This window comes from Methylobacterium sp. Leaf108, from assembly GCF_001423265.1.
In the GTDB taxonomy this organism is placed as follows: Bacteria; Pseudomonadota; Alphaproteobacteria; order Rhizobiales; family Beijerinckiaceae; genus Methylobacterium.
The window spans coordinates 57,423-103,850 of the sequence record NZ_LMND01000004.1; the positions used below are offsets into that span (position 1 = coordinate 57,423).

A 46,428-nucleotide genomic window follows, 5' to 3' on the forward strand; every position below is an offset into this window, starting at 1 on the left:
AGCCCGGCCGCCGCCATGCGCATCCTCGTCACCGGCCTCTGGATCTGTGCCCTCACCGTCGCCTCCTGCTACGGCGCGGTGACCTGGGGCAGCGGCCTCATGGGCAAGAAGACCGAGCCCTACCTCGAAGGCCTGCAGTACCAGAAGCTGGCGCCCATCAACGTGCCGATGCTCGCGGACGGCAAGGTCACCGGCTACATCGTCGCCGTCCTGGTCTTCACCGCCGACGCGCGGCTGATGCACACCCTCTCGGTGCCGCCCAACGCCTTCGTGGTCGACGAGACCTTCCGCCAGATCTACAGCGACCCCGAGATCGATTTCAGGCGCCTGGCCCGTTACAACGTCACCAAGCGCCTCGCCGAGGTCCGCGCCAAGGTCAACGAGCGCCTGGGCTCCGAGGTCGTCAAGGACATTTTGGTCGAGGAGTTCAACTTTGTCGCCAAGCGGGAGGTGCGGTCTTAAGGGGTGGGCTTGGGGGTTGAAAGCCGGCAGCTTGGGAATTTGAGCGGTCGCTTGTGACCTGCAGCGAACTTTGGCTCGTCGGGCGCTACGAATCCTCATGGGCACTGCTTGCGACCACGTCGCTTCCTGCCTTGCCCCCACTTTGCCCCGGCCCGCCAATTCATGTCAGGCCGGGTCACATCGTCGTTCTAGGATCTTAGCAGGTCCGTTCGTCGTGACTTGGACTGCAAGACTTCAGATTGCAGCGCCCTTTTCGACGACGATGGTGTCAACGACGTCCGCTGGCTCGTAGAGCCACCGTGCCATAGCCCCGGCCGCCATAGCTCCTACGATTGGTGCGAGCCAAAACAGCCAAAGCTGTGCGACGTACTCGCCGCCCGCAAACAAGGCAGGTCCGGTGCTGCGAGCCGGGTTGACCGAGGTGTTGGTCACGGGGATCGAGATCAGGTGGATCAGGACCAGAGCGAATCCGATGGGGATGCCCGCAAAGCCCGTCGCAGCGCCCTTCGACGTCGTGCCGACGATGATGAAGATGAAAAAGAAGGTCGTCAGAAGCTCGATGATCAGGCAAGCGGCAACGCCGTACTTGCCAGGGCTGAGATCACCGTAGCCGTTCGAGGCGAACCCGTTCGGAAGCCAGCCAGCCTTGCCCGATGCGATGACATAGAGGACGAAGGCACCGACCATAGCGCCAACGACCTGGGCGACGATGTAGGGCAGTACGTGCCGGTTCGCACAACGTCCGGCAGACCACAGCCCAAGCGTCACAGCCGGATTGAAGTGGCCACCCGAGATGTGACCGACCGCGTAGGCCATCGTGAGCACGGTCAAGCCAAAGGCAAAGGCGACACCGAGGAAGCCGATGCCGAGTTCCGGGAACGCGGCGGACAAGACGGCGGCACCACAACCGCCAAAGGTCAGCCAGAAGGTGCCGAAAAACTCGGCCGTCGCCCGGCGCATCGTATCGTGATCCATGTCTGAACCTCCCGCTATAGGATTTCGCGCGGCACTCGAAGAGCAGGTTCGAAATCTCAGATTTGTGCGACGCGAGCAGTCTGCGCTGGCATCTACCGGAACGCATTTCGCGAACGTTGCACGGGCAGAGGGAGACAGCAATTACCGGAACAGCAATGCGCTTACTCTCCAATCGTATTCATGCTCAGAGGGGCTTGAGAAGGACGGCGCGGAAGGTCTGATTTCCACCCAAAGCGGCACCTCACACAATCAAACCCATCGCGTTCAGCCCGAAAGCTTACGGCTCACCCGCCGCCACCTCGCCACGAGCCCGCTGAGGACCACCACCGCCCCCAAAAGGTTGAGCGCCCACTGCGCCAGTTCGCGCGCAGGCCCGGCGAGGACGAAAAAATCGAGGCGGTGCAGGCCGTCGAACAGCCAGCGGTAGGCGCGGCTGGAGCGGTCGAGGCGCTCGGCGATGGTGCCGTCGCGTGGGTCGACGTGCAGCCAGGTGGCGGCCGGGTCGGCAAAGCGCAGGCGCAGCATCGGCAGCGGCCGCTCGCCGAGGCCGGACCAATGGGCGTCGTGGGCCGTCAGCCGCTCCACCGTCGGCGGCGCGGCCTGGCCCATCGCCCGCATCGCGGCGGCCACGATCTGCGCCTCGTCGGGGCCGGGGCCACCATCGGCCCCCATCACGCGGCGTCCCTCCCGCATGAGCGACACCACGAGCGGCCGCCCGCCGAGGGTGGTGAAGCGCAGGGCCACCGCGTCCGGGGCCGCGACCCGCCGCAGCCCGGCCGGGTCGAGGCCGACCGGGTGCCAGGGGCCGGCCTGGGCGGCCACGAGGGCCGCCGGCGGGGCCGGTCCGGTGAACCAGCGGTTCGGGTTCATCGAGAGCCAGCCGCTGACGAGGAAGCCGGTGAGGGCGAGCCCGCCCGCGAGACCCGAGAGGTGGTGCCAGCGCGCCAGCCCGCGGTAGGGCGTCAGCGCCCCGTTGCGATAGCGCCGGGGCCAGCCGAGCCGCCAGATTCCGAGGACGAGGCCGCTCGCCAGGAGCGGAATCGCGAGTCCCGACAGCCACAGCACCACGTCCCGCCACAGGTCGGGCCGGGCCCGCAGCGGCGTCGGGTAGACCCAATGCACCACGGCGCCGACCCAGTTCCAGCCGCGCTCGAACCGCGTGGTGACGAGGGCGACCTCCCCGGTGGGGGCCGAGACGTAGACCTCGGTGCCGGCCGCATCGGCCAGGGCGACCTTGTGGAAGGGCCGCAGCGGGTCGTAGCGGGCGGTGACGGTCCATTGGTCGCGCGCCACGGGCTCGACGGTGCCGGAGCCGGCGAGGGCCCGGGCCTCCTCCGGCGTGAGCGCGGGCCGGCGCTCCCCGGTCCGGGCCGAGACCGTGGCGCGGCTCCCGTCAGGGCCGGTGACACGATAGACGGGCTCCCCGCCCTGCATCTCCAGTCCGAGGGCGGCGGGTTCGGGCCGGCCGGCCGCCGCGAGGGCGGCGTCGGGGGCGATGGCCACCCGGTCCCAGGCGATCGGCGGCAGGCGGGCGAGCCGCTCGGCCTGCGACAGGCGCGGGAACGGCACGTGCAGCATCACGAGGCCCGAGCCGATCCATAGGGCGACGAGGAGCCCGGCGCCGATCCCGAGCCAGCGATGCCCGAGGATCAGCCAGCGTTTGGCGACCTTCACCACGTCACGCTGTAGGCGACCTCGACCGAGCGCGGCCGCCCGAGCAGCCAGAAGGTCGACCCGCCGGTGACCGGATAGACCGCGTCGAGGAGGTTGTAGGCGCGCAGGCTCAGGCGGGAGGTGTCGTCGATCCGGTAGTCGACGCTGCCGTTCACGACCTCGTAGGCCGGTCGCCGGACCGTGTTGGCGAAGTCGCCCACCGTCTCGCCCACGAACTGCACGCCGGCCCGCGCCTCCCAGCGCGGCGCGAAGGCCCAGGACAGCCACAGGTTGGCCACTCGCTCGGGCACGTTGATCGGCTGGTTGCCCGCGAACGAGACGGCGACCCCGCCCACGGCCTGCTGGAAGCTGTCGTATTGCGCCTGCAAGAGGGCGAGGTTGCCCTCGATGCGCCAGTTCTCCCACAGGCCCAGGGAGGCGAACGCCTCGACCCCGTGGGACGACTGGCTCCCCACCTGGATCGACACGGCGGGGCGCTGCGGGTCGGCGGTCAGGAGGTTGTCCTTCTTGATCCGGTAGCCGGCCAGGGTGAACTCGCCGCGCCCGTCCCAGAACACCTGCTTGTAGCCGACCTCGACCTGTTCGCCGTTCGAGAGCTGGAAGTCCTTCTGGGCCAGGGTGAGGGTGATGAGCGTCCCCACCGGGTCGACGGCCGTGGCGTAGCTCGCATAGAGCGAACTGCCCGGCGTCGGGCTGTAGACGGCGCCGAAGCGATAGCTCACCGCGCTGAAGTCCTTGGTGTAGCCGGCGGCGGGGTTGCGCAGGTCGTTCCGGCGGACGGTCGGCGCGTCGTAGCGGACGCCGGCGATCAGCGAGAGCTGGTCGGACAGGACGAGACGGTTCTCGGCGAAGAGGGAATACTGGTCGGTGCTGGTGGCGTACCCCGGCGTGGTGCCGTCGACGCGCAGGAATCGGCCCGGATCGACGGCGAAGGGATCGACGGTGCTCACGCCGCCGTAGGGCGCGTTGTTGGTGTGGAGGAACGAGATGCGGTTGACGTCGAAGCCCGCCACGAACTCGTTGGCGAAGCCGAACAGCTCGCCGCGGACGGTGGCGTCGAAGCGGTTTCCGATCTGCTCCTGGTCGTGGAAGATCTCGATGTAGTCCGAGCGCCTGACGCGGCCGGTGGCCGGGACGAAGGCGTAGGTCTCGGCGTTGCGCCAGCGCCGGTGCGAGGACAGGCGATAGGCGGTGTTGCGGATCGTGACGTCGGCGCTGGGCGACCACTCGGTCTTGAACTGCGTCCAGTCGTCCTTGAAGACGATCCGGCTGTCGTCGACGGTGTAGTTGTTGAACCGCGTGCGCCGGTCGATGCCGCCATCGATGAGGGGCGTCCCGAAGTAGCGCAGCGGCTCCTGGTAGCCGGAGTCGTGCGAGAGGGTGAAGGCGAGGTCTGGGGTGGCTTGGTAGAACAGCGATCCCGAGACCGCGAGGTTGCTGAACTCGCCGTTCTGGCGCAGCCACCCGTCGGCCTGGTTGGCACTGACGTTGAGGCGGTAGGCGACCCGGTCGCCGAGGGCGCCGCCGGTGTCGAAGGCCAGGCGCTTGACCCCGTCCGAGCCGAGCGCCACCCGCGCCGCGTTGATGGTGGTGAAGGTCGGCTTCTTGGGCACCACGTTGATGACGCCCCCGATGGCGCCGTCGCCCGACAGCACCGAGGCGGGGCCGCGCAGCACCTCGATCCGGTCGACGTTCCAGGTGTCGAACGGGAAGGTGATGGTTCCGGTGCCGACGTAGAGGCGGGTGCCGTCGTAGAGCTGCATCACCGAGTTGACCCCGGCGAACCCGCGCGAGGTGTACGCCCCGAAGCCGTTGCCGGGCGCGGCGATGGTGGTGATGCCGGCCGCGTTCTGGGTCACCGCCTCCTGCACCGTCTCCTGGCCGCGCTCGCGGATCTTCTGGCCGGAGACGACCTCGACGCTGGCCGGCGTCTGGAGCGGCGACAGGTCGAGGCGGCTGCCGGTCCGGTTGGGTGTCGCGAGGTTCAGGCCGGTGGGTGCCGCCGTGTAGGGGGTCGGCGCCAGCAGGCGGGTTCCCGTCCCGGAGCCGGCCACCGCCAGTTCCGAGAGGGTGGCGGCGGCGTGGTCCTCGCCCGGGCGGGGGGCGTCATGCGCCGCGAGGGAGACCTTCGCGAGGGAGACCTGCGCCACGAGGAAAGCCGGAGCGAGGGCGAAGACGGAGATCGGCCGTCGGCGACCGGACGGTCGTCGGGCGAGAGAATGGGACGACATGGGCAGCGAGGCCTCGGGCGACGGCAGTGGCACGTCACCGCGAACGAAGCCTCGGCTCAGGCGGTCTCCGAAAAAGACACGCGCCCGCCTCGACACCCACCAGGACACCCCGCCCGATGCGTTTCGCGTGTGACCACGACTGACGGCAGGTCTCCTGGCTCGCGGGTCGCTGTCCCGTCATCGTCTTCCCAGGCCCGAGGAACCCAGTGACGTGTTGATGAAGGACTCGCCGCTTACAGTTGCGGGGGCAGCCGCGGCATCGGGCGATCCTTGCGGACCCTCGCCCTCACCGCGTTCCCTTTTGATCCTCTCGCGAGGAACCGTCGGCCCGAGGCTAGCGCGCCGGCGGAGACCGCGTCAATCGCGCACAGGTTCGGTCACGGCACGCTCACCGGAACGTGTGGCATCCGCGACGCACCCAACGCGGGGTGCGGCCTCAGCCGCGCCGGCTCATCCGGCCGCCCATGCCCTCGCAGCAGCAGGCCGCCTTCGTGCCCTTGACCGAGCCGTGCTTCATCCCACCGTGCTTCATGCCCCCGTCTTTCATGGCCATATCGCCCCGGCCGCACATGGCCCCCGCCTTGCCGCCCTTCGCGCCGCAGCAGCTCATGGCGGAGGCGGGCGCGGCGGCCAGCAGGAGGAGGACGGCGGTCGAGGCGGCGAGCTTGGCGATCATGGGGGACGGGTCTCCGTTGCCCCGCCATCCTACCACCGATCGGCGGCCCGATGCAGGGGCGTGCGGCGTCATCCCCCATCGGCGAGGATCGCCCCGCGATAGGTCTCCACCACCTCGCAGAACGGGACGCCGTCGGCGGTGCTGAGCACGGCATGGATCGCGAAGAGCGCCGTGGCGGGACTGGGCCGCCCCGCCGTTTGCGTCCACAGCCGCTCCAGCGACAGGTTGCGACGCTGCGGCGCCAGGGCATGGACGGCACGGCCGAAGGGCGTGGCCGTGGTGTCGAGGACCCGGTTCATGCCCGGCGTGAGGCGTTCGGGCACGTACCAGTTCTGCGCCTCCGACAGGACGTGGGCGCCGCAGGTGAGCCGCACCCGGCGGTAGCGCACGAGGTCCGGCGAGCCGACGCCGAGGCGCTCGCACTGCTGGGCGGAGGGCGCCCGCGCCGCCGCCGTCACCGGCACCGCGCACAGGCGGGAACCGCCGGCCGACAGCCCGCGCTCGTGGCACCATTCCTCGAGGACGGCGGTCGCGCTCGGCCCGGCCAGGAGCCGGTCCGTCAGCAGCGTCACGAGCCCGGCGGTCCCGAGCGGCGCGGCGGACGGATCGGTCATCGACGGACGACGAGGGCGAATGGCCATGGCGTCGCCGGACAGGATCGACCTGTCGACCGCCTCATGACCGAGATGACGCGACGTGTGATCAAGAGGCCCCGGGATGTCAGGATGTGGCCGATGCAGCGCGATTCTTGCGGCATCGCGTCTTGCCGATCGACGCGAGAGCGACCGCTGGCGGGCACCACCGCCGCACCCCGCGGGAGCGAGATCGGTGCCGAGCCGTGGCACTCCATACAACGTGTTGGAGCTCACGAAAACGCTCCTCGTCACGAGGGCGCTTGAGGCCGGCAAGGATGCTGGAGGGTGACGAGGATCGCCGTCGACACCCGCGTCTCGTCCTCGCGGGGAACCTCGACAGGTCGGCGCGCCTGTGCTGGAGCGCTCCTTAGCTGCGGTCTCGACATCGTCACACGAGCGTCCGGGCTGCGGATTATGAGCGCAGCGGCGCCTCGTACACCGCCGGGGAAGAGCTCCTTTGGACCGAACCGTCCGATATGCCCTGTACTTCACCCCCGCACCGGGGACGGCTCTCGCCGCCTTCGGCGACGCGGTCCTCGGCGCCGTGCCGACGTTGGGGCCGACCACGCTCCGGGCCCTCCTTGCCGCCAGGACCGAGGAGCCGCGCGTCTACGGCTTCCACGCCACGATGAAGGCGCCGTGGCGCCTCGGCCCGGGCGTGACGGAAGCCGATCTCCTGGCGGCGGCCGAGGCCCTCGCTGCCCATCGACCGCCTCTGCCTGTCGGCTCGCTGCGCGTCGCCGCGCTCGGACATGTCGCCGCCCTGGTGCCGGAGTCGCCGCCGCCGGCCCTCGGCCTGCTGGCCGCCGAATGCGTGGCCGCCCTCGACCCGCTGCGGGCCCCCCTCTCGGCAGCCGAGCGCGTCCGGCGCCACCCCGAGCGCCTCGACCCGCGGGGGCGGGCGCTGCTGGAGCGTTGGGGCTACCCGCACGTCTTCGAGGAGTTTGGGTTTCACATGACGCTGACCGGCCGCCTCGGCCCCGAGGACAGGGCCGTGATCCTGCCGCTGCTGACGGAGGCCGCTGCGGACCTGCCGGACCTGGTGATCGACGCCCTGAGCGTGGTCGTCCAGGACGGCGCCGATCCATTCCGGCTCTTGCGCCGTATTCCTTTCGCGCCTTGAGGCGCATGCGAGGGCCTCGAACCGCCCCGGCCGCGACACGCAGGTCGGCGCCCGCTCGCGGCTGAGCGAGACGGTCCTCGACGACGGTTCCCGATATCGTCGAGGACGGGTCAGACGAACCACGCGACGATCGGCAAGGTCTGCCCGATCGCCTCGAACCGCAAGCACAAGAGTACCGGCTCATCATTAGCCGGACAACTGTCATTCCTCTGTCGTGCGGGGCGGGTTTACCGTGGTTCATCGCTCCTGCCGGACAGTCTCATGCTGGTTCTCGAAGATCTGATCCGTCGTTACGGCGATCGCCGTGCGGTGGACCGCGTCTCCCTCGCCATCCCGCGCGGCCGCTTCGTCGGTGTCATCGGGCGCTCGGGCGCGGGCAAGTCGACCCTGCTGCGGATGATCAACCGCCTCGTCGAACCGACCGGCGGGCGCATCCTGTTCGACGGCCTCGACGTCACGGCCCTGCGCGGCCGCGACCTGCGGCGCTGGCGGGCCCGCAGCGCCATGATCTTCCAGCAGTTCCACCTGGTCGGCCGCCTCGACGTCCTGAGCAACGTGCTGATGGGGCGCCTCTGGGAGGTGCCCAGGCACCGCTCGCTCCTCAAGCTCTGGTCGGAGCGTGAGCGCGCCCTGGCGCTCGCCGCCCTCGACGACTTCGGCATGGGCGATTTTGCCGGCCACCGGGCCGACCAGCTCTCCGGCGGCCAGCAGCAGCGCGTCGCCATCGCGCGGGCGATGATGCAGGCCCCCGATCTCATCCTGGCCGACGAGCCCGTGGCCTCCCTCGATCCGCGCAACACCCGGATCGTCATGGACGCGCTGGCCGAGGCCAACCGCCGCCACGGCATCACCGTGCTGTGCAACCTGCATTCCCTGGATCTGGCCCGCAGCTACTGCGACCGCCTGGTCGGCCTCGCCGACGGGCGCCTCGTGTTCGACGGCGCGCCGGCCGACCTCACCGAGGACGTCGCCCGCCAGCTCTACGGGCTCGAGGCCGGCGAGGTGCTCGACGCGCCCGCGCCCGTCCTCAAGGCCTACCCCACCGCCCTCGTCGCCTGATCCGTCCCGGACGCCTTCGGAAGAATCCCATGCTGAACCGTCGCACCCTCGCCGGCGCCCTCGCGCTCGCCCTCCTCGCCCTGCCCGCCGCCGCGCAGGATTGGAAGGCGGCCTATCCGGAGCTGACCCTGGCGGTGATCCCGGCCGAGAACGCCTCCGGCACGAGCGACCGCTACGCGCCGCTGACCGGCTACCTGACCAAGAGCCTCGGCGTGCCGGTCAAGCTGCGCATCGCCAACGACTACGCCGCCGTGATCGAGAGCCAGCGCGCGGGCAACGCCCAGCTCGCCTTCTACGGCCCCGCCTCCTTCGCCCGCGCGGTGATGACCGGCGTGAAGGTCGAGCCCATCGTCAACCAGACGCACGACACCGGCGCCTCGGGCTACTACTCGGTGATCTACGTGCGCGCCGACAGCCCGTACAAGACGATCGCCGACCTGAAGGGCAAGAACCTCGCCCTGGTCGATCCCAACTCCACCTCCGGCAACCAGGCGCCGCGGTTCTTCCTGCACAAGGCCGGCTACCCGGTGGACGCGTTCTTCGGCAAGACCGTCTATGCCGGCAGCCACGAGAACGCCGTCCTCGCCCTCGTCCAGGGGACGGTGGACGCCGCCGCCAACCTCTACAACACCGACACCGACACCATGGTCACCCGCATGGCCGCCAAGGGCATGCTCAAGAAGCCCGACGGCTCAGCCATGACGCAGGCCGATTTCCGCGTGGTCTTCAAGTCCGACTTCCTGCCCGAGGGCCCCTTCGCCATGCTGGCGAGCCTACCCGACGACCTCAAGGCGAAGGTCCGCCAGGCCCTGGTGGACCTGCCGAAGGCCGACAAGGCGGCCTTCGACCGGCTCTCGGACGGCAAGGACCTCGGCCTCGCCCCCGTGACCCTGAAGGACTACCAGCCGGTCATCGAGATGCTGAAGTTCAACGACGAGCAGCGTCGCAAGTCCTGATGCGGGTTGCAGGCCCCGATCCGGGCCGCACGGGTCCGTGCCGGCCGATCCCCGTGCTTGAGACCGTCAGCCCCCTGCCCCCCGACCGCGCCGCCGCCCTGGCGCAGGCCTATGACGGCGCCGTCGCGGCGAGCCGGCGTCGGGTCTGGATCGGCCTCGCGGTGCTCGTCGTCCTCACGGGGCTCGCCGCGCAGGCCGCCGAGGTGCGCCCCGGGGTGCTGGCTGCGAACATCGGGAAGTTCACCGACTACATCGCCCAGATCCTGCCGGCCCTGACCCTCGGGAACCTCGGGGGCGACCTCGCCGAATGGTACTGGGGCTGGCCGAAATGGCTCGCGCTCCTCGGCGAGACCCTCCTGATGGCCTATCTCGGCACCCTGCTCGGGGCCATCGGCGGTTTTCTCCTGTGCTTTGCCGCCGCCGGCAACGTGGCGCGCAGCCGGACCGGATGCTTCCTCGTCCGGCGCATCCTCGAATTCTGCCGGACGGTGCCGGAGATCGTGTTCGCGCTGATCTTCGTCATCGCCTTCGGCCTCGGGCCGATGGTGGGCGTGCTGGCCCTGGCGATCCACACCACGGGGGCGCTGGGCAAGCTGTTCGCCGAGGTGGTCGAGAACATCGACCTGAAGCCGGTGGAGAGCCTCACCGCCGCGGGTGCCGGCCGCATCGAGACCCTGCGCTTCGCCGTGCTGCCGCAGGTGCTCTCGAACTTCGTCTCCTACGGGCTGCTGCGCTTCGAGATCAACGTGCGGGGCGCGGGCGTGATGGGGTTCGTGGGCGCCGGCGGCATCGGGCAGGAACTCCTCGTGGCGATCCGCAACTTCTACTACGCGGACGTCAGCGCGATCCTGGTCCTGATCATCCTCACCGTGATGGCGATCGACCTCGGGACCGAGCGCCTGCGCCATCACCTCCTCGGAGGCCTGCGATGACGCCCCGCGACCCGAACCCGGCCGAGATCGCGGCGTTGCGCCAGCGCTATCCCGAGACCTTCCGGCCGGCCCGGGGGCCCCGGCTCCTGGCCTGCCTCGCGGTCGCCGGGCTTATCGCCGTCGCGGGCTACGCGATGGTGCGGCTCGACTTCTCCGCCGTGCGCCTCCTCGCCGGCCTCGGGCGGCTCGGCGAATTCAGCCTGATGATGCTGCCGCCCGATCCGGCCGGACAGGCCTGGACCTTCCTGCGGGCGCTGGCCGAGACCCTCGGCATCGCCTTCATCGGCACGCTGACGGCGGCGCTGCTCGCCTTTCCGGTGGCGTTCCTCGCCGCCCGCAACGTCGTGCCGAACCCCTTCGTGCACTTCACGATCCGGCGCGGCCTCGACGTGATGCGCTCCGTCGACGTGCTGATCTGGGCTTTGATCTGGATCAACGTCGTCGGGCTCGGGCCCTTCGCGGGCGCGCTTGCCATCGCCTGCGCGGATTTCGGGGCGCTGGGCAAGCTGTTCTCGGAGGCCGTCGAGACCGTCGACGCCAAGGCCGGCGAGGGCGTCTGCGCATCGGGCGGCGCCGAACTGCACCGCATCCGCTTCGGCCTCATCCCGGCGGTGCTGCCGGTGCTCGGCAGCCAGGTGCTGTACTTCTTCGAGTCGAACACCCGCTCGGCCACCATCATCGGCATCGTCGGCGCGGGGGGAATCGGCCAGTACCTCACCGAGTTGATCCGCGTCCTCGAACTGCGCCAGGTCGCCTTCCTGATCCTGATGATCCTCGTCACCGTCGCGGCCATCGACGCCGTCTCCGGGCGCCTGCGCCGGGCGCTGATCGGAACGGCACGCTAGGCGGGCTTCGCGAAAGCGGTCGCCGGTTCTGCGCCGAAGACCTGCGACGGAGGACCTGCGACGGGGAAGACCTGCGACGGGGAAGACCTGCGACGGACCAGGGACCCGGGCAGGTTCGCGCCTACTCCACCACCAGCTCGACCCGGTCGGCGGCGAACAGGCTGCGGGTGGCCTGGATGCGCCGGCCCTCCCCGTCCACGTTCACGCTGGTCAGCGCGATCACGGTGCGGCCGGGGGCGATGTCGAGGCGCCCGGCCTCCGCCGCCGTGGCGGGGCGCGCGCCGATCCGCGTCGAGAGCCGGGTGTAGTCGGCCACGCCGAACCGCGCATAGGCGCGGGTGATCGAGCCGCAGTCGGCGTAGGCGGCGTCGAAGCCGGAAAAGCGCGGCAGCGGCAGGCAGGTCCGCGCCGTCGAGATCGGGGCGCCGTCGGCCAGGTGGCGCGTCAGGAGTTCGAGGATGGGGGCGCCGGGGGCGAGCCCGATGGCCTCCGCCCACTCCGCATCCGCCGGCACGGCGGCGGCCGAGACGAGGTCGCCCCAAGCCTCGCGGCCGGCCCGCGAGACGATCTCGGAGAACCGGGTCCGGGGGCCGATCGGGTAGGTGAGCGGCCCCTGCTCCACGAAGGTGCCCTTGCCCTGGGACGTCCGCACCAGCCCGCCCTCGGCGAGCACGCCGAGCGCCCGGCGCACGGTGTGGCGGTTCACGCCGAAACGCGCGGCCAGCGCCGACTCGGCGGGAAGCTGCGCCCCGGCGGCGAATTCGCCGCTGTGGATGGCATGGCCCAGCGCATCCGCGATCTGGCGCCAGGCGGCGAGGCCGCCCCCGCGCTGGAGGGCCGTCACGCCCGTGTCGCTCGCATCCTGCATGACGTGATCGAAAATCCGTTGTGCTTATCGATCCACATGTCTATACATATAGACATGTTGGAAGAGAGGCCCCGATGCCGAGCGCCAGCCAAACACCACCTGATCCCGGGATGCCAGACCTCGCGATGCGCCGGCGCGCGATGGCGCGGGCGGGCACCGCGACGGAAGGCGAGTTGCGCGAGGCCCTGGCGCAGGCCGGCCTCACGCCGGAGGCGGAGGATCTGCGGGCGCCGGAGACCGGCCTCGTCATGGTGCGCGGGCGCATCGGCGGCGACGGCCGGCCCTTCAATGCCGGCGAGGCCACGGTGACCCGGGCGGCGGTGCGCCTGCCCGGCGGCGAGACGGGGTTCGCTTACCAGCTCGGACGCGACCGGACGCGGGCCCGCCTCGCCGCCATCCTCGACGCGCACTGGCAGCGCCCGGAGGCGAGGCCCGCCCTCGAGGCGGCCCTGGCGGCCATCGCCGAGCGCCGGGCCGAGGCGGCGGCTTTGGCCGCCCGCAAGGTCGCGGCGACGCGGGTGAACTTCTTCACCCTGGCGCGGGGAGAGGATTGATGGCCCAGCCTCACGTCCAAGCTCTCGCGCAACCTCTCGCCCACGGCCAACCTCTCGCCCACGGCCAACCTCTCGCCCATGGCTTCGCCGACCCCGTCCACGAGGGGCAGGCGGTGTTTCGCGCCGCGATGGAGGCCCTGAGCCGGCCCGGCCGCCTGCTCCCCCTCGTCACGACCCTGATGCCCCCTGCCCCGCTCACGCCCGAGCTCGCCGCTCTGGCGCTGGCGCTGGCCGATGCCGACACGCCGGTCTGGCTCGACGCTCCCTTGCGGACCGATCCGGCGGTCGCGGGCTTCCTGCGCTTCCACACCGGGGCGCCGATCGTCGCGGAGCCGGCCCAGGCGGCCTTCGCGCTGATCGCCGATCCCGGCCGCTGCCCGGCCTTCACCGCGTTCGCCCAAGGCTCCCTCGCCTATCCGGACGCCTCCGCCACCCTGGTCCTGGCCGTCGCGGCCCTGTCGGACGAGACGGGCCTCGCCTTCGAAGGGCCGGGCATCCGGGGCACGGCCCGGCTCGACGCGGCCCCCCTGCCCGCGGACTGGCCCTCGCGGCTGGCTCACAACCATGCCGGCTTCCCGCAAGGGCTCGACCTCCTGTTCGTCGCGGCCGGACGGCTGGCCGCGCTGCCCCGCTCCGCCCGTCCGCTCGCCCCGGAGGCCTGACCATGTATGTCGCCGTGAAGGGTGGCGAGGCCGCCATCGACAACGCCCACCGGCTGCTGGCCGAGACCCGACGCGGCGACCCCGCCGTGCCCGACATGAGCGTGGCGCAGATCCGCGAGCAGATGCGCCTCCTCGTCGACCGGGTGATGACGGAGGGCTCCCTCTACGACCCCGATCTGGCCGCCCTCGCCCTGAAGCAGGCGCGCGGCGACGTGATCGAGGCGGTGTTCCTGGTGCGCGCCTACCGCACCACGCTGCCGCGCCTGGGTGCGACGGAGCCGGTCGATACCGGCGCGATGACCCTGAGCCGCCGGATCTCCGCCACCTTCAAGGACTTGCCCGGCGGCCAGGTACTCGGCCCGACCTTCGACTACACCCACCGCCTCGTGGACTTTTCCCTGGGCGACGGGACCGCTCCCGAGCCCGCCGCCGAGGCCGAGCCGGCCGCTGACGCCGCCGCCTGCCCGCGCGTCACCGATCTCCTCGGCCGGGCCGGCCTGCTCGAACCCTCGCCGGAGGATCTGGGCGCGCCGATCGGCGACCTCACCCGCGAGCCGGTGGACTACCCGGCCGACCGCGCGGTGCGGCTCCAGGCGCTGGCACGCGGCGACGAGGGCTTCATCCTGGCGCTCGGCTACTCGACGCAGCGCGGCTACGGCCGCACCCACCCCTTCGTCGGCGAGATCCGGGTCGGCGCGGTGGAGCTCGAGGTCACGCCGGAGGAACTCGGCTTTTCCGTCGGCCTCGGTTCGGTGGACATGACCGAGTGCCAGATGATCAACCAGTTCCACGGGAACGGCCCGGTGCCGCCGCAATTCACCCGGGGCTACGGCCTCGTCTTCGGCCAGGGCGAGCGCAAGGCCATGGCCATGGCGCTCGTCGACCGTTCCCTGCGCGCCGCCGAACTCGGCGAAGCCGTGGTGGTGCCTGCCCAGGACCAGGAATTCGTGCTGGCCCATTGCGACAGCCTGCAGGCGACGGGCTTCGTCGAGCACATGAAGCTGCCGCACTACGTCGACTTCCAGGCCGAACTCGACCTCGTCCGGCGCCTGCGTGCCGAGCACGGCGCGCGCGCGCTCGAGGACCCCGTCCAGCGGGAGGCCGCCGAATGAACGCGCGCGTCACGGTCTCCGCCGGCAGCGGCTACAACTTCGCCTATCTCGACGAGGGCACGAAGCGGATGATCCGCCGTGCCATCCTGAAGGCCATCGCGATCCCCGGCTACCAAGTGCCGTTCGCCGCCCGCGAGATGCCGATGCCCTACGGCTGGGGCACCGGCGGCGTACAGGTCACGGCCGCGATCCTGGGTACGTCGGACGTGCTCAAGGTGATCGACCAGGGCGCCGACGACACCACCAACGCCGTCTCGATCCGCCGCTTCTTCACCGCCACGGCGGGGATCGCCACCACGACGCGCACGGCGGAGGCGAGCGTGATCCAGACCCGCCACCGCATCCCCGAGGCGCCGCTGTCCGAGGGGCAGGTGCTGGTCTACCAGGTGCCGATCCCCGAACCCCTGCGCTTCCTCGAGCCGCGCGAGACCGAGACGCGCCAGCTCCATGCGCTCGCCGAATACGGCCTGATGCACGTCAAGCTCTACGAGGACATCGCCCGCCACGGGCACATCGCCACCACCTACGCCTACCCGGTGGAGGTGGCCGGCCGCTACGTGATGGATCCCTCGCCGACTCCGAAGTTCGACAACCCGAAGATGGACGATTGCCCCGCGCTCCAGCTCTTCGGCGCGGGCCGCGAGAAGCGCATCTACGCGATCCCGCCCTACACGCGGGTGCGCAGCCTCGACTTCGAGGACCATCCCTTCCGGGTCCAGAGCTTCGAGCGCCCCTGCGCCCTCTGCGGGGCGCGCGCCGTCTACCTCGACGAGGTCGTGCTCGACGATGCCGGCGGCCGGATGTTCGCCTGCTCGGACACCGACCATTGCGAGACCCGCCGCGCCGACGGCCACGCGGGAGAGGCGTCATGACCGAACCCCTGCTCACGGTCGAGGGGCTGACCAAGCGCTACGGCCGGCGCCTCGCCTGCGACGGCATCGGCTTTTCCCTCGATCCCGGCGAGGTGCTGGCGGTGGTGGGCGAATCGGGCTCCGGCAAGTCGACCCTGCTCTCGCTGATCGCGGGCGAGGTCGCGGCCGATGCCGGCGCCGTCTCCTACCGCATGCGCGACGGTGCCACCCGCGACCTCGCCGACCTGAGCGAGGCCGAGCGCCGGGCCCTGATGCGCACCGACTGGGGCTTCGTGCGCCAGGACGCGACGCAGGGCCTGCGCATGGCGGTCTCGGCCGGGGGCAATGTCGGCGAGCGCCTGATGGGTGTGGGCGACCGCCATTACGGCCGCATCCGCGCCACCGCCCTCGACTGGCTCGCCCGCGTCGAGATCGCGCCCGACCGGGTCGACGACCCGCCGACGCGCTTCTCCGGCGGCATGCGCCAGCGCCTGCAGATCGCCCGCAACCTCGTGACCGCACCCCGCCTCGTGCTCATGGACGAGCCGACCTCGGGCCTCGACGTCTCGGTCCAGGCCCGCCTCCTCGACATGATCCGGGGGCTGGTGGCCGAACTCGGCCTGGCGGTGATCATCGTCACCCACGATCTCGCCGTGGCGCGCCTGCTCTCGCACCGCGTCCTCGTCATGCGGGCGGGCCGGGTGATCGAGACCGGCCTCACCGACCAGGTCCTCGACGACCCGCAGGCCGCCTATACCCAGCTCCTCGTCTCCTCGGTGCTGGCCGCATGACGCCGCTCCACATGACGCCGCTTCTCACCCCGCCGCTCCTCGCCTTCCAGGACGTCGCCAAGAGCTTCACCCTGCACCTGCGCGGCGGGACGGTGCTCCCCGTCGTCGCGGGGGCGACGCTGACGGTCCATCCGGGCGAATGCGTCGTGCTCGGCGGCGCCTCGGGGGCCGGCAAATCCTCGCTCCTCAAGATGGCCTACGGCAACTACCGCTGCGCCACGGGTGCCATCCGGGTCCGCGACGGCGACCGCACCGTCGACCTGGCCGCCGCGGCACCCCGCGAGATCCTGAGGCTGCGTCGTACCACGCTGGCCTACGTCTCGCAGTTCCTGCGCGTGATCCCCCGCGTCGGCGCCCGCGCCGTGGTGGAGGCCGCCGGCATCGAGGGGGGCCTGGCGCCGGAGGTCGCCCGTGCCCGCGCCGCCGACCTGCTCGCGCGCCTCAACCTGCCCGAGCGCCTGTGGGCGCTGCCGCCCGCCACCTTCTCGGGGGGCGAGCAGCAGCGGGTCAACATCGCCCGCGGGCTGATCGCCGACCGGCCCATCCTGCTCCTCGACGAGCCCACCGCCTCGCTGGATGCCCGGAACCGGGCCGTGGTGGTCGACCTCGTCGCCGAGAAGCGCGCGGCGGGTGCCGGCATCCTCGGGATCTTCCACGACGCCGATGTCCGCGAGGCGGTGGCGACCCGCATCGTCGACGTCGCGGCCTTTCGCGGGGCGATGGCCGCATGAAACGGGAACACGCACGCATGACGGACCGGGTCGAGATCCTCGAGAACGCGCGCCTGGTGCGCCCCGACCGGGTCGAGACCGGCTGGCTCGCCGTGGTCGACGGGCGCATCGCCGAGATCGGCACCGGCACGGCCCCGGAGCGCGGCCTCGACTGCGGCGGCGACACCATCGTCCCGGGGCTCGTCGAGCTCCACACCGACCATCTGGAGAGCCACTACGCGCCGCGTCCGGGCGTGCGCTGGCACCCCCTCGGGGCGGTGCTGGCCTACGACGCGCAGATCGCGGCCTCGGGCATCACCACGGTGTTCGATTCCCTGCGCGCCGGCACCGACCCGGACGGCAGCGGGCTGGGCACCGAACTGGAGCTCCTCGCCGCCGCCCTGGCGGAGGCGCAAGGGGCGGACCTGTTCCGGGCCGAGCACCGCACGCACCTGCGCTGCGAGATCCCTAGCCCCGACGTGGTGGACACCGTGCGGGCGTTCGCGGAGCGCTACAGCATCGGGCTCCTGTCGCTGATGGACCACACGCCGGGCCAGCGCCAGTTCCGGGACGTGGCCAAGTACTACGTCTATGCCGGGCGCGGCGGTCGATCGCTGGAGGAGATCAAGCTCAACACCGAGCGCAAGATGCGCGACGGCCGCGCCCTCAACGCGGTGAACCGGCCCGCCCTCGTCGCTCTGGCGCGCGAACGCGGGATTCCGCTGGCCAGCCACGACGACACCACCCTGGCCGACGTGGCGCTCTCGCGCGAGGAATCGGTGGCGCTCGCCGAGTTCCCCACCACCCTGGAGGCGGCCGAGGCCTCGCACGCAGCCGGCATCACCGTGATGATGGGCGCCCCCAACCTGATCCGGGGCGGCTCGCATTCCGGCAACGTCGCGGCCCAAACCCTGGCGGAGGCCGGCACCCTGCGCATCCTGTCCTCGGATTACGTACCGGCGAGCCTGCTGATGGCGGCCTTCGCGTTGCCCGAGCGGGTCCCGGGCATCACCCTGCCGGAGGCCATCGCCACCGTGACGGCCAATCCCGCGACAGCCACCGGGCTCACCGATCGCGGCCGGTTGGAACCGGGATTGCGTGCCGACCTCGTCCGCGTGCGCCTCGCCCGAGGGGTGCCGGTGGTGCGCCAGGTCTGGCGTGCGGGCGAGCGGGTGGTGTGATGGCGGGCGGCTTCGTCCTCGTCGTCGGCCCGAGCGGGGCCGGCAAGGATACCCTGCTGCGGCTGGCGCGCGACCGCCTCGCGGGGGATCCCCGCTTCGTCTTCCCGCGCCGGCTCGTCACCCGGCCCCCCTCCGCCCACGAGGCCAACCTCGAACTCGACGACGTCGCCTTCGACATGGGCGTGCAAGCGCATGCCTTCGCGCTTCATTGGCGCGCCCACGGCCTCGGCTACGCCATCCCCGCCGAGACCGTGAGGCAGGCGGACGACGGGCATTGGATCGTCTGCAACGTGTCCCGTCGCATCGTTTCGCAGGCGCGCCGCACCCTGCCCCGTGTCAGCGTCGTGCAGGTCACGGCCTCGCCGGAGGTTCTCGCCAGACGCCTTGCGACCCGCGGCCGCCCCGAGGACGGCGACCTGCGCGCCCGCCTCGACCGCGCGATCCCGATCGAGGCCGAATGCACGATCCACAACGATGCCGACGCAGAGGGTGCGGCCGACCGCCTCGTGGTGCATCTGCGCGCGTGCGTTGCCGGCGCGCGGCCGGGTGCCCACACGAATTGCGTCTGATGGCTTCGCACCGCGGATGTCGGTCATCCTCGGGCGCCGCGCGGGCTCGGTGAGACGGTTCCCGCTTGATCCAAGCGGAAACCGTCTCATCCCGAGGTGCCGTGGCGATGCCGCTGTCGGGGCGCTTCGGGATGGGGTCGCGCCCGGGGCCATCGAAGCCGCGGCGGCGGCATGACCCGGCCAACCGGACCGTCGTCGGACACGCTCGTCCCGATCGATCACGCGCAGCGCCGCCAGGACCGTTTCATGGCGCCGTCGTATTCATGGCGCCGTCGTATTCATGGCGCTGTCGTAAATCGTGGCTACGGAATGGCCACGTCCCACTGCCGCCTGCGTTCAGACACGGCATTCGCGCTCAAACGACCATCGTTGGTTGGCTATAGGCCCGGTGAAGACCGATGGTTCTTCAAAGGAAGCTGGCTGACCGACTTGGATGCCCGCGCGCCCGCCGTGCCCTGATCCCCGGCCATCTTCGGATCTGAGCCGCAATGACAACCGATTATCACGTTCTGGCAAACGGTTCCCTGATCCAGGATTGGTCGAATGCAGGGTCGATCACGACGAACGACGAGTGGGCCGGCGTGCCGAGCATCGTCGGATATCGCGGCGACGACATCACGACGGTGACCGGCGCCGACCCGCAGACCCTCGCCGGGGACGGCACGGTCACGGTGGACGTGAACGCCAACCAGACCAATCCGAACGGCTTCTCCACCGGCGGCGTCGCGGAATTCGCGCTGTCCGACCCCACGGTCGCCCTGGCCGGATCAGGGACGGCCGACGCGCCCAACCTCGTCATCCACCTCGACACCACCGGCCGGCGGGACGTCACCGTCTCCTACACCCTGCGCGACCTCGAGGACGGCGCCGACAACGCCGCGCAGGCGGTGGCGCTGCAGTACCGGGTCGGGACCACCGGCGCCTGGGTCAACGTGCCGGCCGCCTACCGCGCCGACGCCACCGCGGGCCCGAACACCTTCGGGCCGGACGGCGTCGTCACCGCCGTGCTGCCCGCCGCGGTCGAGAACCAGCCGCAGGTGCAGGTGCGCGTCATCACCACCAACGCCCTCGGCAACGACGAGTGGATCGGCATCGACGACATCAGCGTCACGAGCGCGGGTGCGGCGGTGGTCCCGGCCCTGTCGGTGGCCGACGTCGCCATCGCGGAAGGGGATGCCGGCACGACGCAGGTGGTCTTCACCGTGTCCCTCGACGCCCCGGCACCGGCGGGCGGCGTCGCCTTCGACATCGCCACCGGCGACGCGACCGCCACCGCGGGCAGCGACTACGTCGCCGCCGCCACCGGCCTCACCATCGCGGCCGGGCAGACCTCGGCGACCTTCGCCGTGACGGTCAACGGCGACACCGTGTTCGAGCCGGCCGAGAGCTTCGGGGTGAGCGTGACGAACGTGGTCGGCGCGACGGTGGCCGACGGCGAGGCCGTGGGCACCCTCCTCAACGACGAGACCCCGCCGACCATCGGCGGCATCGCCGTGTACGACGCGGCGCCCTCGCTCACCGGCACCCAGGGCGCGGCGCCCGTGGCCACGAACGCGCTCCAGCTCGTGCGGCTGGGCGCCTACGCCACCACCGACGACGCCGCCACCGGGGACGCCCCGAACGCCGAGGTCGTGGCCTACGACGCCACCACCGCGAGCCTCTACGTGCAGAACACCAACGAGAACCGCATCGAGATCGTGACGATCTCGGCCACCGGCAGCCTCGCAAAGAGCGGCGAGATCCTGCTCGCCGGCCTCGACCAGTACGGCGCGGTGAACTCCGTGGCGGTCTTCGACGGCCTCGTGGCGATCGCCTATGCCAATGCCGCCGGCGACCAGCCCGGCCGCGTCGCCCTGTTCGACGCCGACGGAACCTTCCTCAGCTCCCTCGTCGTCGGCGTCGGCCCCGACCAGGTCGTCTTCACGCGCGACGGCCAAAAACTCCTCGTCTCCAACGAGGGCGAGCAGTTCACGGTTGCCAGCAACCCGGTCGGCAGCGTGTCGATCATCGACGTGTCGGGTGGCGTGGCCGGCGCCGCGACGGCGGCGGTCACCGCCACCGTGGGCTTTGGCGCCCTCGACGGCAGCGAGGCCGCCCTGCGCGCCAAGGGGCTCGCGATCAGCCCCGGCAACACCGCCTCGTCCGACATCGAGCCGGAGTACATCACGATCTCGCCCGACAACCGGTTCGCCTACGTCACCCTGCAGGAGGTCAACGGCGTCGCCGTGATCGACCTCGCCAACCCCGGCACGGCGCCCATCGCGATCCAGCCCCTCGGCAGCGTCGACCGCTCGCTGCCCGGCAACGCGTTCGACGCCTCCGACCGTGACGGCCCCGGGGGCGATCCGGCCGTCACCGTCGCCACCACCCCCACGGCCACGCCGATCTACGGCCTGCTCCAGCCCGATGCGATCGCCTCCTACGCGGTGGGCGGCACCACCTACTTCGTCACCGCCAACGAGGGCGACCAGCGCGTCATCGGCGGCGAGGACAACACCGCCGACGTGTCGCGCCTCAGCGCCATCCCCGACAGCCAGCTCACGCCCGAGCTGCGGGCGCTCAAGGCCGACCCGGCCTACGCCCGCCTCAACGTACTGCGCCAGACCGGCGACACCGACGGCGACGGCGTCATCGACCAGCTCAACACCCTGGGCGGCCGCGGCATCTCGATCTTCCGCCAGAACGCGGACGGGACGATCACCAAGGTGCGCGAGACCGGCGGCGAGTTCGAGACGATCTTCGCCCGCGACGCGGCGGCGCAGTTCAACATCGACCAGGAGCCGAACGGCGACGGGGTGTTCGAATTCGACAACCGCTCGGACAACAAGGGTCCGGAGCCTGAGGGCGTCACCATCGGGACGGTGGACGGGCGCACCTACGCCTTCGTCGGGCTCGAGCGCCAGAGCGGCATCCTCGTCTACGACGTGACCGAACCGGAGACCGCCAGCTACGTCTCCTACGTCCCGCCCGTCGACGGGCCGGCCGATCGCGGTCCCGAGGTGCTCACCTTCATCGCGGCGGCCGACAACCCCACCGGCACCCCCATCGTCGTCTCGGCCAACGAGGTCGGCGGCGGCGGCGCCACGGTCTATGCCGCCCTCACCCGGGGCTACACCCAGGAGATCGGCTTCGCCGCCGAGTCCCTCGCGGTCGCCGCCGCGGAGGGCGACGCGGGCACCACCACCCTCACCTTCACCGTCCAGCGCAGCAACGGCACCCTGGGCGACCTCGCCTTCACCGCCGAACTCACCGGCACCGGGACCGCGCCCGTCTCCGGCGACGACCTCTCCGGCAATCCGGGCCTGCCGCTGGCGATCGCCGGCACCATCCCGGCCGGCGCGGCCTCGGCGGTCGTGACCGTGACGGTGCAGGGCGACGTGACGCCCGAGGCCGCCGAGACCCTGGCGCTGACCCTGACGACGGCCACCACCACCCAACCCGGCGTCACCGCGGCGGTGAGCGCCACCGCCGGCACCGCCACGGGCACCGTCCTCAACGACGACGTCACCCTGATCTCCACGGTCCAGGGCACCGGCGCGGCGAGTGCGCTTGTGGGTCGGACCGTGACCATCGAGGCGGTCGTGGTCGGCGACTTCCAGAACGGCGACGCCGACGCCAAGCGCAGCCTCGGCGGGTTCTTCCTGCAGGAGGAGGCGTCGGACCGGGACGGCGATGCCCTGAGTTCCGAGGGCGTGTTCGTCTACGAGGGCACCGGCGGCGCCCTCGCCGACGTCGCCGAGGGCGACCGGGTCCGCATCACCGGCACCGTCACCGAGTTCAACGGCGAGACCCAGATCACCGTCGCCTCGGCCGCCGGCATCGCGGTCGTCCAGGCCGGCGCGCTCTCGGCCGCCGAGGTGAAGGCCTCGGCCGCCACCGTGACCCTGCCGGCCGCGGGCACCATCGGCACCGGCACGACGCAGCAGCCCGACCTCGAAGCCTACGAGGGCATGCTCGTCACCCTGCCACAGACCCTCACCATCACCGAGCAGTTCAACCTCGACCGCTTCAACGAGGTACGCCTCGCCGCCGGCGGCCGGATCGAGACCTACACCAACGCGTTCGAGCCGGATGCGGCCGGCTACGCGGCCTATCTGGCGGCCAGCGCAGCCCGCTCGATCGTCTACGACGACGGCCTCAACACCCAGAACCAGCCGATCGACAACCTCGACGGCTTTGCCGGCTACGCCACCGCCACCGCGCCGCGGATGGGCGACACCGTCACCGGCCTCACCGGCGTGCTCGGCGACGGCCCGGCCAACGCCTACCGGGTGCGGGCCATCGACGACGGCGACACCACCTTCGTGGAGGCCAACCCCCGCACCGCCGCCCCCGACGACGTGGGCGGCAGCCTCAAGGTCGGCAGCCTCAACGTCCTCAACTACTTCCGCACCCTGAACGCCAACGGCGCCGACACCGCCATCGGCCTCGAGCCCCGCGGCGCCAACAGCGCCGCCGAGTTCGACCGCCAGACCGAGAAGCTCGTCAACACGCTCATCGCCACCGGCGCCGACGTGCTCGGGCTGACCGAGCTCGAGAACCAGTTCCAGCCGGCCAACCCCGGCAACGCGCTGGAATACCTCGTCGGCCAGCTCAACCTGAAGGCCGGCGCGGGCACCTACGCCTCCATCGACCCCGGCGACCGGCTCGCAGAGGGCCAGTTCCTCGGCGGCGACGCGATCGCGGTCGGCTTCATCTACAAGCCGAGCAAGGTCTCGGTGGCGATGAACACCACCATCGAGACGCTCGACGACGCGGACGTGGCGGCCTTCGACCCGTCCCTGCTGCAGCAGAGCTCCATCGGCGCGATCTTCAACGGCGCCAACACCAGCCGCGCGGCGCTCGCGGTGACCTTCGAGGAGACCGCGAGCGGCGAGGACTTCACGGCGGTCATCAACCACTTCAAGTCGAAGGGCGGCACCGGCACCGGCGCCGATGCCGACCAGGGCGACGGCCAGGGCAGCTGGCAGCAGCAGCGCGAACTCGCCGCCACCGCCCTCTCCCGGTGGATCGCCCTCAATCCCACCGGCACCACCGACGACGACACGCTGCTGCTCGGCGACTTCAACGCCTACATCAAGGAGGACGCCCTCGACGTCCTCAAGGCGGGCGGCTTCACCAACCTCGCCGAGGACCGCCTCGCCAACCCGTATTCCTACGTCTTCGACGCGGCCTACGGCGCCCTCGACCACGCCTTCGCCAACGGCAGCCTCGACGGCCAGGTCACCGGCGTCACCGAGTGGCACATCAACGCCGACGAGGCCGACGCCCTCGACTACAACCTCGATTTCGGCCGCGACCCCGACATCTTCGATGCCGACGTGGTGGCCCGTGAATCCGACCACGATCCGATCATCGTCGGGCTCGCCCTCGACCGGACCGGACCGGCCCTGGTGTCGGCCAGCCCCGCCGACGGTGCCGCCACAGTGGCGGTGGGCGCCGCCATCGTCCTCACCTTCAACGAGGCGGTGCGGGCCGGCAGCGGCAGCATCACGCTGACCGACGGGGCCGGCGACGTCCGCACCATCGCCATCGACGACGCCTCCCAGGTCACCATCGCCGGCACCACCGTGACGATCGACCCGGCCGCGGACCTCGCCGCGGGCGCTTCCTACGACGTCATCGTCCCGCCCGGGACGCTCCTCGATGCCGCCGGCAACGCCTTCTCCGGCCTCGCCCAGGATCAGCTCGACTTCAGCACACAGGACGCCGCCCCGATGACCTACACGCTCCAGATCCTGCATGCCTCCGACTGGGAAGCCGGGATCGGCGCCATCGGCCGCGCCGCCAATTTCGCCGCCATCGTCGACCGCCTCGAGGACCAGTCCGCGAACTCGATCACCCTCTCCACCGGCGACGGCTGGATCCCCAGCCCGTTCTTCATCGCCGGCGGCGACCCGCAGCTCGCGGCCACCTACAACGGCGTCTACAACCAGCTCTTCGGGCTCTCGGGAGCGGAGGCCTACGGCCGCCTGTCCGCCTCGGTGGGCCGCGCCGACATCACCATCCAGAACATCATCGGCGTCCAGGCGGCGGTGTTCGGCAACCACGAGTTCGACTCAGGCCCCACCGAGGTCGCCAACATCATCGGCTCCAACCTCGGCACGGCGCCCGGCGCCGCCGACGACACCTGGGTCGGCGCCCTGTTCCCCTACCTCTCCACCAACCTGAACTTTTCGCGCGAGGCCGCGCTCTCGGGCCTCTTCACCCCCCAGATCCTCGACGCGGGCTTCGCCGCCAACGGCCCGACCTCGACCAACACCGGCACGGGCGCCGACCGCATCGCCAAGTCGACGATCCTCACCGAGAACGGCGAGCGCATCGCCTTCGTCGGCGCCACCACCCAGATCAACCCGCTGATCTCCTCGCTGGGCAACGTCACGGTGGACGGCTTCAACGGGGCCGACAACATCCCGCTGCTGGCCGAGCAGATCAACGCCGAGGTCGACCGGGTGCTGGCCGCCAACCCCGACATCGACAAGGTCATCGTCGGCACCCACCTGCAGCAGTTCTCGAACGAGCAGGCGCTGGCCCCGCTCCTGCGCAACGTCGACGTGCTGATCGGCGGCGGCTCGAACACCCGGCTCTCCGATGCCGACGACCGCCTGGCGCCCGGCGACGTCTCCGTCGGGGCCTACCCGCAGTTCTTCACCAACGCCTCGGGCCAGACCCTCGCCCTCGTCAACACCGACGGCGAATACTCCTACGTCGGGCGCCTCACGGTGACCTTCGACGAGGCCGGCAACGTCATCCGCGACTCGATCAGCACGCAGACCAGCGGCGCGGTGGTGGTCGACGACACCACGGTGACCGAACTCTACGGCTCGACCGAGGCCGCCTTCACCCCCGGCAGCAAGGGTTACCTGGTGCGCGAGGTGATCGAGGGCCTCGACGCGAACAACGACGGCGTCCAGGAGACCCTCGGCGTGGCCGACGTCATCCGCCAGCAGGACGGCAATATCCTCGGCCGTTCCTCGGTCTACCTCGAAGGCCGCCGCGGCGAGGTCCGGACCGAGGAGACCAACCTCGGCAACCTCTCGTCCGACGCCAACATCTGGTACGCCAAGCAGTACGACGAGACCGTCACCGTCTCGATCAAGAACGGCGGCGGCATCCGCGACTCGATCGGCTCCTTCGCCGCCACCGCCGGCGGCACCGCCGAGCTTCCCCCCGCCGCCAACCCGGCGGCCGGCAAGCAGGCCGGCGACATCTCGCAGCTCGACGTCACCAACTCCCTGCGCTTCAACAACAACCTCTCGCTGGTGACGGTGACCGCCGGTGAGCTCGAGAAGATCCTCGAGCACGGCGTGGCGGGGGTGGCGCCGGGCGCGACGCCCGGAGCCTTCACGCAGATCGGCGGCGTCAGCTTCGCCTTCGACGCCACCCGGCAGTCGCAGACCCTGGACGTGAACGGCACCGTCACCCGCGAGGGCCAGCGGATCCTCTCGGCCGCGATCATCGACGAGGACGGCTACATCCTCGACACCCTCGTCGAGAACGGCCAGGTGGTGGGCGACGCCGACCGCGAGATCCGGGTCGTCACCCTCGACTTCCTGGCCACCGGCTCCGCCACGGCACCGGGGCTGGGCGGCGACAACTACCCCTTCCCCGCCTTCGGCGAGGACCGGGTGAACCTGCGCGACGCCACCGCCGCGTCGCTGCCCGACACGGAGACCTTCGCGGCTCAAGGATCGGAGCAGGACGCCCTGGCCGAGTACCTCAAGGCCTTCCACCAGGAGACCCCGTTCGGGCTCGCCGATACCGCCCCCTCCGGCGACACCCGCATCCAGAACCTCTCGGCCCGGGCCGACACCGTCCTGCAGCGCGGGATCTCCGACCAGGGCGGCACCGGCAACGACATCCTCGAGGGCACCGCCTTCGCCGACAGGCTCAGCGGTGGGGAGGGCGACGACACCATCATCAACAGCCCTGGCAACGACATCCTGTCGGGCGGCTCCTCTCCCAACGGCTTCACCGGCAACGACACCCTCGTGCTGAACAGCCGCTTCTCCGAGGTCACTGTCAGCCAGGTCGGCGGCGTCCAGGTCATCACGGGTCCGGAAGGGAGCGACGCCGTCAGCGGCTTCGAGCGGTTCCTGTTCTCGGATGGCACCATCGTCACCGGCGACGGAGCGCCCCTGGTGGACGACCTCTTCTACCTCGCCGCCAACCCCGACGTCTTCGCCGCCGGGCTCGATGCCGATGCCCACTACGCGCAATACGGCTTCGAGGAAGGCCGCGATCCCAACGCCTTCTTCTCCACCGACGGCTACCTGGCGGCCAACCGCGACGTGGCGGCGGCGGGCCTCGACCCGCTCGCCCATTACCAGACCTACGGCTTCAAGGAGGGGCGCGATCCGGGCGCTAGCTTCGACACCCAGCGCTACCTGGCCGCCAATTCGGACGTGGCCGCGGCCGGCCTCAACCCGCTGGCGCATTACCTCCAGTACGGCCAGGGTGAGGGCCGGACGGTCTACGAGGCGGTGGGACGCACGGCCGATCTCGCCCGGGCGGGCTTCGACGCCGAGTACTACCTCCTCGCCAACGGCGACGTCGCCGACGCCGCCCTCGGCGCGCCCGACGTGTTCGCCTTCGCCCGGAACCACTACCAGACCTACGGCATCGCCGAGGGCCGCGACCCCAACGCGGTGTTCGACACCGACGGCTACCTGGCGGCCTACACCGACGTGGCCGCGGCCGGCCTCGACCCCCTCGCCCATTACGGGCAGTTCGGATGGCGCGAGGGCCGCGACCCCTCGGTCGACTTCGACAGCAGCGCCTATCTCGCCGCCTACGGCGACGTGGCCGCCGCGCAGATCAACCCGATGCWCCTTCGGGGGCGGCACCATCGGCTGATCCCACCGGACATCCGGACGATGCCGACGCCTCCCATGGCCCGGCATCGTCGCAGCGAAGACGGCCGGTCCGGCGTGCGACCGGCCGTTTCCGTTTCCGTTTCCGGGCGAGTCCTGCCGGGCCGAGTGCCGGGACAAGTGATGCTACCGGACCGAGTGATGCGATCCCGAAGACGATGGTGACGGCGACCGCGTGGCTGCTGGAGCGTCGCCCGCGATCGAGCATCCGCTTTCGCCGATCGGAGGAGTCGCGGCTTTTCGATGGGGGTCCTGACGGCCGCGCGGAGCCATTCCGGCGAAACGAGATCGCCGCCGTCCTACACTCTGCCCGCAGGACGATCCCGGCTACACGACCAATGCACCCGAACAAGCAGGCGGCGGGTGCAGATCGCCCCGATCGATACCGAGTTCTCGATAGAGTGGTGCTGCTGGACAGGATTGAACTGTCGACCTCCTCATTACCAAAAATGTCGCACCAGGGTTATGGGGGGTAAGGGAGGTATATAGGCGAAGAACTAAGTCGTTGCTAAATCGAATGAATTTGTCATACCTTTGGGTATGGCGGGCGTCACGGGGTTATACGAGTCGTGCTGCCCATGTGCTGCCCAAGAGGCGCGGAATGCAGAAGTTTAAGCTGACCGACTCTGCCGTGATAAGGGCCGAATTGCCGGCCGGCAGCACCGACATGGTGATCTGGGACAGCGACGTCGCCGGGTTTGGGGTTCGCCTCCGGCCGATCGGCAAGAGCTGGATCTTGGCCTACCGGCCCTCTGGTGCGGGCCGACGCGCCCACACGAAGAAAATGAAGCTCGCGACGGTCAGTGCGGTGGCAAAGGTTGCGGATGCACGCAGGCTGGCCCAAGTCGCACTCGGTCGGATCGCGCAGGGCGCGGACCCGCTCGCCGAGCGAGCCAAGGAGAAGCGGCGAGGCCGAGCGAGGCTGTGCGATCTGCTGGATCGATACGAGCGCGACTTGGTCCGACGTGGCTACGTGAACCGCAAGGACGTCATGAGTAGCCTGCGGACCAAAATGGCTCGGCTGCTCACCCGGGACGTTCAGGACATCACCGGCCGGGATCTCGCGGCCATCATGGAGGCGCTACAAGCCAAGAAGCAGTCCGGCGCAGCCGAAGGCTTCCGCACCCATGCCAGGGCCTTCTTCACGTGGTGCGTCGTATCGGCCAAAGTTCTCTCCACGAACCCGTTGGCTGGGCACCGCAAGGAGCGTGCAACGCGTGCAGACAGGATCGCCAAGACGGAGAAGGGAAGGGCCTTATTGGATGCTGAGCTCGGCCGGGTGTGGCAGGCAGCGGACCCCGCAACGACGTTCGGTCGGTTAATCCGCTTCTACATTCTCACTGGATGTCGTCGTGGCGAGGGCGCTGGACTGACGTGGGCGATGGTGGACGAGAGGGCGCAAGTTCTCGATTTACCGGCCGTCTTTGTGAAACAGGGCCGCGGGCACAAGGTGCCGATCGCGGCGCAGCTCCGCGGCTTGCTCGGCTGCTGCATCCGCGATGCCCGATCTGACTTGGTGTTCCCGTCGATGCGCTCCGGCGGCGAAATCAGCGGTTGGACGAAGCTCATGACCGGGCTGAGAACGAAGGCCGGCGTCGATTTCACCCTTCACGATCTCCGGCGGACGTTCAGGACCGGGCTGTCCCGGCTCGGCATCGACGTCGATACGGCGGAACTCGCTATCGGCCACGCTCGGGCTGATCTCGAAGCGATTTATAATCGCGACGAAGCGCTCGATCGCTTGCGAGACGCCTTTGAGAGGTGGGCGGCTCGGGCAGAGATATTTGAAGCCGCTGCGGAGTCACACTGATAGCTTCCTAAGGCCAAAAAAAAACCGGGCTCCGGGACCCTTCCAAAAAAGTTGCCCAAGGGCAGGGTCGCAGGCACCCCAGCGGGCTTCTAAATTCTCACAGTGCGGGTCCAGCATCATCCGCGAGCGCGGATCCTCGACCAGAGAAGGCCGCGGCGGCACCCTCATGGGGTTCTTGTTGGGTATGTCCCGAGGCGGCCGGCGCTGCACCGGCAGGGGCATGTCCAAAGTTCCTGTGCCACCTCAACCCCCACCAGCCATCATGGGCGCAGCATGCTCGGCGGGTGTTGCGGTTCAGTTGAGATACAATGCGACCAGCGCAGGTCCTGCGCCAAACCGAATTGTCTCGCGGCGTCAGCAATATAGCGTCGGCATGTATGTCACCGACAAATTATCAAATGGATCACAATCATACCCACATCGGCCCAAATGTATGTCAGTCGTATGTCTCATCAACTAGTGTGCCCACTCGCTACGGCCGCGCATTAACATCAAACACCATTGACAGCCTTCAGGTATCGGCCCAAATATGCACTCGAAGACTGCGCTCCCGTGAAAAACAGCTGAACCGGCGATCCTGAAAGCAGTCCGATCCCCAACCCAATCGCATTTGCGATGCGCGCCGCTATGGGCGGGCGCTCGCACGGGAGGATCTGCATGTCGTCTGTTGCCTCAGCCCCCGCCAATAGGCGGCCCGTTCCCGATCTCGGGCGTCTGCCTGATGACGCGCTTTTAGATCGCAACCAGGTCTCGGCCCTCAGCGGCTTCACGGTGCAGGCGTTGAAACAGTGGGCCGTACAGGGCCGCGGCCCCCGCATCACTGTCGTGGAGGGTCGCCCGCGCTACCGGGTCCGCGACACGCGCGAATGGATCGGGGCTGTCTGATGTCAGTTTCCATCAGCCGCGGCCTCCCTCACGTGCTCTTCGCAACTTCTGGGCGGTTCTTGGCCGACTCGCTGGCGATGCAACTGGACGAACGCGAGCTGTCGCGCCTCCGCGCTGCCTTGCACAGCGTCGCTTACTGCTGCGACGCCATCCTAGCGAATCCTAGGACGATGCCTCTCAGCGGCGTCCTAGTGAACGGCGCGATTGCGGACATGGTGGTCGAGGGCGATGCGATCATCATCTTCGCCGACGCCAACCCGAAGCGCGGCTACGCCACGGCGCATGTCCCGATCGGCGAGATTCTGGCGGCGCGCGCCGACATCGGATGCACGGTGTTCCGACCGGCACAAGCGAATGCCCTTGCTCGGCAAATCAGCCGAGACATCACGAGCCGAGGCACCACGAGCCGAAGACCATGTGCCGAGTTACGGCACGACGATCTCGTCCGGCTGGCGGCACACTTCCTTGGTGAGGAGACGGTTGCTGGCCTGCGCGAGGTGACAGACGGCGTTCCGGTGCTCGCCATCATCGGCGACACGCGCCCGGTCGGCATCACGAGCGGGCAGTTCTTCAAGTCAGTGACGCGTCTGCCCGGCGACTGGCTCGGGACGTCCGTGCCCGCCGGTCGCTGCTGAACGTCGGCACCCGTGACCACAAACACGCAAGCCCGGGCCGCCGACGGGGTGTTGGCGCCCTTCAGGGGCCGGGCTCATGCGCATCCCCCTTCAGACGCAAATACGGCCAGGAACCCGTTGCAAGGGTGGTTCCCGGCCGTTTGGCATTGATGTTCAAGGACTCGAGATGTTCGATTCAAATATAGCCGCCAGCGTGCAGTTAGACAATAGTTCCGATACCCATCACCACACAGCACGTTTAACGGTGCCTGCGTCGGACGCTTTCAAGCAACTATGGGATCTCGGCTACCGGCATCTCGTGCCAGTGGTTCCTCACGACGCTGTCCTGTCGCCGACGTCCCATCTCGCCAAGCGCAGAGGCGACGCGCGCGGCAAGGCGCCTGGCCAGCGCGGCCGCGGCGGCGAGTGGTTCGGGCTGGAGAAGTGGCAGACGAATGTGCCGACGCTCGCCGAGATCAAGGCTTGGGCCGCGATGGACGCAAGCGTCGGTCTCCGGCTCGGGTTGCAGGCCGACGACAAGTACCTATTCGCTATCGACGCGGACACCCTAGATCGGCCTTCGGCCGAGATCGTGAGCCGCCTTGTGGAGAAGCGCTTTGGATTGGTGCCCGTCCGGATAGGTCAATCACCGAAGGCCCTCTATCTCGTCCGTTGCCGCGACGCGCTGCCCTATCGCTCGCTCGCCTTCGAGCACGGCGTGGTGGAAGTCCTCGGCGAGGGTAAGCAGTGCGTCATGGTGGGAGTCCACCGGGTCACGCTGAAGCCGTATCGGATCACGCGGCCGGAAGGCGGATTGCCGCCGCTCGCCGACCTGCCGCTGCACGACTCGGCCGAGATCGACAAGCTACTTATCGACCTGTCGGCGGTCTTGCCCAAGCCGGAGCGGGTTTACGGGGAGCACGGCGCCACGAACCGCGCCCTAGTGAACCAGGAGAGGCTGAAGGGTGATCTGGAACTTGTCAGGCGGGCCGTGGAAGCCCTCCCCAACCGCTACCCCGCTGACGGATATGCGTGGTGGGTGAAGTTGGCGGCTGCCATCCGAGGGGCGTGCCAAGAGGACGATTGCGTCGGGCTGGAGCTGTTCGAGGACTTCACGGCCAAGGCCGAACTCGGGAAGGATGCCAGCGAATCCGCCACCCGGGTCTATCGTTCGATCAATCCGCCTTACGCCGTTGGTGCCTCGTTGATCTACGAGTTGGCCGAGGAACGCTCGGGCGGCAAGTTCGACCGCACGGATTTGTGGTTCGACCATGTTGCTGGGGCGGCGGCATCTTCCGGCACGGAAGGAGAGCCTGCGACCACCCCGGCCGCCGCCTCGGACGTGTTCGAGGTTCTGTCGCTCGGGGAGATCATCAACCGGCCGCCGACCCGCTTCATCGTTTCGCGGCACATCCCAGAGGGAAGTCTCGGGTTCCTGTATGGCGCCCCGAGCGCTGGAAAGAGCTTCGTCGTGCTCGACTTGGCCCTGCACATCGCCTTCGGCAAACCGGATTGGCACGGCGACGCCATCGAAAGCGATCCGTCGGCCTGTGTCCTCTATCTCGCTGGCGAGGGCGCCCTCGGCTTCAGGACGCGAGCCCGTGCGTGGGCCAAACGACACGGAATCCCTGAGGCCGAAATCGATAGTGGCCGGTTCAAGCTTCTGCCGGTCCCGGTCAACATGATGCGCCCCGGCCAGATCGAGAAGCTGGTGCGCACGATCCGGCGCAGCGTCGGCCGCGTGTCCCTCATCGTGGTCGACACGGTGTCGCGCTCGATGCCCGGCGCCGACGAGAACCTGCAGAAGGAAATGACGCTGTTCGTTGAGGCCTGCGACGTCCTCAAGCGCATGTTCGGGTGCGTGGTGCTCGGTGTCCATCACGCCAACAACCAGGGCCGCATCCGCGGATCGAACGTGCTGCCGGCCGGCGGCGACTTCGTGTTCAAGCTCACCAAGACCAAGGGGAGCGCGATCCGGACGCTCTTTTGCGAGAAGCAGAAGGATGGGCCGGACGATTGGTCGGACCTCTATCGCTTCGACGTGGTGGACGTGGAGGGCGGTTCGAGCCTCGTGCCGTTCCGTCACGCCATCGCTGACATACAGGTGCCCGACGCAACGCCGGATCTGACGGCACGGGTGCTGGAAGCGATGGCCGCGGCCTGGGCCGTTAGGGAGCCGTGGGCCAAGACTAACAGGGCTCGCAACGGCCGCTACGCCGGCGCGCAGATGGCACGCCAGTTCGGCATACCCGTCGAGAAAGCCGAGGCTATGCTGAAAGGCTGGATCGCCGCCCGCGTGATTGCGGTCGAGGAATACGACACCCACGGGAAGCGGGAGGGCTACCGCGTTCTGACATACACCGCGCCCCTTGAAGCGTCTGCCGTGCCGACTGGGGATGTCTTTTCATGAGCGCGGGTCTGCGGGTCTGCGCCGGGGCTTTGCGGGAATGTCCCGCTAAGTCCTTGATATCGCTTGCGGGGCTGATTTTGCGGGTCTGCCTGCGGGTCTGCGGGAACACCCCCCTTAAGTCCTTGATATTGCTTGCGGGAATGACTTTGCGGGTCTGCGGGGTTCGGTCCTACTATATAGGGAGCGGGCCGCTTCGCTGGCCCTGCGGCCGCCCGCTCCTCTATGCGTATTGGAAGGACGTCGGCCTCCCCGGTATTTCAGGCCAACACGGGCCGTTAGTTCATGGAGGCGTTTCATGAGACGCCGCGGTCCGCCCAAGAGGAGGCCGACGCCACGGCAGCGCGCGTGGTGGTCCTCGGCCCGGTTCCGAGACATCGGCCGCCAGACCTGCCTGCGCATCAACGCGAGTCGCCGCGCGGCTGTGAAGTGCGGCGCGAGGAAGAAGTCGGACGGCGAGCCCTGCAGGAACCTGCCGCTCGCCAACGGCAAGTGTCGCCTTCATGGCGGAGCTACGCCGTCTGGGAAGAACTGGCATCGTCCTACGTTCGCCCGGGCCGACACGCCGGCCGGCGCCGCCAAGCTCGATCGCAAACTTTCGGATCTGCGGGAGCGCACGAAGCGGCTCATGGATCGCCGGGCGGCGATGACGCCCGAGGAAGCCGCTCGCTACGCCGCATGGCAGCGGACCCACCAGCCTGGATCGGCGGGCGGCCGCGCGGCGGCCCGGAGCGAGGCGGCACAGATCAGGGCCATTCGCGAGATCCTGGCAAGACCCGAGCCGGTCACGCGTAGCGACGAGGCCGCCGCCATCGATGCGATGCTGGCCACGCTTGAGCGTCGCCTGGCTGAGATCCAACAGCCTGCGACCCCGGCCGGAAACGGAGACGTATTCGCATGAGTTACGGCAAGACCGTCGAGGAAGCCCGGCACGAGCTGCGCGAGCGGATGGAGTTCGAGGGGGCCGTGGTCGCCTACGAGACCGCCCTCGCCATCTGCCGAGATCCGAAAGCATCTGCCACGGCCAAGGCATCAGCGATCAACTCGCTGCTCCGGGTCGCCGGCTATGACGGAAAGCCGAGCCCGGACTTGGACAAGCCCATGGAGGAGATGACCTACGAGGAAACGAACGCTTTGCTTGACCGGCTGCGGCGACGCGAGGCTGCACTTAATGAGCCGGATGTATTTAGCTAATCACGGCTAGGAAATGGCGGCTTCTTAAATTTATTCTTATTTTTTCTGGCGTAATGCCGCTGTTCTTGCACGGCGCGAGCAACTATCGCGCGGCGTCTTCCGTCTGCAAAATCTGGATCGTCTTTAAATGGCTCCAGAAGTGCAATTATTTCTGGTGTCATACGGAGTCTGTTGCCGCTTCGTTTATAAATTGCCTCAAGTGTTATGTTTAGTTGATCTCTTGCTTTTTGGTGATCCGATTTTTTATCTTCTGGTATTTTGGGTTTGCCTGACGACCCCTGTACAGCTGCCCCTGTAATGTAGGCGTTAAGATCGTCTTCCAAGATCAGAACAGGTCGCCCGGGTATAAAAGATAACGCGCCTGAAAAACAGAGCCGCTGTACCTTCGTAACCGAGCAGCGAAGACGGGTCGCCACTTCTTTCAGCGTTAGAAGCACCACTTGCGCCATATGCAGAGTGTACAGCGTGCGCGGTACCTTTAGAAGAAGATTTATGTCTGTTTTGTATCTCAATCAAACATACAGAACAGACAAATCAATGTTTGACTATGTTTAGGGCAATGGCACCATCGTTAAGGGTATTGAAACACCTTCAACTACGTTCTGAACCTGCGGGTCCGGGGTCTTCACGCAATGTCCAGGGCGAGAGCCTAAAGGCGCGCAAGGGCCGACGGTTGACGGTGTTTCAAGCACCGGATCGCAGCAAGCCGCCTGAAACGCGGCCTAGGGACAACCGCACCATGATCGATCAACGCAGCGTGCCGCCGGCGGCGCAGCCGATGACGGCTGACCTACTTCACCACCCCCTTTCATTGGATGGGCTACTCCCCCGCTACTGGCTGATGGGACACCCTGCCGATGAGGGAGAGGAGCCGGCGCAGTCCGCGATCATCGAGATCCTGATCGACGCGGAGCAAGGCGCACGGTTCGTGGCCGAGGCCGAGGTGCTCGGCAAAAACCCCGGCCGGACGCGGCCCGTGTGCGACATCTGCGAGGACCACGGCGGCGGCGGCCCGTGGCATCTCATTGAGGCCGGCGATCCGCGTGCCCTGATCCTGGAGTTGATGCTTCTGGCGCAGCGCCACGGGTGCAAGCGCATGCCGTTCCCGGGCTAGGCGCCCGCCAGGATCGGACGATCCGAGGGGCGCCCTGACCGGCGCCCCTTTCGCGTTTCAGAGGCCCCAGGCGATCAAGGCGCTCTCGCCGGCGGTCGGGTCGGCCTTGATCCGCAACACGGTCTGTCGGGACAGGCCGGCGGCACGGGCGATCTCTGACGTGCCGGTCTCCATGGCGAGCATGTCGCGCACCATGACGAACTGAGGACGCGTGTAGGACGGCTTGCGGCCCTTGTAGGCCCGTTCCGTCTCGTCGGCCTTGGCGTGGTCGATGCCGGCCCGCTGCGCCTCTTTGGTGGCCTCGGCCTGCGCTTGGCTCATCGCGGCCATGAAGCCGATCAGCGCGTCACGCACGGCCTGTTGCATAGGGTCCTTCGTGTCGCCGTCGAACGTCATGCCGTTGATGACGGTGCGGACGATGACACCGCGGCGCATGAACTCGCGGATGGTTTCCGTCACGTCGGCGTAGTTGCGGCCGAGCCGATCCACCCACCGCACCACCAGCGTGTCGCCAGTTCGCAGCATGTCGAACAGGCGCCGACCCTCGGGCCGTTCCACCAGGCGAGTGCTAACGCCGGACACGCCATGGTCCGCCACCACGTCGTCAATCTTGAAGCCGGCCGCCTCGGCCTGTGTCCGCTGATGGGCGCTGGTCTGGTCGGCGGTTGAGACGCGGGCGTAGAGGACGGTTTTCATGGCGCGGACTGTCCGTTGAGATGATGTCCGCATATGAGGCTGTCCGTTGACCGAAGTCAATCCTAACGGACATGGTTATAGAGGGTCGTGACGGTGTACGCGGGGGTATTCCCTAACGGACACGCTTGCGCATGCCTGCAGCGCATGACGGCGGTCCAGGTGTCTCGCATCCTCGACCGGGCGGCCCAGCCGGCCCGAAGGTGCACCACACGTTCGAGCCGGCTTCGACGTGCCCCACGAAGCCCCGTGACGGCCGTGGCGGGGCGCGGGGCGCCGGAGTAGTCAAGACCAGACGAAGTGCCTTCTCCAGCTCTGTTGGCCACCGCCAAGCCCCACCGAGGTCGCACCAGCCGGGTCACCACCCCGGCCCTGCCCGGCCAGTCGACCGACCCCTGGGGGGCGGTCCGAACGCCATCGCCGCTGCCGCGTCCCGCGCCAGTAGAAAAATACGGTCCGCTGAAAACTTTAGACATACGGCGTGGCGAAATGGTCGACCGGGCAGGCGGTGGCGAAACGAAGGTCGACGGCAAAACCGCATGGCCGATTTAGAGCGGATTGCCGTCACCCGCGAGCCGTCCGCCACCCCGCGACCTTCGCCCTCAATCAGGGGTTTATGCCATCATGCGGCACGAACAGTGATGAGGAAGCGAGTGACCTCGCTGCTCAGGTGCCCAGATTGGCGCGACAGCTCAGACGCTGACACCAGGACCTGGGATGCGGCAGCGCCCGTGCTTTCAGCGGCATCTGCCACGCCCGAAATGTTGCTTGTAACCTCGCCCGTGCCTGTCGCCGCTTGAGCCACGTTGCGAACGATTTCTTGGGTGGCTGCACTTTGCTCTTCAACCGCCGCCGCAATGGCGGTCGAGAGGCCTGCGATGTCATGAATTCGTGCGGTGATACCCTGGATGGCCATAACAGCCAGATTAGTCGACGACTGGATGCGCGCGATCTGTGATCCGATTTCTTGCGTGGCACGTGCTGTCTGCGCGGCCAGCTCTTTCACTTCGCTGGCCACGACCGCAAAGCCACGGCCTGCCTCGCCGGCACGGGCCGCCTCAATCGTTGCGTTGAGCGCCAAAAGGTTCGTCTGGCCGGCGATGTTGGAGATCAGGCTGACTACGTCACCGATTTTGGCCGCGCCTGCACTTAGTTCCTGAACGAGGTGCTCGGTCTGTGCCGCCTCGGCGACGACATCCTGGGCGAGGGTGGCCGATCCGCTAACTTGACGGCCGATCTCCTGGACAGACGAGCCTAACTCTTCTGCGGCGGCAGCCACTGTATTGACGTTAAAAGCTGCCTCCTCGGCCGCAGCAGCGACGGTCGTGGACTGGCTTGCCGTCTCACTCGCTGTGCCGCTCATGCTTCGAGCCGTGGCTTGCAGCTCCGTGGCGGCTGCAGTGACGACACCGACAATTCCACCGACAGCCTCCTCGAAGCTGTCAGCCATCTGCTGCATCGCTACCTTGCGTTGTGCCTCAGCGCCGGCACGTGCAAGAACGTTTTCCTTCTCTAGCTGATGGCTGTGGATCATGTTGTCTTTGAACACCTGCACGGCTTCAGCCATCGCGCCAAGCTCGTCGCGTCGCTCGATGCCTGGAACGATCGTTGTGACGTTGCCCTGCGCTAGCTTGCTCATGACTGAGGTCATGGCCTGCAGCGGACGGGCGATCCGAAGGTAGCTGAAAGCCATCGCGCCCGTGGCGACCAGCGCGGCTAAGGCAAGGGCGACCCAAGTCAGGTTGCGGGCGCTGGTATCGGCTGCGTCGGCAGCACGCGCTGCCGCTTCCGCACCTTTACGGTTCAGCTCAGCGGCCTGGGACAGAAGGGCGATCGCAGCTTCATTATTAGCTCTGGACTCACCTTGAAAAAGTTGCATGGCCTCTGCGTGACGTTCCTTCTCAACGAAAGCCACGATGCGGTTCCAAATCTGGCCATTGGAAGCCCACCTTGCGCGGAAGGCGTCGGCCAGGGCTCGCCCTTCGGACGAGGTGATTAAGAACTCATAACGCGAAGAAAGGAGCTGCATCCGGGCGTTGACCTCCGCAAGTGCCTTAAGGGCGGCCGCACGGTCGATGTCCGTTTCTACTGCTTGGTAGCGGTAACTGAGAATACGCGCATCAGCAGCAGTGGTTTCCATCTGCCGAACCACATCGACAGACGGCATCCAGTTCACGATAATATCAGTTACCTTTTCCCGGATAATACCAAGGGAGCTCAGTCCAGCGACGCCTTGTCCAAGGGAGACTAATGCTAGCAGGGCAAAGAGACCTACCAGCGTTGATTTCACTGATAACCGCATGAGAGAATGACTTTCGCGTATCCGTCAGATGTAGTCGACACTGAGATACCGATATGGCCAATCCTTAAAAAATTTGTTAAAACAGTTACGTTTTGACTGTATATGCATCTAAATTCAAAGTGATTGCTCGATAATTTGCTAGATGCGCTTATAATTTAGGCATAAGTCGTCCGAAAGTTGCATAATTTTGCAACCGTCGCCGTTTGTGAGGCGCGCTGCGGAGTGGCTGGCGGCAGCCGAGAACGAGTTGCAGAGCCCGGTAGCGGTTATGGAGTTCCGCTGGCACCGTTTGCGCAGCACGAACAGGGGCGCTTCCATCGCTTTACGATCTGTGGGGTCGCCGGTTGTGGCCTTCACAAGCCATCCAAGCGTTCAGATCCTCGCTGCCGATCCTGCACACGGCCACGACCCGGCCATAGCGGTCGGTATCCCGCGGATCGCAGGTGAGAACCCGCTTGCCGATCCGGTCGGCCAGCGCCAGGGCCGCGACCTGGCCGCACCGATAGTCCTTTCCAGCCGCGTCCTTGCAGCGTTGGCCGCTCTCGGGCGCATCGATGCCGTGGAGCCTGATGCGGGTGCCGCGGACCTCAAACGTGTCGCCGTCGATCACCGAGGCCTGGCCGACGATCGGCTCGGCTAGCGCCGGTGTGGTCAGGAGGAGAAGGGCGAGAAGGGGCAGGGTGCGCATGGGGTCGCATTACCATGGTCGCACCCTGCGCGAGACCATGGTGCCTGACTTCGACACCCGATCTCACGCAACGTCCCATCGCATCGAACGTCTCAGCTGGTGACCCTGACGGGAGCTTCAGACCTCGCCCTCACCCGGCTTTCCTACAGGCTGGACGCCTTTCGACGGATCGCCATCTTCCGATGGCCGTCCCGATGGCCCCGACGTTCCCTTTCCGGGATGTCCTGTCAGCTCGTCGATGTTGCCGAGCGCCCCGCCTTCCTTGGTGCTGCCGGCGTTCGGTACTTCCTTGTCTTCTGATTTTTCCGGCTTGCGCATTGTTTCCTCCTGTCAGTTTTCTCGCCAACTCGACACGGAGGACAGACGTTCCGAGTATGGTCGACGTGTCAGCGACAGGCCTCCTCAATCATGAAGCTCCCTCGCTGGATCTTTGATCGCCTCCAACCCCGGCGGTTTCGTTGTGAGGTCGAGGCCAAGGCAACCGACCTCGCTGCCGTCCACGGTCCGGTGGCCTATGCAGTCGCGCGGGAACAGGCCCGCATCGAGCGTCGCGCTAGGTGGCCAGGCGACGATCGCTTCTGGAACCAAGTGGCCGTTGAGATCGCCCGGCGCGAGGGCCGCGCCAGCGAGATCGGATTGACTGGGGTCGATCGGTATCCCGGGCCTCTATAGGCGACCGGATCTCGAAACACGCCCCAGCGTGACGCTCTCCGTGGCAATGATTCGTTTGCCCCTTTCCCCGTTGTCCACAGGGTCGCCGCGGCTAGTTTGACGACGCCGCAGGTGGCGTGCGTTCTGCTTTCGTTCCTCGTGGAGACGGGCCAATGACAGCAGCGCAGATCGCCACGATGATGGACATGAGCGAGGTCGAGGTCACTGCCACCGCCTACATCGAGGCAGCGCAGGGCGACGTCGATCAGGCATTGCGTTGGGCGGTTAGCGACCTCTTGGCGATCGAAGCCAAGCTGTCCGAGGCCCTGCGCGCCGTCTCTCGCGGTTACGTCAGAGGCGAGTTGCCCGCGGCCGCGGCCTGACCATGCAAGTCCGTCAGATCGTCGAGATTGCCCCGGATGCCGCTGGTCTCGTCCTGATCCCAATCATGGGCGCGGCACTCTGCGCTGGCTTCCCATCACCGGCCGACGATTTCCTGGAAGGGTCATTGGAGCTTCCGCGGTGGCTCGCCCCCAATCCGCCGGCCACCTTCGCCTGGAATATCTCGGGCGATTCGATGCGGGCCGCCGGTATCTTCGATCGCGACCTCGCGGTTGTTGATCGCAGCTTGAAGGCCGGCAACGGCAGCGTGGTCGTGGCCGCGATCGACGGCGAGATGTCGATCAAGCGGCTGCGCATCGAGGGCAGTGTGGCGCGGCTGGCTTTCGACAATCCGGACCTGCCGGCTTTCGCCGTCCAGGAGGCGGCCGAGGGCGAGATCTGGGGCGTGGTCCGCTTCACCATCCGCTGGCACGTCGCGCGCGCCGGACTGATGCGATGAGCCGCGCCATCGCGCTGATCGACGGCAACAGCTTCTACTGCTCCTGCGAGCGGGTGTTCGACCCCAAGCTCGCCCGGGTGCCGGTGATCGTGCTGTCCAACAACGATGGCTGCGCCATCGCCCGGACTGCCGAAGCCAAGGCGCTGGGTATCAAGATGGGCGACCCCTTCTTCAAGATCCGCGAGCAGTGCCGGCGGGACGGGGTGCGGGTCTTCTCGTCGAACTACACCCTCTATGGCGACATGTCGGCCCGGACGAACGCGGTCTACCGCGACTTCGCGCCGGCGGTGGAGATCTACTCGATCGACGAGAGCTTCCTCGATCTGTCCGACGTGCATCCCGACCGGCGCGGCGAACTCGCCCGCGATCTGCGGGCGACGGTCCGGTCCTGGACCGGGATTCCGACGTGCGTCGGGATCGGGCCGACGAAGACCCTGGCCAAGCTCGCCAACCACATCGCCAAGTCCATTCCCGACCTCGACGGCGTCTGCGACCTGTCCGACGAGGACGAGCGCGCGGCCTGGCTCTGCCGCATCCACGTCGGCGAGGTCTGGGGTATCGGCCGGGCGTCGCTTGCCAAGCTCGAAGCCATGGGCGTCGACTCGGTGGCGGACCTGCGCGACCTTGATCCCCGGCCGGTGCGCAAGGCGATGACGGTGGTGGGTGAGCGCATCATCCACGAGCTGCGCGGGCTGTCTTGCCTGCCGCTCGAACTGATGCCGGCCCAGCGCAAGGGCTGCGCGGTGACCCGCTCGTTCTCCCGCCGTGTCACTGAACGGGCGGTGCTGGAGCAGGCAGTGGCGGCGCACGCGACCCGCCTCGGCGAGAAGCTCCGGCGCGGCGGGCTCGGCACGTCTCACCTCACCGTCTTCTACCACACCAGCACCCACGACCGCGGCGACCCGATGCGGTCGGTCTCGACCACTGTGACCCTGCCGGAGGCAACGAACGACACCCTCGCGCTGATCGCGGCGGCACGACACGGCGTCGACCGGACCTGGCGCGAGGCGCCGGACGACCGCCCCTGGCGCTACTCCAAAGCCGGCGTCGTCACCACCGACCTGATGCTGCTCGACGCCAGCCCGCGGGCGCTGATCGGCCAGCTCGACCGCAAGCGCAGTGGTCCCCTCATGGCGGCCATGGACGCCTGCAACGCGCGCTTCGGCCGCGGAAGCGTCGTACCAGCGCGGGCCGGGCTCGCGGCGAAGCGGACGTGGTCGACGAAGTTCGAGATGCGTAGCCCGCGCTACACGACACAGGTGACCGAGTTGCCGACGGCGCGCGCCTAGCCATGGAGCGCCTTTGCGACATTCGAGCCCGACAGATTGAGATCGCTTGCGGCCCCTGCCAGCGCCGAGGGGTCTACCACCTCGATAGGCTGCGCCGTCGCTTCGGCGAGCATGCCTCGATCTGGGACGTCTACCTGAAGCTGACCCAGACATGCCGCTATCAGTGCGAGTCCAGTAGCCGTATGCCGAACCAGTACGGAATGGCATGTCGCGCCAAGATCGATACCTTGGGCTTGGTGAGCCCACGGGGCCTGCCGTCGAGAACGTGAGCCTATGTGCAACCTCTATAGCTTGATCACCTCGCAAGCGGAGATCCGCGAGGCATTTGGCCTGGTGCAGGATCGGACCGGCAACCTGCCGGTGCTGCCGGCCATCTTCCCCGACCAGCGCGCGCCGATCGTTCGGCTCGAGGGTGGCGAGCGGGTGATGGAGATGTTCCGGTGGGGCATCCCGGGCCCCAAGCAGTTCGGCGAACACCCGGTCACCAACGTGCGCAACGTGAAGAGCCCGCATTGGCGTCCCTGGCTCACGCCGGAGCATCGCTGCCTCGTGCCGGTCTCCTCGTTCTCGGAATATGCCGATACCAAGCCCAGGAAGACGCCGACGTGGTTCGCCCTCGACGACGGGCGGCCGCCGTTCGCCTTTGCCGGCATCTGGCGGTCCTGGACGGGCGTTCGCGGCACCAAGGCGGAGAACCCCGACCGCGAGGAAGCCGAACACCGGCTGTTTTCATTTCTCACCTGCGAAACGAACGGGGTCGTCGGCCCCGTCCATCCCAAGGCCATGCCGGTGCTGCTGACGACGCCTGAGGAATGGCGCACCTGGCTGGAGGCCCCGACCGAGGTCGCGCTAGCGCTTCAGCGGCCGCTGCCGGACGAAGCCATGAAGATCGTGGCCACTGGACCGCGAAGGGATCCGGCGTGAGTCGCGACGACCGTGTCAATGGCTTCATCTTCATCAACCGGCGCAGGGCTTGGCTCAGGACGATGGAAGGCGGAGTGTGATGTCCACCAAGCACCTGAAGGCGAAGGGCTATCTGAAGTGAGCGAAGGCCCGACGTTCGAAGCCGACGTCCCATACAAAGCCGAACGGCTGGCAGAGATTGCCCGCATGGCGAACCTACTCGCCGAACGGTTGCTCGACGATCAGATCATGGCGCGGCCGATTTCGCGGGATGGTATCCTGGCCTTGCTGAAGGCCTCTTTGCTGCTCAAGGACTATGGCCAGGTGATCCCGCCGCTGCTGAACCAGATCGTGCAGCACCTGGGTGATGAGGAAATTTTCGGCTCCGCTGTGGAGCGAGACGATCCTGACCCTGACGGCGCTGAACAACTCGCTTGGTCTTTGCGTCCCTTCCAAGGATCGTAGGGGCAACCTAGCTAGGTTGGCGACAGGAGGCAGACGTGCAGGAAACACCGGACGCGGACAAGGCGGCTCGCAACATCGCGGAAAATGTCTATTTCGCCTTCTCACGGCAGGCTACGTCTTTCATCCACCCTGCAAAAGAGCAGATCCTTCTGACGAGACTGGTGGAAGCGATAAGGCCTGAGATTGCCTCCTCCCAGGACATGATCGTGGTTGCCGCGAACGATGCCCTGGTGGCCTGGGAACAAGCCAACGATGAGGTGCGTGGACCTCGTGTCGCATCGCTAGATCTGACCGACGGCTCCGTGACGATGAGCCTGCCTCAGCAACCGGACTGATCTTCATGGATCGGCCGGGGAAGGCCCCCGAGGCTAGTCGCCAACGATTCAGGAGCACACGTGTCCGACGAGCAGAGCAAAGAACGGAAGCAAGCTGAGGCAGCATTTGCGAAAAAGCAGAGCCTCCCCATCCCCATGCCCGACGAGGAGCCTATCGAGAACGTAGCTGAAGTGAATATGGCTCGTCAGAAAGCCGCGCGCTTGGCCAGGGACGCAATCCAGCCCACCAAAAAGAAGGGCTGAAGGAGCTGATGATATGTCACCAAGCACCCCCAAGCGAAGGGTTGTCTGACGCGAGTTGCGCAACAATAGCAGCCGGTCAAACGGCATGAAGGCGCCCGTATCTCTGACTTGCGAGGCTCGAGTCGAAGGCAAATGGCAGACGATCTCTCTTGACGAGGCTCATGGCAGCTTCCGGAACGATCCGAAGAGATGCCCTGCCTGCCATGGTCCCGTGTACGTGCTTGGAAACTACACGGGCACTCGCAAATTGGTCCTCACGCATCGCAAGAAGCATAGCGGCTGCCGGCTCACGCGCCCGGGCTTCTCAGGAACGCCTTCGCCCCACCCAGACGCGCTGGCATGAGGCCGGTAGTCCGCCTTAGGGCTCACTGTCGGCGTGGAGTTCATCCCCAAGAACAGCAGCGGGGCTGGCGTGCGGCTGAAGAAGGGGTCGGGCTCCAAGCGCATGCTGGAAAAATAGCATCGAGCGCGCGATTGCCAATGATGCCAATGGCCACCATCAAAATCGATAGTGCTCATCATCGGGTTTTACTCGGATGAGGCCCCGTCGCAACACCATTGCGTTACCAAAACTGCTATTTCGATGTGGCGTTCTCAAAGCCGAATTTAAAACGCGATTGTGAGGAATGATGCCAACGCAAATCGAATTTCCGAACGATCTCGTAAGATATCAAGCAGGAATAGCAAGCCTCGGCGGAAACATTGCAATCGATTATTCCGCAAGCACGGCAAATGGAAGGTTGGCGCTCAGCGAATTTTCACTAGCAGTCGACAGGCGAACTTTTGGTTCTTTTGATTCATTTAAGGTAGAATATGTTTCCACTGCAGACTCCTATACGTTAAGGGGAACGAGCAGTTCCAATCCAAATGATCAACTAGCATTTGCATATGTTGGACAGCAACCTAGTAGCCTTTCTTATCTGACGGCAAATGTTGCCGGAAGTGAAGTTACTTGGTTGAATGGTCCCGTTTTTTCGACATTTATACCTTGCTTTGTAACAGGCACGCAGATTGCAACCATGCAGGGTTATATTTGCGTTGAAAATCTTGCGATCGGCGACATTGTAGTAACTGGCTCCGGTCAACAGCGCTCAATCAAATGGATTGGCTATCGCAGTATTCATTGCCAAAGACATCGTCATCCCGCTTCGGTTTTACCTGTACGCGTTCTTGCAAACGCCTTTGGAACAGATCTACCCAAGCGCAATCTTTACCTATCCCCAGATCACTCCGTCTGCGTCCGTGTGCTTGACGAGGTCTTGATCCCGATCAAGCACCTGATCAACGACGCGACGATCGCTCAGGTCGAGACGGCCGAGGTCACCTACTGGCATGTCGAACTCGATAGCCACGACATCCTCTTGGCCGAAGGCCTGCCGGCTGAGAGCTTCCTCGACACGGGCGTCCGCGCCGGCTTCGAGAACGGTGCCGAGCACATAGTGCTCCATCCAGACTTCTCCCCGCTCACATTGGACGCCTTCTGCCGCCCCTTGGTCCAGGAGGGGCCGATCTTGGATGCGGTATGCCTGCGCCTACTCGCCCGCGCCTCGGAGTTGGGCTGGACCCTGACCAGCGAGGACGATCTTCACGCTGTTGTCGATGGTGCGGTCGTCTATCCGGAGCGAGAGGGGGCCGTCGCGCGCTTCACGATCCCGGCCGAAGCGACCGACATCCGCCTGCACTCGCGCAGCTTCGTGCCAGAGCGCGTACATGTCGGAGCGGGAGATGGGCGCCGCCTCGGTGTGCCCCTGCGTGGCCTGTCAGTGGTGGACAGTGCGGGGGTGACATGGTCGGTGCCTATCGGGAGCGAGGCCCTGAACCAGGGCTTCTCCTTTGTGCAGGGAGAGGCAGAGCGGCCCTGGCGCTGGACGACGGGTGAGGCGGTTGTGCCCTCTATCCTCTGGTCTAGGACCGGAGGGGCCTTCAGCCTCGTCGTCGAACTGGCGTCTGAGGAGGGTACTTTGCAGGCTTGGCAAGCGCCCGGGATGGTAAATAGCCAGGAGACGTCAGAAGCCAGCCCTGAAGCCGTTGCGGCGTGAGCGCTGACTGTCTGATCAGCCCCCATTGAAGTGGTCCGCCCTTTGGTATGGCTTTTGAGCCTGGAGGACGGACGAGATGGCAAAGCACCCGAAGCCTGAGGAGATCGTTGCCAAGCTGCGGCAGGCGGATGTGCTGATCTCACAGGGCCAGAGCGTGGCCGATGCAATCCGCGCGCTCGGCGTGAGCTCAGTGACGTACTACCGGTGGCGGCGTGA

At 67.7% G+C, this 46,428-nt stretch carries 40 protein-coding genes, 1 pseudogene and 1 riboswitch; of the genes and pseudogenes, 30 read left to right on the plus strand and 11 right to left on the minus strand.

All coding sequences use genetic code 11. The annotated features are described in order from the left end of the window. Window positions 1-15 precede the first annotated feature (15 nt). Window positions 16-462: a hypothetical protein gene (locus tag ASF39_RS05085; protein WP_055880265.1), complete on the plus strand. Its 447-nt coding sequence runs from the start codon at window positions 16-18 to the stop codon at window positions 460-462. Window positions 463-696: 234 nt separating this feature from the next. On the opposite strand, the gene aqpZ is transcribed toward ASF39_RS05085, so the two are convergent. The 5 genes from aqpZ to ASF39_RS05110 form a co-directional block, all read right to left on the minus strand. After that, window positions 697-1,437 carry an aquaporin Z gene (gene aqpZ, locus ASF39_RS05090; protein WP_055880268.1) on the minus strand — a complete coding sequence of 247 codons (741 nt, stop codon included), beginning with the start codon at window positions 1,435-1,437 and terminating at the stop codon, window positions 697-699. A 264-nt stretch (window positions 1,438-1,701) separates the two neighbouring features. After that, complete coding sequence (locus ASF39_RS05095) at window positions 1,702-3,111, minus strand: PepSY domain-containing protein (protein ID WP_244472278.1); 1,410 nt, start codon at window positions 3,109-3,111, stop codon at window positions 1,702-1,704. After that, complete coding sequence (locus tag ASF39_RS05100; RefSeq protein ID WP_200938162.1) at window positions 3,108-5,342, minus strand: TonB-dependent siderophore receptor; 2,235 nt, start codon at window positions 5,340-5,342, stop codon at window positions 3,108-3,110. The genes ASF39_RS05095 and ASF39_RS05100 overlap by 4 nt, the downstream gene beginning before the upstream one ends. A 126-nt stretch (window positions 5,343-5,468) precedes the next feature. Continuing rightward, window positions 5,469-5,682, minus strand: a riboswitch (cobalamin riboswitch). A gap of 96 nt (window positions 5,683-5,778) precedes the next feature. After that, window positions 5,779-6,018 carry a hypothetical protein gene (locus ASF39_RS05105; protein ID WP_082494372.1) on the minus strand — a complete coding sequence of 80 codons (240 nt, stop codon included), beginning with the start codon at window positions 6,016-6,018 and terminating at the stop codon, window positions 5,779-5,781. Window positions 6,019-6,086: 68 nt separating this feature from the next. Beyond that, window positions 6,087-6,632: a hypothetical protein gene (locus tag ASF39_RS05110; RefSeq protein WP_056281606.1), complete on the minus strand. Its 546-nt coding sequence runs from the start codon at window positions 6,630-6,632 to the stop codon at window positions 6,087-6,089. 478 nt (window positions 6,633-7,110) lie between these two features. On the opposite strand from ASF39_RS05110, the gene ASF39_RS05115 reads away from it, so the two are divergent. The 5 genes from ASF39_RS05115 to phnE (ASF39_RS05135) all read left to right on the plus strand — a co-directional run bounded on the left by ASF39_RS05115 (window position 7,111) and on the right by phnE (ASF39_RS05135) (window position 11,568). Further along, the gene (locus tag ASF39_RS05115) at window positions 7,111-7,776 is read left to right on the plus strand and encodes a DUF1045 domain-containing protein (protein WP_055880279.1); all 666 of its coding nucleotides are present in this window, start codon (window positions 7,111-7,113) and stop codon (window positions 7,774-7,776) included. A gap of 261 nt (window positions 7,777-8,037) precedes the next feature. After that, window positions 8,038-8,835 (plus strand): phosphonate ABC transporter ATP-binding protein, encoded by a 798-nt coding sequence (gene phnC, locus ASF39_RS05120; RefSeq protein WP_055880283.1) that lies wholly within the window; start codon window positions 8,038-8,040, stop codon window positions 8,833-8,835. A 29-nt stretch (window positions 8,836-8,864) separates the two neighbouring features. Further along, window positions 8,865-9,791, plus strand: coding sequence for a phosphonate ABC transporter substrate-binding protein (phnD, locus tag ASF39_RS05125; RefSeq protein WP_056281610.1), 927 nt, complete (start codon window positions 8,865-8,867; stop codon window positions 9,789-9,791). A 53-nt stretch (window positions 9,792-9,844) separates the two neighbouring features. Further along, on the plus strand, window positions 9,845-10,723 hold the full coding sequence (phnE, locus tag ASF39_RS05130) for a phosphonate ABC transporter, permease protein PhnE (RefSeq protein WP_056281614.1): 879 nt from the start codon (window positions 9,845-9,847) through the stop codon (window positions 10,721-10,723). After that, window positions 10,720-11,568: a phosphonate ABC transporter, permease protein PhnE gene (gene phnE, locus ASF39_RS05135; protein ID WP_055880292.1), complete on the plus strand. Its 849-nt coding sequence runs from the start codon at window positions 10,720-10,722 to the stop codon at window positions 11,566-11,568. The genes phnE (ASF39_RS05130) and phnE (ASF39_RS05135) overlap by 4 nt, the downstream gene beginning before the upstream one ends. Before the next feature lie 121 nt (window positions 11,569-11,689). On the opposite strand, the gene phnF is transcribed toward phnE (ASF39_RS05135), so the two are convergent. Beyond that, on the minus strand, window positions 11,690-12,436 hold the full coding sequence (gene phnF / locus ASF39_RS05140) for a phosphonate metabolism transcriptional regulator PhnF (RefSeq protein ID WP_056281617.1): 747 nt from the start codon (window positions 12,434-12,436) through the stop codon (window positions 11,690-11,692). A 110-nt stretch (window positions 12,437-12,546) separates the two neighbouring features. Between phnF and phnG the strand changes: the two genes are divergently transcribed. The 14 genes from phnG (at window position 12,547) to ASF39_RS05215 (ending at window position 34,649) form a co-directional block, all read left to right on the plus strand. Further along, window positions 12,547-12,990 (plus strand): phosphonate C-P lyase system protein PhnG, encoded by a 444-nt coding sequence (gene phnG / locus ASF39_RS05145; RefSeq protein WP_274533815.1) that lies wholly within the window; start codon window positions 12,547-12,549, stop codon window positions 12,988-12,990. Further along, complete coding sequence (gene phnH, locus ASF39_RS05150; protein WP_082494373.1) at window positions 12,990-13,652, plus strand: phosphonate C-P lyase system protein PhnH; 663 nt, start codon at window positions 12,990-12,992, stop codon at window positions 13,650-13,652. Before phnG ends, phnH begins: the two co-directional genes overlap by 1 nt. Before the next feature lie 2 nt (window positions 13,653-13,654). Next, window positions 13,655-14,764, plus strand: a complete 1,110-nt coding sequence (locus ASF39_RS05155; protein WP_056281622.1) for a carbon-phosphorus lyase complex subunit PhnI — start codon at window positions 13,655-13,657, stop codon at window positions 14,762-14,764. After that, window positions 14,761-15,636, plus strand: a complete 876-nt coding sequence (locus tag ASF39_RS05160; protein WP_056281626.1) for an alpha-D-ribose 1-methylphosphonate 5-phosphate C-P-lyase PhnJ — start codon at window positions 14,761-14,763, stop codon at window positions 15,634-15,636. Before ASF39_RS05155 ends, ASF39_RS05160 begins: the two co-directional genes overlap by 4 nt. Beyond that, the gene (gene phnK, locus ASF39_RS05165; RefSeq protein WP_055880306.1) at window positions 15,633-16,406 is read left to right on the plus strand and encodes a phosphonate C-P lyase system protein PhnK; all 774 of its coding nucleotides are present in this window, start codon (window positions 15,633-15,635) and stop codon (window positions 16,404-16,406) included. The genes ASF39_RS05160 and phnK overlap by 4 nt, the downstream gene beginning before the upstream one ends. Window positions 16,407-16,417: 11 nt before the next feature. Next, window positions 16,418-17,137, plus strand: coding sequence for a phosphonate C-P lyase system protein PhnL (gene phnL / locus ASF39_RS05170; RefSeq protein WP_056281630.1), 720 nt, complete (start codon window positions 16,418-16,420; stop codon window positions 17,135-17,137). 17 nt (window positions 17,138-17,154) lie between these two features. Further along, a complete protein-coding gene (locus ASF39_RS05175; protein WP_055880313.1) occupies window positions 17,155-18,297 on the plus strand; it encodes an alpha-D-ribose 1-methylphosphonate 5-triphosphate diphosphatase in 1,143 nt (380 codons plus the stop codon). Further along, window positions 18,297-18,866, plus strand: a complete 570-nt coding sequence (gene phnN, locus ASF39_RS05180; protein ID WP_055880317.1) for a phosphonate metabolism protein/1,5-bisphosphokinase (PRPP-forming) PhnN — start codon at window positions 18,297-18,299, stop codon at window positions 18,864-18,866. Before ASF39_RS05175 ends, phnN begins: the two co-directional genes overlap by 1 nt. A 581-nt stretch (window positions 18,867-19,447) precedes the next feature. Beyond that, window positions 19,448-27,904, plus strand: a complete 8,457-nt coding sequence (locus tag ASF39_RS05185) for an ExeM/NucH family extracellular endonuclease (protein ID WP_244472279.1) — start codon at window positions 19,448-19,450, stop codon at window positions 27,902-27,904. Window positions 27,905-28,340: 436 nt separating this feature from the next. Next, window positions 28,341-29,549 carry a tyrosine-type recombinase/integrase gene (locus ASF39_RS05190; protein ID WP_056281634.1) on the plus strand — a complete coding sequence of 403 codons (1,209 nt, stop codon included), beginning with the start codon at window positions 28,341-28,343 and terminating at the stop codon, window positions 29,547-29,549. Window positions 29,550-30,511: 962 nt separating this feature from the next. Then, on the plus strand, window positions 30,512-31,069 hold the full coding sequence (locus tag ASF39_RS05200) for a hypothetical protein (protein WP_156648401.1): 558 nt from the start codon (window positions 30,512-30,514) through the stop codon (window positions 31,067-31,069). 166 nt (window positions 31,070-31,235) lie between these two features. Beyond that, complete coding sequence (locus tag ASF39_RS05205; RefSeq protein ID WP_162240575.1) at window positions 31,236-33,458, plus strand: AAA family ATPase; 2,223 nt, start codon at window positions 31,236-31,238, stop codon at window positions 33,456-33,458. A 295-nt stretch (window positions 33,459-33,753) separates the two neighbouring features. After that, window positions 33,754-34,356, plus strand: a complete 603-nt coding sequence (locus ASF39_RS21055) for an HGGxSTG domain-containing protein (protein ID WP_156648403.1) — start codon at window positions 33,754-33,756, stop codon at window positions 34,354-34,356. Further along, the gene (locus ASF39_RS05215; RefSeq protein WP_056281649.1) at window positions 34,353-34,649 is read left to right on the plus strand and encodes a hypothetical protein; all 297 of its coding nucleotides are present in this window, start codon (window positions 34,353-34,355) and stop codon (window positions 34,647-34,649) included. The genes ASF39_RS21055 and ASF39_RS05215 overlap by 4 nt, the downstream gene beginning before the upstream one ends. On the opposite strand, the gene ASF39_RS20245 is transcribed toward ASF39_RS05215, so the two are convergent. After that, complete coding sequence (locus tag ASF39_RS20245) at window positions 34,646-35,098, minus strand: helix-turn-helix domain-containing protein (protein WP_082494376.1); 453 nt, start codon at window positions 35,096-35,098, stop codon at window positions 34,646-34,648. The genes ASF39_RS05215 and ASF39_RS20245 overlap by 4 nt on opposite strands. Window positions 35,099-35,388: 290 nt before the next feature. Here ASF39_RS20245 and ASF39_RS05220 point away from each other — a divergent pair, with 290 nt between their 5' ends. Then, entirely contained in the window at window positions 35,389-35,763 is a 375-nt protein-coding gene (locus tag ASF39_RS05220; protein ID WP_156648405.1) for a hypothetical protein, read from the plus strand. 57 nt (window positions 35,764-35,820) lie between these two features. Here ASF39_RS05220 and ASF39_RS05225 read toward each other — a convergent pair whose 3' ends face one another. From ASF39_RS05225 to ASF39_RS20250, 4 genes are all read right to left on the minus strand, one after another. Next, window positions 35,821-36,459: a recombinase family protein gene (locus tag ASF39_RS05225; RefSeq protein WP_056281653.1), complete on the minus strand. Its 639-nt coding sequence runs from the start codon at window positions 36,457-36,459 to the stop codon at window positions 35,821-35,823. 619 nt (window positions 36,460-37,078) lie between these two features. Next, window positions 37,079-38,758 carry a methyl-accepting chemotaxis protein gene (locus ASF39_RS05230; protein ID WP_056281656.1) on the minus strand — a complete coding sequence of 560 codons (1,680 nt, stop codon included), beginning with the start codon at window positions 38,756-38,758 and terminating at the stop codon, window positions 37,079-37,081. Window positions 38,759-39,080: 322 nt separating this feature from the next. After that, window positions 39,081-39,446, minus strand: coding sequence for a thermonuclease family protein (locus ASF39_RS05235; RefSeq protein WP_082494377.1), 366 nt, complete (start codon window positions 39,444-39,446; stop codon window positions 39,081-39,083). Between the two features lie 117 nt (window positions 39,447-39,563). Then, on the minus strand, window positions 39,564-39,764 hold the full coding sequence (locus ASF39_RS20250) for a hypothetical protein (protein ID WP_082494378.1): 201 nt from the start codon (window positions 39,762-39,764) through the stop codon (window positions 39,564-39,566). A gap of 506 nt (window positions 39,765-40,270) precedes the next feature. Between ASF39_RS20250 and ASF39_RS05240 the strand changes: the two genes are divergently transcribed. From ASF39_RS05240 to ASF39_RS05280, 9 genes and pseudogenes are all read left to right on the plus strand, one after another. Continuing rightward, window positions 40,271-40,480 carry a hypothetical protein gene (locus ASF39_RS05240; protein ID WP_056281658.1) on the plus strand — a complete coding sequence of 70 codons (210 nt, stop codon included), beginning with the start codon at window positions 40,271-40,273 and terminating at the stop codon, window positions 40,478-40,480. Between the two features lie 2 nt (window positions 40,481-40,482). After that, entirely contained in the window at window positions 40,483-40,938 is a 456-nt protein-coding gene (gene umuD / locus ASF39_RS05245; RefSeq protein ID WP_056281661.1) for a translesion error-prone DNA polymerase V autoproteolytic subunit, read from the plus strand. Then, window positions 40,935-42,227: a Y-family DNA polymerase gene (locus ASF39_RS05250; protein WP_056281664.1), complete on the plus strand. Its 1,293-nt coding sequence runs from the start codon at window positions 40,935-40,937 to the stop codon at window positions 42,225-42,227. The genes umuD and ASF39_RS05250 overlap by 4 nt, the downstream gene beginning before the upstream one ends. Before the next feature lie 273 nt (window positions 42,228-42,500). After that, a complete protein-coding gene (locus tag ASF39_RS05260) occupies window positions 42,501-43,151 on the plus strand; it encodes an SOS response-associated peptidase family protein (protein ID WP_056281670.1) in 651 nt (216 codons plus the stop codon). A gap of 18 nt (window positions 43,152-43,169) precedes the next feature. After that, window positions 43,170-43,595, plus strand: a complete 426-nt coding sequence (locus tag ASF39_RS21060) for a hypothetical protein (protein WP_156648407.1) — start codon at window positions 43,170-43,172, stop codon at window positions 43,593-43,595. Window positions 43,596-43,630: 35 nt separating this feature from the next. Beyond that, window positions 43,631-43,930: a hypothetical protein gene (locus ASF39_RS05270; RefSeq protein WP_056281675.1), complete on the plus strand. Its 300-nt coding sequence runs from the start codon at window positions 43,631-43,633 to the stop codon at window positions 43,928-43,930. A 60-nt stretch (window positions 43,931-43,990) separates the two neighbouring features. Next, window positions 43,991-44,173, plus strand: a complete 183-nt coding sequence (locus ASF39_RS21065) for a hypothetical protein (protein ID WP_156648408.1) — start codon at window positions 43,991-43,993, stop codon at window positions 44,171-44,173. Between the two features lie 626 nt (window positions 44,174-44,799). Beyond that, on the plus strand, window positions 44,800-46,212 hold the full coding sequence (locus tag ASF39_RS20255) for a Hint domain-containing protein (RefSeq protein WP_082494379.1): 1,413 nt from the start codon (window positions 44,800-44,802) through the stop codon (window positions 46,210-46,212). Between the two features lie 76 nt (window positions 46,213-46,288). Then, a pseudogene (locus ASF39_RS05280) lies at window positions 46,289-46,428 on the plus strand (IS3 family transposase); the annotation flags it as partial.

Bases quoted from the DNA above. Each gene is read 5' to 3' on its own strand.
- phnD (WP_056281610.1), top strand. From the start codon at position 8,865: ATGCTGAACCGTCGCACCCTCGCCGGCGCCCTCGCGCTCGCCCTCCTC.
- aqpZ (WP_055880268.1), bottom strand. From the start codon at position 1,437: ATGGATCACGATACGATGCGCCGGGCGACGGCCGAGTTTTTCGGCACC.
- ASF39_RS05235 (WP_082494377.1), bottom strand. From the start codon at position 39,446: ATGCGCACCCTGCCCCTTCTCGCCCTTCTCCTCCTGACCACACCGGCG.
- phnH (WP_082494373.1), top strand. From the start codon at position 12,990: ATGGCCCAGCCTCACGTCCAAGCTCTCGCGCAACCTCTCGCCCACGGC.
- ASF39_RS05215 (WP_056281649.1), top strand. From the start codon at position 34,353: ATGAGTTACGGCAAGACCGTCGAGGAAGCCCGGCACGAGCTGCGCGAG.
- phnC (WP_055880283.1), top strand. From the start codon at position 8,038: ATGCTGGTTCTCGAAGATCTGATCCGTCGTTACGGCGATCGCCGTGCG.
- ASF39_RS20245 (WP_082494376.1), bottom strand. From the start codon at position 35,098: ATGGCGCAAGTGGTGCTTCTAACGCTGAAAGAAGTGGCGACCCGTCTT.
- ASF39_RS05250 (WP_056281664.1), top strand. From the start codon at position 40,935: ATGAGCCGCGCCATCGCGCTGATCGACGGCAACAGCTTCTACTGCTCC.
- phnN (WP_055880317.1), top strand. From the start codon at position 18,297: ATGGCGGGCGGCTTCGTCCTCGTCGTCGGCCCGAGCGGGGCCGGCAAG.
- ASF39_RS05200 (WP_156648401.1), top strand. From the start codon at position 30,512: ATGCAACTGGACGAACGCGAGCTGTCGCGCCTCCGCGCTGCCTTGCAC.
- umuD (WP_056281661.1), top strand. From the start codon at position 40,483: ATGCAAGTCCGTCAGATCGTCGAGATTGCCCCGGATGCCGCTGGTCTC.
- ASF39_RS20250 (WP_082494378.1), bottom strand. From the start codon at position 39,764: ATGCGCAAGCCGGAAAAATCAGAAGACAAGGAAGTACCGAACGCCGGC.
- ASF39_RS05190 (WP_056281634.1), top strand. From the start codon at position 28,341: ATGCAGAAGTTTAAGCTGACCGACTCTGCCGTGATAAGGGCCGAATTG.
- ASF39_RS20255 (WP_082494379.1), top strand. From the start codon at position 44,800: ATGATGCCAACGCAAATCGAATTTCCGAACGATCTCGTAAGATATCAA.
- ASF39_RS05110 (WP_056281606.1), bottom strand. From the start codon at position 6,632: ATGACCGATCCGTCCGCCGCGCCGCTCGGGACCGCCGGGCTCGTGACG.
- phnL (WP_056281630.1), top strand. From the start codon at position 16,418: ATGACGCCGCTTCTCACCCCGCCGCTCCTCGCCTTCCAGGACGTCGCC.
- ASF39_RS05085 (WP_055880265.1), top strand. From the start codon at position 16: ATGCGCATCCTCGTCACCGGCCTCTGGATCTGTGCCCTCACCGTCGCC.
- ASF39_RS05220 (WP_156648405.1), top strand. From the start codon at position 35,389: ATGATCGATCAACGCAGCGTGCCGCCGGCGGCGCAGCCGATGACGGCT.
- ASF39_RS05225 (WP_056281653.1), bottom strand. From the start codon at position 36,459: ATGAAAACCGTCCTCTACGCCCGCGTCTCAACCGCCGACCAGACCAGC.
- ASF39_RS05240 (WP_056281658.1), top strand. From the start codon at position 40,271: ATGACAGCAGCGCAGATCGCCACGATGATGGACATGAGCGAGGTCGAG.
- phnE (WP_055880292.1), top strand. From the start codon at position 10,720: ATGACGCCCCGCGACCCGAACCCGGCCGAGATCGCGGCGTTGCGCCAG.
- ASF39_RS05260 (WP_056281670.1), top strand. From the start codon at position 42,501: ATGTGCAACCTCTATAGCTTGATCACCTCGCAAGCGGAGATCCGCGAG.
- ASF39_RS05100 (WP_200938162.1), bottom strand. From the start codon at position 5,342: ATGTCGTCCCATTCTCTCGCCCGACGACCGTCCGGTCGCCGACGGCCG.
- ASF39_RS05175 (WP_055880313.1), top strand. From the start codon at position 17,155: ATGACGGACCGGGTCGAGATCCTCGAGAACGCGCGCCTGGTGCGCCCC.
- ASF39_RS05160 (WP_056281626.1), top strand. From the start codon at position 14,761: ATGAACGCGCGCGTCACGGTCTCCGCCGGCAGCGGCTACAACTTCGCC.
- ASF39_RS21060 (WP_156648407.1), top strand. From the start codon at position 43,170: ATGGCTTCATCTTCATCAACCGGCGCAGGGCTTGGCTCAGGACGATGG.
- phnK (WP_055880306.1), top strand. From the start codon at position 15,633: ATGACCGAACCCCTGCTCACGGTCGAGGGGCTGACCAAGCGCTACGGC.
- ASF39_RS05205 (WP_162240575.1), top strand. From the start codon at position 31,236: ATGTTCGATTCAAATATAGCCGCCAGCGTGCAGTTAGACAATAGTTCC.
- ASF39_RS05105 (WP_082494372.1), bottom strand. From the start codon at position 6,018: ATGATCGCCAAGCTCGCCGCCTCGACCGCCGTCCTCCTCCTGCTGGCC.
- phnG (WP_274533815.1), top strand. From the start codon at position 12,547: ATGCCAGACCTCGCGATGCGCCGGCGCGCGATGGCGCGGGCGGGCACC.
- ASF39_RS05155 (WP_056281622.1), top strand. From the start codon at position 13,655: ATGTATGTCGCCGTGAAGGGTGGCGAGGCCGCCATCGACAACGCCCAC.
- ASF39_RS05230 (WP_056281656.1), bottom strand. From the start codon at position 38,758: ATGCGGTTATCAGTGAAATCAACGCTGGTAGGTCTCTTTGCCCTGCTA.
- phnF (WP_056281617.1), bottom strand. From the start codon at position 12,436: ATGCAGGATGCGAGCGACACGGGCGTGACGGCCCTCCAGCGCGGGGGC.
- ASF39_RS21055 (WP_156648403.1), top strand. From the start codon at position 33,754: ATGAGACGCCGCGGTCCGCCCAAGAGGAGGCCGACGCCACGGCAGCGC.